Annotated in this window: 53 protein-coding genes and 1 pseudogene (2 of these 54 only partly in view); 17 read left to right on the top strand and 37 right to left on the bottom strand. The window is 58.3% G+C overall.

Annotated features, from left to right (window positions below; translation table 11 throughout):
* The 7 genes from CTT34_RS10755 to CTT34_RS10785 form a co-directional block, all read right to left on the bottom strand.
* Nucleotides 1-172, bottom strand: partial view of a hypothetical protein gene (locus tag CTT34_RS10755; RefSeq protein ID WP_159342437.1) — the 5' end (the start) only. 218 nt of this gene lie to the left of the window's left edge; only the first 172 of its 390 coding nucleotides appear in the window; the start codon lies at nucleotides 170-172; its stop codon lies off the left edge, out of view.
* Between the two features lie 126 nt (nucleotides 173-298).
* Nucleotides 299-538 carry a hypothetical protein gene (locus tag CTT34_RS10760; protein WP_159342438.1) on the bottom strand — a complete coding sequence of 80 codons (240 nt, stop codon included), beginning with the start codon at nucleotides 536-538 and terminating at the stop codon, nucleotides 299-301.
* A gap of 64 nt (nucleotides 539-602) precedes the next feature.
* On the bottom strand, nucleotides 603-1,910 hold the full coding sequence (locus CTT34_RS10765; RefSeq protein WP_254436367.1) for a S8 family serine peptidase: 1,308 nt from the start codon (nucleotides 1,908-1,910) through the stop codon (nucleotides 603-605).
* A gap of 108 nt (nucleotides 1,911-2,018) precedes the next feature.
* Nucleotides 2,019-2,807 carry a type I methionyl aminopeptidase gene (map, locus tag CTT34_RS10770; RefSeq protein WP_159342439.1) on the bottom strand — a complete coding sequence of 263 codons (789 nt, stop codon included), beginning with the start codon at nucleotides 2,805-2,807 and terminating at the stop codon, nucleotides 2,019-2,021.
* Nucleotides 2,800-3,006 carry a ParD-like family protein gene (locus tag CTT34_RS10775; protein ID WP_159342440.1) on the bottom strand — a complete coding sequence of 69 codons (207 nt, stop codon included), beginning with the start codon at nucleotides 3,004-3,006 and terminating at the stop codon, nucleotides 2,800-2,802. The genes map and CTT34_RS10775 overlap by 8 nt, the downstream gene beginning before the upstream one ends.
* An 87-nt stretch (nucleotides 3,007-3,093) precedes the next feature.
* Nucleotides 3,094-4,458: a CHAD domain-containing protein gene (locus CTT34_RS10780; RefSeq protein ID WP_159342441.1), complete on the bottom strand. Its 1,365-nt coding sequence runs from the start codon at nucleotides 4,456-4,458 to the stop codon at nucleotides 3,094-3,096.
* A 78-nt stretch (nucleotides 4,459-4,536) separates the two neighbouring features.
* On the bottom strand, nucleotides 4,537-5,334 hold the full coding sequence (locus CTT34_RS10785; protein ID WP_159342442.1) for a M48 family metallopeptidase: 798 nt from the start codon (nucleotides 5,332-5,334) through the stop codon (nucleotides 4,537-4,539).
* Nucleotides 5,335-5,503: 169 nt separating this feature from the next.
* On the opposite strand from CTT34_RS10785, the gene CTT34_RS10790 reads away from it, so the two are divergent.
* The gene (locus CTT34_RS10790) at nucleotides 5,504-6,031 is read left to right on the top strand and encodes an invasion associated locus B family protein (protein WP_159342443.1); all 528 of its coding nucleotides are present in this window, start codon (nucleotides 5,504-5,506) and stop codon (nucleotides 6,029-6,031) included.
* A gap of 124 nt (nucleotides 6,032-6,155) precedes the next feature.
* Here the strand turns inward: CTT34_RS10790 and CTT34_RS10795 are convergent, their stop codons facing one another.
* Entirely contained in the window at nucleotides 6,156-6,947 is a 792-nt protein-coding gene (locus CTT34_RS10795; RefSeq protein WP_159342444.1) for a 2OG-Fe dioxygenase family protein, read from the bottom strand.
* Nucleotides 6,948-7,292: 345 nt separating this feature from the next.
* Here CTT34_RS10795 and CTT34_RS10800 point away from each other — a divergent pair, with 345 nt between their 5' ends.
* Nucleotides 7,293-9,083 carry a putative bifunctional diguanylate cyclase/phosphodiesterase gene (locus CTT34_RS10800; protein WP_302476116.1) on the top strand — a complete coding sequence of 597 codons (1,791 nt, stop codon included), beginning with the start codon at nucleotides 7,293-7,295 and terminating at the stop codon, nucleotides 9,081-9,083.
* 237 nt (nucleotides 9,084-9,320) lie between these two features.
* On the opposite strand, the gene CTT34_RS10805 is transcribed toward CTT34_RS10800, so the two are convergent.
* The 4 genes from CTT34_RS10805 to CTT34_RS10820 form a co-directional block, all read right to left on the bottom strand.
* A complete protein-coding gene (locus CTT34_RS10805; protein ID WP_159342446.1) occupies nucleotides 9,321-10,214 on the bottom strand; it encodes a DUF2971 domain-containing protein in 894 nt (297 codons plus the stop codon).
* Nucleotides 10,215-10,563: 349 nt separating this feature from the next.
* Nucleotides 10,564-10,779 (bottom strand): hypothetical protein, encoded by a 216-nt coding sequence (locus tag CTT34_RS18340; protein ID WP_217352958.1) that lies wholly within the window; start codon nucleotides 10,777-10,779, stop codon nucleotides 10,564-10,566.
* A gap of 116 nt (nucleotides 10,780-10,895) precedes the next feature.
* Nucleotides 10,896-11,408: a hypothetical protein gene (locus tag CTT34_RS10815; RefSeq protein WP_159342447.1), complete on the bottom strand. Its 513-nt coding sequence runs from the start codon at nucleotides 11,406-11,408 to the stop codon at nucleotides 10,896-10,898.
* A 78-nt stretch (nucleotides 11,409-11,486) separates the two neighbouring features.
* Nucleotides 11,487-12,200, bottom strand: coding sequence for an HNH endonuclease (locus tag CTT34_RS10820; RefSeq protein WP_159342448.1), 714 nt, complete (start codon nucleotides 12,198-12,200; stop codon nucleotides 11,487-11,489).
* A gap of 265 nt (nucleotides 12,201-12,465) precedes the next feature.
* On the opposite strand from CTT34_RS10820, the gene CTT34_RS10825 reads away from it, so the two are divergent.
* On the top strand, nucleotides 12,466-13,086 hold the full coding sequence (locus CTT34_RS10825) for a tyrosine-type recombinase/integrase (protein ID WP_159342449.1): 621 nt from the start codon (nucleotides 12,466-12,468) through the stop codon (nucleotides 13,084-13,086).
* Between the two features lie 537 nt (nucleotides 13,087-13,623).
* Here the strand turns inward: CTT34_RS10825 and CTT34_RS10830 are convergent.
* Nucleotides 13,624-13,992 carry a GFA family protein gene (locus CTT34_RS10830; RefSeq protein WP_159342450.1) on the bottom strand — a complete coding sequence of 123 codons (369 nt, stop codon included), beginning with the start codon at nucleotides 13,990-13,992 and terminating at the stop codon, nucleotides 13,624-13,626.
* 409 nt (nucleotides 13,993-14,401) lie between these two features.
* Here CTT34_RS10830 and CTT34_RS10835 point away from each other — a divergent pair, with 409 nt between their 5' ends.
* The gene (locus CTT34_RS10835; protein WP_159342451.1) at nucleotides 14,402-15,322 is read left to right on the top strand and encodes a ketopantoate reductase family protein; all 921 of its coding nucleotides are present in this window, start codon (nucleotides 14,402-14,404) and stop codon (nucleotides 15,320-15,322) included.
* A gap of 122 nt (nucleotides 15,323-15,444) precedes the next feature.
* Here the strand turns inward: CTT34_RS10835 and CTT34_RS10840 are convergent, their stop codons facing one another.
* From CTT34_RS10840 to CTT34_RS10880, 9 genes are all read right to left on the bottom strand, one after another.
* Nucleotides 15,445-16,071 (bottom strand): glutathione S-transferase family protein, encoded by a 627-nt coding sequence (locus CTT34_RS10840; protein WP_159342452.1) that lies wholly within the window; start codon nucleotides 16,069-16,071, stop codon nucleotides 15,445-15,447.
* A 147-nt stretch (nucleotides 16,072-16,218) separates the two neighbouring features.
* A complete protein-coding gene (gene mmsB / locus CTT34_RS10845) occupies nucleotides 16,219-17,115 on the bottom strand; it encodes a 3-hydroxyisobutyrate dehydrogenase (RefSeq protein ID WP_159342453.1) in 897 nt (298 codons plus the stop codon).
* A 35-nt stretch (nucleotides 17,116-17,150) separates the two neighbouring features.
* On the bottom strand, nucleotides 17,151-18,266 hold the full coding sequence (locus CTT34_RS10850) for an enoyl-CoA hydratase/isomerase family protein (RefSeq protein WP_159342454.1): 1,116 nt from the start codon (nucleotides 18,264-18,266) through the stop codon (nucleotides 17,151-17,153).
* Between the two features lie 55 nt (nucleotides 18,267-18,321).
* Nucleotides 18,322-19,476: an acyl-CoA dehydrogenase family protein gene (locus CTT34_RS10855; RefSeq protein WP_159342455.1), complete on the bottom strand. Its 1,155-nt coding sequence runs from the start codon at nucleotides 19,474-19,476 to the stop codon at nucleotides 18,322-18,324.
* Nucleotides 19,477-19,719: 243 nt separating this feature from the next.
* On the bottom strand, nucleotides 19,720-20,721 hold the full coding sequence (locus CTT34_RS10860; protein WP_159342456.1) for a branched-chain amino acid ABC transporter permease: 1,002 nt from the start codon (nucleotides 20,719-20,721) through the stop codon (nucleotides 19,720-19,722).
* 2 nt (nucleotides 20,722-20,723) lie between these two features.
* Nucleotides 20,724-21,611 (bottom strand): branched-chain amino acid ABC transporter permease, encoded by an 888-nt coding sequence (locus CTT34_RS10865; RefSeq protein WP_159342457.1) that lies wholly within the window; start codon nucleotides 21,609-21,611, stop codon nucleotides 20,724-20,726.
* A 146-nt stretch (nucleotides 21,612-21,757) separates the two neighbouring features.
* On the bottom strand, nucleotides 21,758-22,981 hold the full coding sequence (locus CTT34_RS10870; RefSeq protein WP_159342458.1) for an ABC transporter substrate-binding protein: 1,224 nt from the start codon (nucleotides 22,979-22,981) through the stop codon (nucleotides 21,758-21,760).
* A gap of 157 nt (nucleotides 22,982-23,138) precedes the next feature.
* Entirely contained in the window at nucleotides 23,139-23,888 is a 750-nt protein-coding gene (locus CTT34_RS10875) for an ABC transporter ATP-binding protein (protein ID WP_159342459.1), read from the bottom strand.
* On the bottom strand, nucleotides 23,885-24,670 hold the full coding sequence (locus CTT34_RS10880; RefSeq protein ID WP_159342460.1) for an ABC transporter ATP-binding protein: 786 nt from the start codon (nucleotides 24,668-24,670) through the stop codon (nucleotides 23,885-23,887). The genes CTT34_RS10875 and CTT34_RS10880 overlap by 4 nt, the downstream gene beginning before the upstream one ends.
* Nucleotides 24,671-24,981: 311 nt before the next feature.
* On the opposite strand from CTT34_RS10880, the gene CTT34_RS10885 reads away from it, so the two are divergent.
* From CTT34_RS10885 to CTT34_RS10925, 9 genes are all read left to right on the top strand, one after another.
* A complete protein-coding gene (locus tag CTT34_RS10885) occupies nucleotides 24,982-25,386 on the top strand; it encodes a MerR family transcriptional regulator (protein ID WP_139527310.1) in 405 nt (134 codons plus the stop codon).
* A gap of 56 nt (nucleotides 25,387-25,442) precedes the next feature.
* On the top strand, nucleotides 25,443-26,612 hold the full coding sequence (locus tag CTT34_RS10890) for an isovaleryl-CoA dehydrogenase (protein ID WP_159342461.1): 1,170 nt from the start codon (nucleotides 25,443-25,445) through the stop codon (nucleotides 26,610-26,612).
* A gap of 22 nt (nucleotides 26,613-26,634) precedes the next feature.
* Nucleotides 26,635-28,242 carry a carboxyl transferase domain-containing protein gene (locus CTT34_RS10895; protein WP_159342462.1) on the top strand — a complete coding sequence of 536 codons (1,608 nt, stop codon included), beginning with the start codon at nucleotides 26,635-26,637 and terminating at the stop codon, nucleotides 28,240-28,242.
* Between the two features lie 12 nt (nucleotides 28,243-28,254).
* Nucleotides 28,255-29,079: an enoyl-CoA hydratase/isomerase family protein gene (locus tag CTT34_RS10900; protein WP_159342463.1), complete on the top strand. Its 825-nt coding sequence runs from the start codon at nucleotides 28,255-28,257 to the stop codon at nucleotides 29,077-29,079.
* Complete coding sequence (locus tag CTT34_RS10905; RefSeq protein WP_159342464.1) at nucleotides 29,076-31,115, top strand: acetyl/propionyl/methylcrotonyl-CoA carboxylase subunit alpha; 2,040 nt, start codon at nucleotides 29,076-29,078, stop codon at nucleotides 31,113-31,115. Before CTT34_RS10900 ends, CTT34_RS10905 begins: the two co-directional genes overlap by 4 nt.
* A gap of 9 nt (nucleotides 31,116-31,124) precedes the next feature.
* Entirely contained in the window at nucleotides 31,125-32,042 is a 918-nt protein-coding gene (locus tag CTT34_RS10910) for a hydroxymethylglutaryl-CoA lyase (protein ID WP_159342465.1), read from the top strand.
* A 75-nt stretch (nucleotides 32,043-32,117) separates the two neighbouring features.
* Nucleotides 32,118-33,818 carry an AMP-binding protein gene (locus CTT34_RS10915; protein WP_159342466.1) on the top strand — a complete coding sequence of 567 codons (1,701 nt, stop codon included), beginning with the start codon at nucleotides 32,118-32,120 and terminating at the stop codon, nucleotides 33,816-33,818.
* Nucleotides 33,819-33,928: 110 nt separating this feature from the next.
* Nucleotides 33,929-34,759, top strand: coding sequence for a class I SAM-dependent methyltransferase (locus tag CTT34_RS10920; protein WP_159342467.1), 831 nt, complete (start codon nucleotides 33,929-33,931; stop codon nucleotides 34,757-34,759).
* 44 nt (nucleotides 34,760-34,803) lie between these two features.
* Nucleotides 34,804-35,373 carry a hypothetical protein gene (locus tag CTT34_RS10925; RefSeq protein WP_159342468.1) on the top strand — a complete coding sequence of 190 codons (570 nt, stop codon included), beginning with the start codon at nucleotides 34,804-34,806 and terminating at the stop codon, nucleotides 35,371-35,373.
* A gap of 1 nt (nucleotide 35,374) precedes the next feature.
* Here the strand turns inward: CTT34_RS10925 and CTT34_RS10930 are convergent, their stop codons facing one another.
* Nucleotides 35,375-37,303: a monovalent cation:proton antiporter-2 (CPA2) family protein gene (locus CTT34_RS10930; RefSeq protein WP_159342469.1), complete on the bottom strand. Its 1,929-nt coding sequence runs from the start codon at nucleotides 37,301-37,303 to the stop codon at nucleotides 35,375-35,377.
* Nucleotides 37,304-37,372: 69 nt separating this feature from the next.
* On the opposite strand from CTT34_RS10930, the gene CTT34_RS10935 reads away from it, so the two are divergent.
* Genes CTT34_RS10935 through CTT34_RS10945 form a run of 3 tightly spaced genes read left to right on the top strand, consistent with a single transcriptional unit; the run spans nucleotide 37,373 to nucleotide 39,752 of the window.
* Nucleotides 37,373-37,663: a Trp family transcriptional regulator gene (locus tag CTT34_RS10935; protein ID WP_390620231.1), complete on the top strand. Its 291-nt coding sequence runs from the start codon at nucleotides 37,373-37,375 to the stop codon at nucleotides 37,661-37,663.
* Nucleotides 37,660-39,081 (top strand): anthranilate synthase component I family protein, encoded by a 1,422-nt coding sequence (locus tag CTT34_RS10940; protein ID WP_159342470.1) that lies wholly within the window; start codon nucleotides 37,660-37,662, stop codon nucleotides 39,079-39,081. Before CTT34_RS10935 ends, CTT34_RS10940 begins: the two co-directional genes overlap by 4 nt.
* Nucleotides 39,078-39,752: an anthranilate synthase component II gene (locus tag CTT34_RS10945; RefSeq protein ID WP_159342471.1), complete on the top strand. Its 675-nt coding sequence runs from the start codon at nucleotides 39,078-39,080 to the stop codon at nucleotides 39,750-39,752. The genes CTT34_RS10940 and CTT34_RS10945 overlap by 4 nt, the downstream gene beginning before the upstream one ends.
* On the opposite strand, the gene CTT34_RS10950 is transcribed toward CTT34_RS10945, so the two are convergent.
* The 8 genes and pseudogenes from CTT34_RS10950 to cysM all read right to left on the bottom strand — a co-directional run bounded on the left by CTT34_RS10950 (nucleotide 39,736) and on the right by cysM (nucleotide 49,958).
* Nucleotides 39,736-40,032 carry a DUF1294 domain-containing protein gene (locus CTT34_RS10950; RefSeq protein ID WP_167520879.1) on the bottom strand — a complete coding sequence of 99 codons (297 nt, stop codon included), beginning with the start codon at nucleotides 40,030-40,032 and terminating at the stop codon, nucleotides 39,736-39,738. The genes CTT34_RS10945 and CTT34_RS10950 overlap by 17 nt on opposite strands.
* 6 nt (nucleotides 40,033-40,038) lie before the next feature.
* Nucleotides 40,039-41,115, bottom strand: a complete 1,077-nt coding sequence (rluF, locus tag CTT34_RS10955) for a 23S rRNA pseudouridine(2604) synthase RluF (RefSeq protein ID WP_159342472.1) — start codon at nucleotides 41,113-41,115, stop codon at nucleotides 40,039-40,041.
* 26 nt (nucleotides 41,116-41,141) lie between these two features.
* Nucleotides 41,142-41,687 carry a DUF924 family protein gene (locus CTT34_RS10960; protein WP_159342473.1) on the bottom strand — a complete coding sequence of 182 codons (546 nt, stop codon included), beginning with the start codon at nucleotides 41,685-41,687 and terminating at the stop codon, nucleotides 41,142-41,144.
* A gap of 74 nt (nucleotides 41,688-41,761) precedes the next feature.
* Nucleotides 41,762-44,410 carry a phosphoenolpyruvate carboxylase gene (ppc, locus tag CTT34_RS10965; RefSeq protein WP_159342474.1) on the bottom strand — a complete coding sequence of 883 codons (2,649 nt, stop codon included), beginning with the start codon at nucleotides 44,408-44,410 and terminating at the stop codon, nucleotides 41,762-41,764.
* A 41-nt stretch (nucleotides 44,411-44,451) separates the two neighbouring features.
* Nucleotides 44,452-45,279 carry a nucleoside triphosphate pyrophosphohydrolase gene (gene mazG, locus CTT34_RS10970; protein ID WP_159342475.1) on the bottom strand — a complete coding sequence of 276 codons (828 nt, stop codon included), beginning with the start codon at nucleotides 45,277-45,279 and terminating at the stop codon, nucleotides 44,452-44,454.
* Complete coding sequence (relA, locus tag CTT34_RS10975; protein WP_159342476.1) at nucleotides 45,279-47,555, bottom strand: GTP diphosphokinase; 2,277 nt, start codon at nucleotides 47,553-47,555, stop codon at nucleotides 45,279-45,281. The genes mazG and relA overlap by 1 nt, the downstream gene beginning before the upstream one ends.
* A 70-nt stretch (nucleotides 47,556-47,625) precedes the next feature.
* Nucleotides 47,626-49,061: pseudogene (rlmD, locus tag CTT34_RS10980) on the bottom strand (23S rRNA (uracil(1939)-C(5))-methyltransferase RlmD).
* Nucleotides 49,062-49,958: a cysteine synthase CysM gene (gene cysM, locus CTT34_RS10985; RefSeq protein WP_159342477.1), complete on the bottom strand. Its 897-nt coding sequence runs from the start codon at nucleotides 49,956-49,958 to the stop codon at nucleotides 49,062-49,064.
* 91 nt (nucleotides 49,959-50,049) lie between these two features.
* On the opposite strand from cysM, the gene CTT34_RS10990 reads away from it, so the two are divergent.
* Entirely contained in the window at nucleotides 50,050-52,755 is a 2,706-nt protein-coding gene (locus tag CTT34_RS10990; RefSeq protein WP_159342478.1) for an ATP-binding protein, read from the top strand.
* 7 nt (nucleotides 52,756-52,762) lie between these two features.
* On the opposite strand, the gene acpS is transcribed toward CTT34_RS10990, so the two are convergent.
* The 6 genes from acpS to lepB all read right to left on the bottom strand — a co-directional run.
* The gene (acpS, locus tag CTT34_RS10995; protein WP_159343764.1) at nucleotides 52,763-53,140 is read right to left on the bottom strand and encodes a holo-ACP synthase; all 378 of its coding nucleotides are present in this window, start codon (nucleotides 53,138-53,140) and stop codon (nucleotides 52,763-52,765) included.
* Between the two features lies 1 nt (nucleotide 53,141).
* Nucleotides 53,142-53,963 (bottom strand): pyridoxine 5'-phosphate synthase, encoded by an 822-nt coding sequence (gene pdxJ, locus CTT34_RS11000; RefSeq protein WP_159342479.1) that lies wholly within the window; start codon nucleotides 53,961-53,963, stop codon nucleotides 53,142-53,144.
* A gap of 59 nt (nucleotides 53,964-54,022) precedes the next feature.
* Nucleotides 54,023-54,718: a DNA repair protein RecO gene (gene recO, locus CTT34_RS11005; RefSeq protein WP_159342480.1), complete on the bottom strand. Its 696-nt coding sequence runs from the start codon at nucleotides 54,716-54,718 to the stop codon at nucleotides 54,023-54,025.
* 8 nt (nucleotides 54,719-54,726) lie between these two features.
* Nucleotides 54,727-55,626, bottom strand: coding sequence for a GTPase Era (gene era / locus CTT34_RS11010; protein WP_159342481.1), 900 nt, complete (start codon nucleotides 55,624-55,626; stop codon nucleotides 54,727-54,729).
* Nucleotides 55,623-56,315, bottom strand: a complete 693-nt coding sequence (rnc, locus tag CTT34_RS11015; RefSeq protein ID WP_044628375.1) for a ribonuclease III — start codon at nucleotides 56,313-56,315, stop codon at nucleotides 55,623-55,625. Before rnc ends, era begins: the two co-directional genes overlap by 4 nt.
* 64 nt (nucleotides 56,316-56,379) lie before the next feature.
* Nucleotides 56,380-56,999, bottom strand: partial view of a signal peptidase I gene (gene lepB, locus CTT34_RS11020; protein WP_159342482.1) — the 3' portion only. 184 nt of this gene lie beyond the right edge of the window; only the last 620 of its 804 coding nucleotides appear in the window; the start codon falls outside the window, past its right edge; its stop codon occupies nucleotides 56,380-56,382.

Consider the following 56,999-nt stretch of genomic DNA (forward strand, 5'->3'; position numbering starts at 1 on the left):
ACGCCAGCTCTATTGCCTGCACACGGCATTGATCTAACAGTGAATAATGCGCCGTCAGGAGCCCAATAGTAAACGCGGCACAGACGCCCATCATCGCAAATCGAATAGCACCTAAGTGTCGGAGCTGATTCATTAGCTCAGCGTATTGCAAATCGATCGAAAGGGGAGGCATGGCTTAGCCCTTCTGTACTTGGCGAGATGGACGCTGTCCCTATACTGACCTCGCCTCAGTACACAAGCCGCTTTGGTGCATGACCATAGGAAGTTCGGTTGTTTGCTGTAATGATAATGCTACTCCTCACCACGTCTCACTCGCCCCTGGCGGGCCGATATCCATTGGCATATCCGGTGAAATATCTAACACGCCTTGAATCTGTTTTAGACGCTCCGCCGTGGCTTCGTCGGCGGCACCGGTAATGCAGCCGATTTCCTCTAGCACTTCTCGAACCGTCAGGCCTTCCGCGCTGAGGCGGGTGGCGATGTCATGGATGGGCTGATCGCTGGAAATCGTGATCAACCATAGCGTGACCGTTGCCATGGTACGTCTCTCCACAGATCGTGCGTTGGGCGTTTGGAAAGAACCGCCCAGCGCGGCGTGATGGTTAAGGGGCCTGCACCAGACCTATGCCCACTTGCGTGTCAGGTAGGGGCAAAGGTTTGGCCGACGCTACTAACTGCTCCCAAAGCTTTCGCCCACGTAGGGAGGCATCCGACTGCGCCCAGAGGGCGGCACAACCCGCCACGTGCGGAGCGGCCATGCTGGTGCCGCTGATCGATTTATGCCGCGTGGGCCGGGGCCACGACGAAAAAACATCTCGGCCAGGGGCGGCAATGTCGATTTTGCCATGATTGGAAAAGTTGGAAGGCGATAAGTTGGGATCTAAGGAAGCCACCGACATCACCGTAGGCGAGTTGGCGGGCGCGCCCGTTTGCATGGCGGCATTCCCCGCTGCGGCAATCACCAGGCAGCCGTTACGCAACGCCGCTGCCCCGGCATGGGTGTAGGCGGCTTGCACCGGGCTTTGGCTCCCTAACGACATCGAAATTACTTCACAGCGGTTGGTAATCGCCCAGTTCAGACCCGCCAGCACTCCGGCTCCGGTACTGCTGCCTGAGTTGGTGAGCACCTTACCCACCAGAATTTGCGCTTCATAAGCAATGCCGTAACGCGGCGTGGTATCACCTGGGCTTTGGGGGCCACAGGCTGTGCCAATACAGTGGGTGCCGTGCCCGTTCATATCCTGCACGGCCTCTCCTACAAACGAGCGGGTCACGAATTCTCTGCCGGCGAAATCCGTGTGCCCCAGATCCATACCGGTATCCAACACGGCGACTTTAATGCCCGACCCGCTCCAGCGGCTTTGCGGCACTTTACAACGGCTCAATCCCCACGTGAGCCGAAGCGCCGCTTCAAGCTCTGAAGCCCCCTCTTGGGCATCCAGTTCAACGCCTAAATCCCGTGCAATAGTCGTGGCAGCGCGTAAAAAGCCGCGCAAGTACTCGGAATTCTCTGAAAACGCAAAGTACTCCGGTTCGATGATGTCGACGGGGCTATCCGCCGCAAGCGTATCCAACACGCTCATCCCGTGCTGCTCTATGGCATCACCGCCAATCAGCGCCACGCCAATTTCGGGAAACACCATGGCTTCTGCGTCGCCGGCGTCTTCCAGGCTCACCGCTTGGTCGGTAAAGTCGCGGGCATCCGCCACGCGGAAATGCTGGGCTTTGAGTGCCTGGATGCCCGCTTCCACATGGCCATCGCGGTAGCTAATCAAAAAGCGCCCGGTCTCTAGACAGCTTCCCCCACGTTCCAAGGCATCCAGCAGTAGCTTTTCGGTGCCACACGAGACCGTGGCACGTGGCGGCGTTGTGGGCGTCGTGCCGCTACCTATCGGTTTTTTCGCCATCATCGACATCCTTTTCTTTGCGCATCAACAAAAAACGGCGGGCTACGAATCAGTGTCCGCCGTTTCAGCTTAACGCACCTGAGGCGCTTCGCCAGGAAGCGAGGCGTTGGCTCAGTCGTCGAAGGCAGGCATGCGCTCATCATCGCGCAGCGTGAGCACCTCTACGCCGCTTGCCGTGACAGCCACGGTATGCTCCCACTGCGCCGAGAGCTTCTCATCGCTGGTCACCACGGTCCAGCCGTCGCGTTTGGTTTTGATCTTGGCGTTGCCCATGTTCACCATCGGCTCGATGGTGAACACCATACCCTCTTTCAACGTGAGGCCTTTGCCTGGCTTACCGTAGTGCAGCACCTGAGGCGCTTCATGCATGTCGCGCCCGATGCCGTGGCCGCAGTATTCGCGGACGATGGCGTAACCGTGGCGCTCGGCATGGCGTTGAATGGCATGCCCCACGTCTCCCAGCGTGGCACCGGGTTTGACGGCATGAATGCCTCGCCACATGGCTTCGTAGGTCGTATCGACCAGCCGTTGGGCATTGGGAGTGACCGTGCCCACCAAATAGGTTTTGCTGGCATCGGCGATAAAGCCGTTTTTCTCAAGCGTGATGTCGACGTTGACGATATCGCCTGAGGCCAACCGCTGGGTTTCAGAAGGAATGCCGTGGCACACCACATGGTTCACCGAGGCATTGAGCACGTAGGGGTAACCGTACTGGCCTTTACTTGCCGGGCGCGCCTTCACTACATCGACGATGTAGCGTTCGGCCCAGCGGTTGATATCCATCGTGGAAATACCCGGCTCAATGCGTGCGTCTAAATAGCCAAACACCTGCGCCAGCAGCCGACCCGCTTCACGCAGTAACTGAAGCTCTTCGGGTGTTTTCAGCGTCACCCTACTCACCCATCACCATCCTGATATCCACGTCGGCTTGCTTCATTTGCTCCCGCATGATGTCAGAAAAGGTCAGGCCGGGGTTCGCCTCCGCCAGCATGCCGATTTTGATCCAGTACTCCGCCTGGGCATTGATGGAGCGCACCATCACACCGCTCGCTTTACGCAGCTCTTCATGCAGCTGGTCGTTGATTTTGACGATCCCCATGGCAACCTCGATATATGTTTCGAATACGAAATGTATACGAATCATATATACCCTTGGCACAAGCGGCAAGCCGCCGCGAAGCAGGGGCTAATGGCGCGGGAGCGGTGCCCACGCCAGCACTTTTTGGCGCAGCATCTGCTTTTGGGATGCCAGTGCGGCTTGCCACTCGGCGCACTCCTGGCGCTCTGGTCCGTTGGTTTCGGTGCGTGCACTAAACGCTTCCAGCCAAGCTTGGCGTACGCAAAGATCCTGATAGCGACCCAATACTCGCTGACGGCGTTTCAACTCCTTCAAGAACGATGTAGAAGTCATCGGGTGCAGGTCGGCCAAATAACGAAGACGCTTCACGTCCTTGCGTAGGTCATGAAACGATGCGTCAGGGTCGTCGATCGAGAGCGCCGCCAGCGCCTTTTGATGCTGCTTCACCCGCTCATCGAGCACTGCTTGAATGCGTTTGGGAGACAGCTTGGCCAGCGCCTGCCTACACGCCTTTGACGCTAGCCAGCGCTGCCACTCCTCAAGGGCCTCGGGGTAGCCCGGCGCATTCAACTGCTGGCACAGCGCCACGTGCTCCCTCCGTTGGCAGCTCTGTAACCACTGGCGCAGGTGCTGCTGGGTCGAGGTCGAGAGGGGGACCTCGATGTCATCGAGATCAGCCAGCACCACATCGAGATCGCGCAGGTCGCTGGTGGCGCGGGCGTGCCGCTTGAGCTGCGTTAGCCACGGCTTCCACCCAGACACCTTAGTGATGGCGCGAATCGATTCCAGCATCGCCCGGCTGCGGCGCAGGCTCACCCGGTATTGATGAAGAAACTCAGGGTCGACACCCGCCATCACGCCGGGTTTCAGCGCCTTCACCCGCTGGTGTTGATACACCAACGCCTCATGCAAGCGGTTTGCAACATCGCCATTGGCTTGGGGCGGCTCGTCGGCACGACGCTGGAACAGCGCGTAGCTGGCGGTATCAGGCGTTAAGCCACCGGTGAGCGTGGCACTGCCCGGCTCTAGCGCGTTCCAGGGGGCATCAGGCAAGGTGAAATGCAGCACGCTGCCAGTGGGTAGCGAGGGAGGCGCGTCGTCGTCGAGCCACTGCGCCAGCTCGACCAAGGCGGGATTATGGCCAATCACCAATACCCGCTCGGTGTCATTGGGCAAGGCTTTGAGCCACGCGAGCAGCGCATCGCCGTCGAAGGTGTAAAGCGCGTCATCCAGCAGCACATGGCGATCTAATTGACGCTGAAGATGCAGCGATTCGATGACATCGAAGGTTTGTCGGGTACGTAACGCCGTGCTCACACAAACCTTACCCGTCAACGACTGCCAGCGCTGTAGTACATACGCCATGGCGTGTGCTTGGCGCACGCCACGCTTGCTCAACGGGCGTTGATGGTCGGTCATCTCGCCGCTGGGCTGTTGGGCTTTGGCGTGCCGCATTAACGTGAGGTGCCGCATGGGAGGCCTCCCAAGCTAAAGGTCATGAGCCAAGTTTAGACCAGCCATCGCTTTGCAGGGCAACGGCGCGTTGCTCGCTCAGCACTGCGCCGGCGCCACGCTGCGAAAAGTCTCCGTGGCCTCTTCCAGCGCCCCTTGCAGCGACCGAATGCGCGATTCGTGTGCCGGGTGTGTCGATAAAAACTCCGGAGGCTGGCCATCACTAGCCGTCGCCATGTTCTGCCACAGCGCCACGCTCTGCTGGGGGTCGAAGCCCGCGCGGGCCATGATCTCCAGGCCCATCAAGTCGGCTTCTTCTTCGTGGGTACGGCTGAACGGCAGGCTGATGCCCAACTGGGCCCCTACGCCCAGCGCCTGCATCAACTGCTGGCTGCCAAACTCGCCCTCCCCCAGAAACCCCACCACCAGTAGCACGGCTTTAATGCCGAGCTGCTGGGTCAAGCGCTCGTTGCCGTGGTCGGCCAACACGTGGGCGACTTCATGCCCCATCACTGCGGCAAGCTGGGCCGGGGTTTCCGCCACCCGTAGCAGGCCGCTATGCACCCCAATGCGGCCACCCGGCAGCGCGAAGGCGTTGGGAGATGGATCCTCGAACACCACCACCTCCCAACGCTCGGGGAAATCGAGCCCTGGGTAGCTCGCTTGCGCACCCGCCACTACTTTTTGCGCCACGCACTGCACTAGTTGGTTTGCTTGCGCATCGCGGCTGATGGGCTGAGTGTTGCGTAGCTGATTGAAGGTATCTGCGCCCATGTCTGCCATCAGCGGGCCGGGGACCAGGGCCAGTTGGGAGCGCCCGGTGGGCGTTTCATCACAGCCCGCCAGTAACGCCAGCAGCGCGAGCCAGAAAAGGGGTCGTACATATCGCTTTTGCATAAACAAGGGTCGCCTACATCAAGAAACGTACGCCAGAGTATACGGCGCTTTGCAGGCCTGTCGCGCGTCGCGCTGTGTTTACATTCCGCCTCTATGCTGGATATCAAGCGCACAAGCAGGCATGGTGGTGGTATTGCTTACCATTAACGAACCAACAGGAGATGACGCAATGCCACACCGCTTTACTCAAACCCTGCGCATGATTGGCCTGCTATCGATCTTGGCGTTTTCAACCAGCGCCTTCGGCCAACAGCCGGGCGCCGCGTCCGGCGAGAATGTCACCACCGAGTCGTTTCAAGACTGGGAAGTGCGCTGCCAGGAGGGCCAGGGCCCAACACGCTGTGCGATGGTACAAATGGTTACCCAACCCGGCAACGATCAGCCCTTGATGCAGGTAGTTCTCGATTACCCGCCGCAAATCGACGGCCCGGTGATGAGCTTCTTCGTCCCGCTGGGCGTACGCCTAGCCGCTGGCTTGCAACTGGTGGTGGATGACGGCGAGCCCATCCAGTTCCCCTATCAGGTTTGCCAACAGCAAGGCTGCCGTGCCGACGCCCCCATCGAGCCGTCGATGTTGCAGCAGCTGCGCAGTGGCAATACGGCCACCCTCAGTATGATTGGCCCACGCGGTGATCGCATGGACCTGGACATTTCGCTGATCGGCTTCACCGACGCCAGCACGCGCATTGCGCCCTAAGGCAACGTCCGAGCAGCTCGGCGCGCAAGGGTATTAAGCAGCGCAAGCGCGAGGCACAACCAAGACGCCCCCGGGATTCCGGGGGCGTTTGTGTTACTAAAGGCTGGATGTAGTGAGGGGTTTATTAACTCTCGTTGAGGACCGCTTCCGGGAAGTAGCGACGCAGCATCCGGTTCTGAAAATCATCCACGAAACGGCTGTTGATGATGATAATGAACCGCTCGAAAGGTGCCTCGCTGTCGAGCTGCGCGATTCCGTCCACGCTGTGAAAGAGCCGATCATCGCGCAGATGAAGGATATCACCGGGATTGAGCGTGATATCCACCAGGGGCTGCGTGCCAGCCTTGTCTGCGTAAAGATGGTTTTCGGCCCCCGCCACGTTTTCCCGATTGAGGACCAGAATGCTGAGGGCCTTGCAGCCATCGGCATGAATGCCCTGCCCCTGAAGGGGGTCGACGCGGCCTTCTCCGCGAACGCCGGTGATCTGCATCAACATGGGTTCGTGGGCGCCAATATTCCAAAGTTTTGCCCAGGCGCGAACGAAGTCGTTCACATCGGGGCGTGCCAAGAACTCCTCAGTCAGCGGATCGTAATACCGCAGGCGGTCCGCCATGCTCTCCGCATCGTTAAAAGCACCGCCCTGTGCCATGGGGCACTGCCCCATCTCCTCCACGTCTCCCTGATCATTCAAAGCCAGCCACGACATCCGCTTCCAGCGAAGGTTGACGTAGGGGTCGCGCGGCAGGTCCGCCACGAACCCCTGCCAAGCAGCCAGATCGATGCGATCCCGAATATCGGTTGTCGCCCAATCGTGATGTTGCAGCGCTTCGGTCACGTCCGGCTTCCAATAATCGGCGAGTGAATCCGCAGGCATGGCGGTGATATCGACACCGTGATTGAGAGTATCGAGTTTCATGTAAGTATTCTCCTGTTAACTGGGCGACATTGCCCGGCGTGGCAGGTGTAAACACCAAAGCCAACAGGATGAAAATGAAAAGAACGGCAGGAATATGTCAAAGAAATGTAGTTAAAGAGAGTGATTTCGTTGAAAAAAGAATCAGGCCAAGGATACCGTTTTATGTGTAGGTTATCCCCTACGAATGGGTGTAGGATGCTTCATATAAAGTGCCTACTGTTGCCATCACGATGGCGCTTAAACGTATTACCTCTCTAAGTGAATACCATGACGGCCAGCGACTCTCGACAACATAGAGATTCGAAGCACCTGAAGAAACATCGCAGGGCGTTGTCTAGTGCGCTGGTGTCAGAGGCAACAAAGCCCTCTTCAACGGTTGGCAGCGCTCCGCAAGAAGCCGACCAAGACGCCGTCGCGTTAGTACGCCGCCAATACCTGGAAAGCGAGCAGCGATTTCGCTCCCTGCTAGAGAGCCTGCCGAAGGTGGCGGTTCAGGGATATGATCGTGATCGCCGAGTGATTTACTGGAATGAAGGAAGCACTCGCCTCTACGGCTACACCGCCGAAGAAGCCCAAGGGCAGTTACTGGAAGACCTGATCATCCCTGCCTTCATGCGTGACGGCGTGATCCAAGCGCATCGTGCCTGGATTGAAAAAGGCGTCGCCATCTCCGCCGGTGAGCTCGAACTCAAGCACAAAACCGGTGAGCCGGTATCGGTCTATTCCCAGCACCTGATGCTCAATGAGCACACCGATTCCCCCTTGCTGTTTTGCGTGGATGTCGACCTTTCCGGCCAAAAGCGTGCCCATCGTGAACTAGAATTCGCCACCCGGTTTGACAGGCTCACCCATCTTCCCAACCGCCAGACTTTCGAGGTCGATCTAGACGGTTTATTGGATTCCTGTCGGCGCTTGGGCCATGGCCTAGTCACTATCTACGTGGACATCGATCACTTCGTCGAGATCAATGATGCCCTGGGTTACGATCAGGGTGATCGCCTGCTCGTTGAGTTGACCCGGCGGCTACGGGAGTGCCAACGCGCCACGGACCTCGTGTCCCGCGTCTCTAGCGATGAATTCGTGCTGGCCTTTCCCTGCGCCCAGCTAGCCACCGATGTGAGGCGAGTCGTTCGTCGTGTCCAGAATGTGTTCCGGCAACCTTTCGTTCTAGATGGTCGAGAGCGTCAGGTCACGGCCTGCCTGGGCGTGGCGCTCTTTCCCGAAAATGGCGACTCGTCTCGCGAATTGATCCGTAATGCCGATGTGGCCAAGAACCGCGCAAAACTGGCGGGCCGGGGGACGCTGCGCTTCTTTCAGCAGAAGCTTCATGATGAGCTGGTGCGTCAGCACCACCTCTCGGCGCGACTCGAAGAAGCCTTGGATAACGGCGAATTTTCCCTCCACTACCAGCCACAGGTCTCGGCGGCCAGTGGACGAATAGAGAACCTCGAAGCCTTGATCCGCTGGGAGACGAGCGAAGGCCCGGCGATCTCCCCTGCCGAGTTTATTCCACTGGCCGAGCGTTCTGGCTTGATTCATCGCCTGGGCGACTGGGTCATCGAAGAGGCGTGCCGCCAGCAAGCGGAATGGCGCGCCAAGGGGTTTCTTCACCACCGCATCGACATCAATATCTCGGGCCGCCAATTGGTGCGCCTCGATGCACTCAAGCGCTTCGAAGATTCACTGCAGCGCCACGGCTTGGGGCCGCGAGATATCGGCATCGAACTGACCGAGAATATCCTGATCGAGGCCGACGAGACCGTCCTGGAGGACCTGCGACGTCTCTATCATCGCGGTATTCGCATTGCCCTCGATGACTTCGGGACCGGCTACTCTTCTCTGAGCTACCTCAAGCACTTTCCCGTCACCGCCTTGAAGATCGACCGCTCCTTCATCCACGACGCGCCCATGCAGCCGAAGGACAGGGCCATCATGGAGGGTGCTATCCTCATCGGCCACCGGCTGGGATTAGAGGTAGTGGCCGAGGGCGTCGAGAACGCCGAACAGTTATCCCTGCTGCGCGATATGCACTGCGACCTCGTCCAGGGATTCTTTTTCTTCCGCCCGATGCCTGCCCAGGAAATCGAACGGCTGTTGAGTGGGTTTGTGGGTGGTCATGGAGGGTTGTCGGGCTGAGGGGTGTTGTGGTTTGGCGTGCATCTCTATTAGTTGCCGTATTTTGGGAAGCTTGTGGGCGACCTCTATTGATTGGTGGGGTTGAACCTGGGGCCGTGGCTGGAGGGCTGTTGTCGGCCAGAAGCGGACTTTTAGAGGTCACTAACGTTATGCTTTAACGCTGGGCGTGAGCGGAGGCGTCCCCAGAGTTGCCGCGAAGCGCCGCCATGCATCTCCGCCGCCCGCTCAACGCCGTTGTTAGACTTCTTCGAATGCAATATCGAACGAAGCGTCACTTCTTTTGGCTTGGAAAGCTTGTGCATGCGGTATGTGTTTCTCGACGGCCTCCAGAATGCGACCTCTGTCCTCGTCGGTCATGCGGCAACCGAGGTACACCGCCCCAAATACGCTGGGGTGCTCGTTAATGAGAGTGTAGCCATCGCCCGGTGGCTCGTTCAGTAGCGGCATATGAACACGCCACTCTTTTTCATATGCCCAGTCCGAGTGTTTGGTAAAGGCCATATCCCAGGTCAGAGCAGCCAGATTCAGCGGCTTCTCTCCAGTCAGGTGGCGGACATACTGCCCAAGGGAGGGAAACTTTGGGAATTGCCTTGAGTAGTCTACTCGCCGAGCTGCCAAAAGTGTGTTGTCCAATTTATCAATGCAGCGCAGCTTGAGGACAACGCCTCGGTGCTCCTCGGCATAGTGCGACCACATCACGACGTTGTCGTTTCTCTCGCTGATGCAGAGGACGCGGGAGTGTGTGAGTTGCTCTTGGATCTCATCGTGGAGCCTTGCAACGTGATACGGGAAGTTGTCCGCGATTTCCTGCGCCGCTTCCGCGAAATCCTCCATAATCGCGTCTTTCGGGAGTCTGTCTGCGATGCCCTGGAGGCGGAGGGCGACTTCCGTAAATAACGAAGGTTCTTGGAACTCGCTTTTTCCGCCGAAGACTATTCGCTCCATCTCATGGTACACAGCCTGTCCGATTTCCTGTCCACCGAACTCGAAAGTGAAGCCGATCTGGTGGTCGAAGGGGTCATTGAACTTGAGAGGACTACTCCACCGCAGGGATTGGTTTGCTATCACCTTCAAGGCTGTCTCGACTGACATGTACTTGTAGAAGTGATGTTTGTCATGAGTCTGAGACACACTCTTTCCTCTATCTATCGCCTGCAGCAAGCGCGGCTTTGAAATGAAGGCGCAGCCGCAATGGGAAAGCCCTCGCCGTGTCTGCACTGGTTATGTTTTGAGTCAATTTTCAAGATTCAGCTTCATTTCTAGCTGAGAACCTCGAAAGCCAAACTTCTCATACGCTCGAACTGCGAAGTTATTCTCCGTATACACGTCTAGATAGAACTCCGTCACTACTCGTCGTTGGCCCCAACTCACCAGATCCTGCATTTAAACCGAGCCCTCTGTACTCCTCTTCCACATACATAGAGCCCAAGTATCCATGATTATCATGAACCAAGGCAGGTTTCGAGTCGCGAACCTGAACCTAACCTGTAGCGATAATGGCGCCAGAAACCTCTCCAACGACCAACCTACTGTCGTGATCCGAAATCAGCTTTTCAATGTCATAGTAATAAGCACCTTCTTTCTTCAGCGATGCGTTATATGAGCGCTCAGCGTCGATCACTTTCTGTTCCAGCGCAACGAGAGAACTATAGTAACTATCCCTTGCTTCCCGAATAATCAATCCTTCTAAACTCATCAATACTCCAATTTTGGTATCTCGTCGCAAACATAACGCCATGTCTTTGCGGCGCACCGAAGCGCAGAGTAGGTGCGTCCGACAACAGCCACTTGTTAGGCATATTTGCAACAAACCTAAAATGTATTGCGTAAAACTATACCAATTTTCGCCATACTCTCGTCGAACGCATAAGACAGAGTTTCAAGTGCGCCTTCACTTTCTGCTGGATTCTTTGCAACTAACACGGCGGTCATCTTGGCCCGCAAAAGCTTGATGTTCTCACGCAATAAATCATCAGCAATTCGCTCAGATAGAACTGAAAGTTCCTTGTTCGACAAGCGTATTTCATTGTCGAGATCCCCACTAAGCATTGCTGGGTCAGACTCGGATTGCCGATTGCTGTAATGCTGCATGTCCTCCAAGTGAGCTTTGGCTACCAGTCGCATCGTGCTGGATAGAACATCTTGAACTTTTAGGAGATTTTCACACTGAAACTCTCGCGCCCGTTCTTCGCGGGCATAGGTAGCTTCATCCCTTCTAATGCTTCGACGGTTCCTCTCAGCTATCACGGTAGTCAGGATGCTTGCTGAAGCACCAGCAACCGTACCGACGATCGTCCCGATGAAGCCCCATGTTACCGGTTCCAAATAGAATCTCCTTTGGGGATACCTAACGCCTAGCTCTGGGGCGTGGTACAGTTGGCACCTGTACCACGCCCGTAGCAGCTATTTGTTAGCCCTTCTTAGGGTCTCGATTCGTTTGTAAGTGTCCCTATGAAAGTCTAAAGCGGACTCACTTACCTCATGTTCCTTTTTACTAGGGAAACGTACCTTCAAATTATTATACTTTTTATAATAAGAGCCTTTTAAAGTTGAAGATAATAATAATCTACCTTTAGCGCTAACTGTTATGAGATAACTGTCGAAAAGTCCGTGAAGATCAGAACGTAACAACAGCCCATTAGAAGGATGATTTGTAGCTTCTCCTATATATGAATATATATGGCAAGCTTGAAGTGCTTGAGGTATATCACAACCAGTAACCACACATTTACCGCCAAAAGCATTCAAGACATCGCTTCGGAATGCCTTTTGGCCTTTCCTTACATGTGCTAGCTTTAATTTATTTTCCCGATCGTCAACAACTGAATCAATATCAAATTCTGATTGAGGCTTAACTGGATCTGACATTGTTTCAACATTTGGATCATAGGCAGACAAATATATTAAACCTTCCTTTAACGCAATATTCTGGGCAAATTCCTCAGCCTTATTTCTCTCCCAAAAATGCTTCCTGACCTTCCCATCAACAAATTTCCCAACCAAACCACCTCGTGGTCCGAATGGGTTAGGGCCGCTAACTACATCATAATGAACATACTTCCCGCTTCCTCCGCGAAAAGACCCTCGCGTGTATGAATGCACAACTACTTTGTCCATTTGTCTCCTCTTAGGCTAACAGCGTATTAGACGACGCGCTCTATGATTGAATGAACGTGCTGGTACTTTTTTCTTGCAACTGCAGCCTGCCAGATTCTCCCATGTCTATGATTCTTTTAATTAGGCTATGTATCCAAAACTCGCGCGCCTGCTGCATTTCCCAGAATGACCGCTTTGAGTCGAGCCATGACTATAAATTAACCTTAGCACATGAGGGGCATGAATTGAGACATTCTTTGACCTCCACCTGATGGAGGAACATGCCATGAACGTTTCGACTGAAATGTCCTATACACCTTGGAATAAAGGTAAGTTGGTTGGGCAGAAGACACCTCTACGCCTTAGAGATATCTGGGCAATCCGTGTTCGGCTACAACTTGCGAAAAAGACGAGAGACCTTGCCCTCTTCAATTTAGCCATCGATAGCAAATTACGGGGCTGCGACCTTGTCAATTTACGAGTACGGGATATAGCCCATGGTGCGTGCATATCCCCACGAGCCATTGTGATGCAGCAAAAGACACATCGGCCTGTCCAGTTCGAAATTACCGAGCAAACTCGCATCGCTATTATCGACTGGATACAGCTTGCTCAGCTCCGAAGCGAAGACTTCCTGTTTCCCAGCCGAATCAATAGCGCAAACCATCTTTCAACGCGCCAATATGCCCGTATTGTGAAAGCCTGGGTTACCGAAATAGGTCTAGATGCGTCAATGTATGGCACGCACACGATGCGTCGTACAAAAGCTTCGCTGATATACCGCCGCACGAAAAACTTGAGGGCAGTGCAACTGCTCTTGGGTCACACGAAGCTGGAAAGCACCGTCAGGTATCTAGGGATAGAGGTAGATGACGCGTTGGAAATGGCAGAACAGACAGAAGTTTGATGCGGATAAACGACGGTCTACTTCTGGCCGTCGTAGTCCGGCCAGGAGCGGACTTTGAGGTAGTGCTGATATAACGCCCGCAACAAGCGCGGCTTTATAATGGAGGCACAGCCGCAATGAAAAGCCGTCGCTGTGCCTGCGATTGTTATGCATTGCTAGATCACCCACGAGAGGCACCAGCCCAGAATCAGAGCCAACGGCGGCAACCCAGTGGCGAGCTGCGCCTTTGTTGTTCGAAACACTCTCCCAGCAAGCGACAGAATAATCGTGGCCAACCATACAAACGCGAAGCTATAGAACGCAATGCCGGCGAAAGTATTAAAGCGACCCCAAGCTTCTAAGTCCCCGATACCGGATTTGTCTATTACTTGATCCGCTTGCCATGCAAGCCCCAGAAACCCCACGACCAAAAGCAGCTGAACCAACAATGAGATACTCAAAGCTCTGCTCATGCACGACCTGCATAACACCCCAAGTAGGGGCAAATTTCGCGTTTTGAGCGCAGCGAAACAAAATTTGTCCCGCTGCCTTGGTTTGTTAACTGATTTCTAGCCAGCAGGCTCTGGACTCTTGGTGAGCTTGCTGGATATTTTTAGGGAAAAACGAAGTATCAAGTGTTGCGACTGCAATAGATACCCAGTCTGGAAATTTTTCACTACCGCTCCATTCTATGCTGGAACCACACACACTACAAAACTTGCGGACAATGTTTCCGGATGAGTTGTATGAGGAAAGATGCTCTTCACCCGAAACATATCTTAAATCTGCTTTAGGTAGACTTGCATAAGTTGCAAAAGCAGCACCATTTTGCTTCTGGCACATTTTGCAATGACAGTGAGTTGTAGCTTTTAGCTCCGATAGAAGCTCAAAAACCACTGCTCCACATAAACAGCTACCTTTGTGCATAATCTTTCCTGAAACAGTTAACAGCGTATTAGACGGCGCGTTCTATGATTGAATTAACGTGCTGGCACTTTCTTCCGGCAAATGCAGCCTGCTATACTACCCTAATCCTATGATTATTATGAATATTAATTCCCATCAGGCTGTATAATCAAAATTCGCGCGCCTGCTTCATTTTCCGGAATGTCCGCTAAGGGTCGAAAGCTGACACTCCATCAATTCCTGCTTGGTGTAACCATCGCAGCCTTCCACCTACTATCACTAATAAAACCAGCTTAGCTTCAAACCTACCAAACTATCCTTACTCCCGTCACTAGAAAATAGTCCCACACCGCCCCTTTTCACTCCTTAGCCTCTCCACACCGAACGCGGTAAGCTTGGCGGCACTCACGCTGCTGAAGACGTTTTACCCATGACCACCCACTGGATTCTTGGCCCTGGGGCCATTGGCCGTTTGTTGGCGCACTCGCTAACCCCGTTCGTTGACGTAGCCGTGATTGGCCGCCGGTCATTGCCTGCGCGGCAGGTGCTGACCACCCCGGAAGGCGACGTGCGTGCGCAGCACTTAACCTCGCTTACCGCTGAGCAGTTGGTGGCGGATGCAACTGAGCCGCCTGCGTTTGTGCATATCACTACGAAAGCCATGGCTGCCGAGGCGGCGCTTGCGAGTATTGCGAGCGTGCTGCCCCCTTCTACCCCACTGGTGCTGTGGCAGAACGGTTTTTATGCGCAGCCGCGTATTACCGACACGTGGCCCGGGCCTGTGCTGTGCGCCACCACGACTCAGGGGGCGTACTTAACCGGGGATGATGGCGTGGTGCACGCCGGGCGCGGGCCAACGTTTGTGGGAGACTTGGATAACCAGCACGCCGGGTTAGCGGCATCCTTAGCGGTGCTGCTGAGTGAGGCTGGGCTTACTGCTTCGGCGGTAAACGATATTCGCAGCCGTCTGTGGCAGAAGTTAGCGGTAAATGCGGCAATCAACCCACTGGTGGCGCTGCATGGCGTGCGTAACGGAGAGCTTCGTGGAGATGCCTATTCAGGCCGCGTAGTGGCCGTGGTGAAGGAAGTGACGGCGATTTTAGCGAAGGAAGGCGTTGTACCACCAAACGGTGGTGAGGGTGAAGCCGCCTGGCTGGCACTGGTATGGCAAGTGGTGGAGAACACCGCGAATAACAAAGCCTCGATGTTGCAGGATGTGGAGGCCAAGCAGCTGACCGAGCGCGGGGCGATTTTGGGGCCGTTGATTGAGCGCGCTGAGCGGCATGGGTTGGAGTGTGAGGTGTTGAAGGGGTTGGATAGGAAGTTGGCGCAGGTGGAAGCCGGGGTTTAAGACAACAGTCCAGGGGCAGCGCTGCCGCCCGTCGCGGGTGCCTCGCGTGGCTCGTTACGCCGCGCTACGGGGTGATTTCCCCTCTTCAGCGGCGAAAATACACGATGAGCTCAACATGGGTTTTAGGTAACGGGAATCATCACCGCCTTGCGGTAAGCGGGGCGTTCGGCGAGCTGTTCAGTCCAGCGCGTTAGGTGCGGGTGGGGTTGCCAGGTGAGGCCGCTGTTGAGCAGGTTGTAGGCGAACGGGGCGATGGCGATGTCGGCAAGGCCGAATTCATCGCCAGAGAACCATTGCTGCTGGTTTAACGCGGCGTCTAGCTGGGCGAAGAGCTTTTCACAGGTGGCGATGGCGGGGTCTAACAATGCGCTATCGCGCTGCTCTGGCGGGGTGCGTACATAGCCCATCAAAATGGTGCGATGGGCGGGGGTTAGCAGGCTGGTGGACCAGTCCATCCACTTTTCCATCTGCGCGCGCTTGGCGGGTGCTTCGATCCATAAATGGTTAGGGGCATATTGCGCCGCCAAATAGCGGAGGATGGTGTTGGACTCCCACAGCACGCTTTGCGTCGCGTCGTCTTTGAGTAGCGGCACTAGGCCATTGGGGTTCATGGCAAGGTATTCCGGCGTGTCATTAACGCCGTGCTGCAAACCCGCCATGACCATCTCGAACGGCAGTTGCAGCTCTTCCAGTGCCCAGAGCACTTTCTTGACGTTGGTGGAGTTGTTGCGGCCCCAAAGCGTAATCATGGCAGTCCTTGTTGTTGGTTAGTTTTGTGGCGCGACCAGGGCGGCGTTGCCGCCCTTCGCGGGTGCCTCGCGCTGCTCGTTACCACGCGCTACTCCATCCCCTCACGATTTACCACTTACTACTCACTACTCACTACTCACTACTCACTACTCACTCTTATCCTGATACAGCTTGAGCAGGCTGGAGAAGTCGAGTTTGCCATTGCCGCCTGCTTTGTGAAGGGTGAACAGCGAACGGGCGGCGGAGCCCATGGGCACGGGGGATGCGCTTTGCTGGCTGACATCCATGGCAAGACCGAGGTCTTTGATCATCAAATCCACCTGGAAGCCGCCTTGGTAGCCTTTCGAGGCGGGAGCATTTTCCATCACCCCCGGGTAGGGGTTGTAAACGTTCAGCGCCCAGTTGCCGCCAGAGCTTTGCTTCATGATTTCTGACAGCACGGCGGGGTCGAGGCCGTTTTTGACGCCCATGTTGATCGCTTCGCAGGTGCCCGCCATCAGAATCGAGAGCAGCATGTTGTTGCACACCTTGGCGATCTGCCCCGCGCCGTGGTCGCCAGCGTGGAAGATGTTTTTCCCCATGGCTTGCAGCACCGGCTGCACCTGGGCGAACTGTGCCTCCGAGCCGCCCACGATGAACGTCAGCGTACCTGCCTGAGCGCCACCTACCCCACCGGAGACCGGCGCATCCACGAAGCCGATGCCCTTTTCAGCGCCAGCCGCGGCCACGTGGCGGGCGGTGTCGGCATCGATGGTCGAGCAGTCAATCACCAGCGCGCTGGGTTTGATCACCTCGAACAGCGGCGCGTCGCCATCCACGTACAGCCCGCGCACGTGCTTGCCTGCAGGCAGCATGGAAATGATGAAGTCGGCGTCGGTGGCGGCCTCCGTGGCAGTAGCCGCCACGTCGCAGCCTTGGGACTTGGCGATGTCCAGCGCTTGGGCGGAAAGGTCGAAAGCGCGCACGGTAAAACCTGCTTTCGCCAGATTGGCGGCCATGGGGCCGCCCATATTGCCTAAACCAATGAACGCAACAGTCGTCATCTTTTTGTCCTTATTAGCGTGTGGTAGAGAGTGCGTTATGTGAGGTCTGCCAGCGGGTTGGTATCCCAAGGAGAAGCCAGCAGCTCGTCTATGAAAGAGGGGTCGACCGAGGCCACGTCCGGGTAGGTCCAGCTTGGCTGGCCATCTTTATCCACCAGCAGCGCGCGCACCCCTTCGGGGAACTCCCGGTGGCGACAGCACTGCACCGAGAGCGCTAGCTCGAAGCGAAACACGTCCGCTAACGACATATGCTTGGCCCGGGCGAGCTGCTCGTGAATCAGCTTGACCGAGACAGGGCTACCGTGGGCCAGGGTTTTTTGGGCTTTGCTGAACCATTGGTCGTCGGTCTTCACCGCCAGTACGGCCTCGACCATCTGTTCGACGGTATCGTGATCCATCAGCTCACGAATCAAGGAAGACGACTTGTAAACCGGCGCTTCCATCTCTGCAAAGACGTTTTGGGAGGCTTGCTCCAGCTCGCGCAACACCCGGTTCACCACGCCGTGGGCGTCCGTATCTTCGCCTTCGCCCCAGCGGGCCGCCAGCAGCTTTTCAGCCAGTTCATTACGGTAGTGGCTGGCAATGGCGCGGTCGGCGAGGCCCAGGTGAACCGCATCCGGCGCGTTGATTTGCCCGCCGGTCATGGCCAAAAACCGCCCCGTGCCGCCGGGCAAACGATTCAGGAACCAGCTCGCGCCCACGTCGGGGTACAGCCCAATGGTCACTTCTGGCATGGCCAACCGGGAGGTTTCCGTGACGATGCGGTGGCTGCTACCGCTCAACAGGCCCATGCCGCCGCCCATGACGATACCGTTGCCCCAGCAGATCACCGGTTTGGGATAGGTGTGTAGCTGATAATCCAGGCGGTATTCGTTCTCGAAGAAGCGTTCGGGAAAATCGGCGACGCCTTCGCCTTGAATGGCTTTATAGAGATTGACCACATCGCCGCCGGCACAGAAGGCTTTTTCGCCGGCGCTGTCCAGCAGCACGGCCACGACCCGCTCGTCGCTTTGCCACTGGTTCAGGCGCGGCAGGATCTCTTCGATCATCTCCAGGGTGAGCGCGTTGAGCGAGCGCTCGGCGTTCAGGGTGATCTCGCCAATCACATGGCCATCTTGGGTGGTGTGCTCTTCAAACAGTACGCAACTCATTACCTTATCCTTGTATGCTCAGTGCTCGTGTTCAGGCTCAGGGGCACTCGGGCGACTACAGCTCGGCGGCACCGTCGGCCAGTACGCGGCGTGAAATAATCAGCCGCATGATCTCGTTGGTGCCTTCCAGAATACGGTGTACGCGCGTATCGCGCACGTAGCGCTCCATCGGGTACTCCTTGATATAGCCGTTGCCGCCGTAGAGCTGCAGCGCTTCATCGCATACTTTGAAGCCCACATCGGTGGCGAACCGTTTGGCCATCGCACAGTAGGTGGTGGCATCCGGGTGGCCCGCATCCAGCTTGGTGGCGGCCATGCGCACCAGTTGGCGGGCGGCCACCAGCTCGGTCACCATATCGGCCAGGCGGAACTGCAGCGCTTGGAACTCGGCGAGGCGCTTGCCGAACTGCTTGCGCTCTAGCATGTACTCGCGGGCTTTATTGAGCGCCTGCTGGGCCGTGCCGATCGAACACGTGGCAATGTTGATGCGCCCGCCGTCCAGCCCCTTCATGGCGATTTTAAAGCCGTCGCCTTCGTTACCGAGTAGGTGGTTAGCAGGTACGCGCACGTTTTCAAAGGTGATCATGCGGGTGGGCTGGCTGTTCCAGCCCATCTTGTCCTCTTTACGGCCGTAGCTGATGCCCTCGCTCTTGGCATCCACCGCAAAGGCGGAAACGCCGCTGGGGCCTTCACCGCCGGTGCGCGCCATCACCACCAGGAAATCGGTGCTACCCGCGCCGGAAATAAACATCTTGCTGCCGTTGAGCACGTAGTGTTCGCCATCACGCTTGGCGGTGGTTTTCAACGAGGCGGCATCGGAGCCTGAGTTAGGTTCGGTCAAGCAGTAAGAACCCAACAGCTCGCCCGTCGCCAGTTTTTCGCCCCACTGCGCCACGGCATCCGGCGTGCCGAAATCCGCCAGCATCCAGGTCACCATGTTGTGGATGGTGAGGTACGCGGTAGTGGAAGTGCAGCCCATCGACAGCTGCTCGAAAATGATGCTGGCATCCAACCGGGAAAGCCCTAAACCACCGACGCTTTCCGGCGCGTAGAGCGAGCAAAAGCCCAACTCCCCTGCTTTACGTATCACATCGACGGGGAAAAAAGACTCCGCGTCCCACTCGGCGGCGTGGGGTTCTAGCTCGTTCTGGGCGAACGCCCGGGCCATATCGGAAAAAGCGACCTGGTCTTCACTTAGCTCGAAATTCATGGCGTATCTCCACAGCGCGTGGGTGGCCCGCGCCCGCTGCCGAGGGCAGGCAAGTCACACACGGTTGTTGTCATTATTGGCAATGTTGACGTTTACGTTAACTTATATTTTTCGCCTATCGTGCGCAACCCAATCCTCCACGACCTTTGGCGTAGAAACGGCCTTACGGCCTTATTTCACAAGCAGAAAAAAGGGTGCCCAAAGGCACCCAATCCACGGACAGACGCGGTTAACGGGAGTCGATCATTTGAAGTTCTTGCGATACATCTTGGACAGCTCGCCAATGATGCCGCTGCGGAAGCTCAGTACGCACACCACGAAGATGATACCCAGAATCACGCTTACCCAGTTGCCCAACGGCGACTGCGCCAGCAGGTGTTGAAGGCTGACCACTAGCCCTGCCCCCATCAGCGGGCCAAGCAGCGTGCCGACGCCGCCCAGCAGCGTCATCAAAATCACCTCACCCGACATATGCCAGTGGGCATCGGTGAGCGAGGCCAATTGAAACACCACGGTCTTGGTGGAACCCGCCAAGCCCGCGAGTGCTGCCGAAAGCACGAACGCCAACAGCTTGTAGGCATCCACGTTGTAGCCCAGCGACACGGCGCGCGGTTCGTTTTCGCGAATGGCCTTCAGCACTTGCCCAAAGGGAGAGTGGACGGCGCGCTGAATCACTGCAAAGCCAAACACGAACACGGCGAAGACGAAGTAGTACATGGCGAGGTTACTGCTCAGATCGATCATTCCGAACAGGTGCCCTCTCGGCACACCGTGCAGGCCATCCTCCCCACCGGTGAACGACGACTGCACGAACACGAAGAACATGAGCTGCGCCAGCGCCAGCGTCACCATGGCGAAGTAGATACCCTGGCGGCGAATGGAGAGCACGCCAAACAGCGCCCCCAGCAGCGTGGCCATGAACGTACCGGCGAGAATACCCAGCTCGGGCGTCAAGCCTGGGTAGCTGGCCAGCAGGTACCCGGTGACATAACCGCCGGTAGCGAGAAACGCCGCGTGGCCGAATGAGAGCAGACCGGCGTACCCCAGCAGCAGGTTGAATGCGCAGGCAAACAGCGCAAAACAGAGAATCTTCATCAAAAAGACCGGGTACGCCACGAAGGGCGCGACCAATCCCACGGCCAACAGCGCGAGATAGAACATATTACGCCGCAGCTTGGCGCGCCGCTGGCGCTCTTGCACCGCTGAAGGGAGCGGCGCGGCCGATGTTGTAGGCGTGGTTGTCATGGTTATGCCTCCTTACCGAACAGCCCAGCGGGGCGTAACATGAGTACCAAAATCATGACCAGAAAGATCACGGTGTTAGAGGCTTCCGGGTAGTACACCTTGGTCAACCCCTCGATGATGCCCATTCCCAAGCCCGTGACGATCGCGCCGAGAATCGAGCCCATACCGCCAATCACCACGACCGCAAAGACCACGATCAGCAGGCTGGAGCCCATGGTGGGCGATACCGGGTACAGCGGTGCCGCCAGCACGCCCGCAAAGGCGGCAAGCCCGACCCCGAACCCGTAGGTGAGCGTAATCAGCAGCGGTACGTTCACGCCGAATGCCTGCATCAACTGAGAGTTTTCCGTACCGGCGCGCAGGTAAGCGCCCAACCGTGTGCGCTCGATCATGAACCAGGTGAACAGACACATGGCGAGCGCCGCCACCAGCACCCAAGCACGGTAGGTAGGCAGGAACATGAAGCCCAGGTTCAGGCCGCCCTGTAGAATCTCAGGCGTGGCATAGCGAGCCCCGGAAACGCCGAAGAAGTTGATCAGCGTGCCTTCGAAAATCAGCGCTAACCCGAAGGTCAGCAGCAGTCCGTAGAGGTGGTCCAGATGGGCAATGCGACGCAGCAGAAAGCGCTCCATCAGCATGCCAAAACCGCCCACCACCAGCGGAACCAAAATCAGTGCTAGCCAATAGTTGATGCCCAGGTAGCGAAAGCCCAGCAGCGCGGCGAAGGCTCCCAGCATGTACTGCGCCCCGTGGGCAAAGTTGACGATCTTCAGTAGGCCGAAGATGACCGCCAGGCCCAAACTAAGCAGTGCGTAAAAGGCACCGTTCACGAGCCCAAGCGTTAGCTGGCCCATGAACACGGCCATTGGCACGCCGAATATCATCGTCATGGTATGACTCTCCTCGCCGCTAAGCGGGCAGCCCAGCGGGCTGCCCCAGCGCGTTTATAGTGAATAACGCCTTTTCATCACGCCGTTACGGCTTGCTTGGCGGCGAGCCAAGGCGGCCAACGCCCTGGCTCGCGGCGTTTGACCGCTCAGTTCTGAACCAGCGAGCACTGGCTTTCAGAGAGCGGACGATAGGCTTCTGCGGCGGGAATGGTGCTGAGGATCTCGTAGAGGTCCCACTCACCGGTAGACTCTTCCGGGGTTTTTACCTGGGCTAGGTACATGTCGTGAATCATGCGGCCATCTTCACGAATGCTGCCGTTACGAGCAAAGAAATCATTGATCGGCTCTTCGGCCATTTTGGCGCGCACGGTTTCGGGGTCATCGGTGCCTGCGGCTTCCACGGCTTTCAGGTAGTGCATGGTGCTGGAGTAGATACCGGCTTGCACCATGGTGGGCATACGGCCGGTCTGTTCGAAGTAACGCTCGGACCACGCGCGCGACTCTTCGTCCATATCCCAGTACCAGCCGGTCGTCAGCAGCAGCCCTTGGGTGGCTTCCAGGCCCAGCGCGTGTACGTCGTTGAGGAAGATCAGCAGGCCTGCTAATTGCTGGCCGCTTTGGGTCAGACCAAACTGGCTGGCGGTGGTAATCGCGTTGACCGTGTCGGCACCGGCGTTGGCAAGGCCCACAATTTTCGCGCCGGACCCTTGCGCCTGCAGGATATAGGAGGAGAAGTCGCTGGTGGGAAACGGATGACGCACGCCACCGACGATTTCACCGCCGTTGGCCTCGACCACGCTGGTCACGTCCGCTTCCAGCGCATGGCCGAAGGCGTAATCGGCAGTGAGTAAGAACCAGCTATCGCCGCCCTGCTCAACGACGGCCTTCGCGGTGCCGTTGGCTAGCGGATAGGTGTCGTACACCCAGTGAATGTGGTTCGGGGTGCAGTGCTCGTTGGTGATGCTGGACGCTGCGGAGCCGGAGACGATGCCCAGGCCGTCGTTTTCTTGCAGCACTTTGGTCACGGCGATAGAGACGGACGATGCTACCAAGCCGCCGACCATATCGACGTTGCGCTGGTCGATCCACTCGCGCACGGTGTTGGCGCCTACGTCAGCGCTATTGCGGTCATCGGCGCTGAACACCACGATGGGTGAGCCGTTGACGCTACCACCAAAATCGGCCACCGCCATCTCCATGGCGGTTTGACCGCCGGGACCAGCCAGGTCGCGGTAGGTACCGGACATATCGGCCAAATAGCCAATACGCACTTCGCCATCGCTGATCTCGGCGTGGGCGGTCGAGATCGCCATGCTAGAGGCAGCGGCAACGGCGATGCTGGCAGCCAGCGTTTTTTTCATGAAAGTCATGTTCGTCTCCTGGCCCTGGGGGCCTTTGTTCTTATGATTCAGACAGTGATGATCCGAGCGGTGTCGGGTCGGACGTTCGGTTAGTGCGTTTGCGAGTGGTGCAAGGCAGTGCGTTTGTTATTGTTCGAGACTTGCAGTTGATGTGGTTGTGCGTGATTTATACCCCCAGCATGCTGTTCAAGTGTTCACGCCGCGAGGGAAGCTGCGCGGCAGTGATCTCTTCGACGATTTGGCCGTGGTCCATCACGAAATGGCGGTCGGCCAGCGGCGCGGCAAAGCGGAAGTTCTGCTCTACCAGCACGATGGTCATGCCCCGCTCTTTGAGCTGGACCAGTACCTCGCCCAGTTTCTGCACGATGACCGGCGCCAGCCCTTCGGTAATCTCATCCAGCAGCAGCAAGCGCGCGCCGGTGCGCAAAATGCGCGCCATGGCCAGCATCTGCTGCTCGCCACCGGAAAGTCGCGTCCCCTGGCTTCGGCGACGCTCGTAGAGGTTCGGGAACATGGCGTAGATTTCGTCCAGACTCATACCGCCGGAGCGTACGGTAGGCGGCAGCAGCAGGTTTTCGTGGACATCCAGGCTTGCAAAAATGCCGCGCTCCTCCGGGCAGTAGCCAATGCCCAACCGGGGAATATGGTGCGGCTTCATGCGCAGCGTTTCATTGCCATTGATGACGATCGACCCCGTACGCCGCCCCACCATGTTCATGATGGCTTTAAGCGTGGTGCTGCGACCTGCGCCGTTGCGGCCCAGCAAAGTAACCAGCTCACCTCGCTTCACGTCGAAATTCACGCCGTGGAGAATGTGCGACTCGCCGTAGAAGGCGTGCAAATCCTGCACGCGCAGCATCTCTAAGCTTTGGTTTTCCGGGGCTTCTTGTGGGTCGAAGGCTTCAGCGGTGTTCATGCAGTGACCTCCTCGGCGGCTTCACTACCCATATAAGCTTCACGTACTAGGGGGTTGCGGGAAACCGTATCGTAATCCCCCTCTGCCAGCACCGCGCCCCGCGCCAATACGGTAATGCGATCACATAGGCGGCTCACAACGCTCAAGTTGTGCTCGACCATCAACACCGTGCGGCCTTGAGAAACCCGCTTGATCAGCGCCACGATGCGGTCCACGTCTTCCGCGCCCATGCCTTGGGTGGGTTCGTCCAACAGCATCATGCTGGGGTCTAGCGCTAGCGTGGTGGCGACTTCCAACGCGCGCTTGCGGCCATAGGGCATTTCTACGGTGAGCGTATCGGCGTATTCGCGCAGGCCCACTTCATCGAGCAGCGCCAGTGCGCGGTCGTTGAGGTGATCCAGCGACTTTTCCGATTTCCAGAAATGGAACGACGTGCCCAGCTGTCGCTGAAGGGCCACGCGCACGTTTTCCAACGCGGTCATATGGGCAAACACCGCTGAAATCTGAAACGAGCGCACCAACCCCAGCCGGGCAATCTCGTTGGATTTTCTGCTGGTGATGGATTGGCCGCGATACAGAATGTCGCCCCGAGTAGGGGGCAAAAATTTGGTCAACAGATTGAAAACGGTGGTTTTGCCCGCGCCGTTCGGGCCAATCAGCGCATGGATGTGCCCTTCCTGCACTTGGAGGTTTACGTTGTCTACGGCGGTGAAGCCGCGAAACTCTTTGGTCAGCCCTCGGGTTTCGAGCACTGGCCCTTTAGTCACTTCGTCTGCACGCATGAGGTAGGACGCCTCTTGTTGTTCTTGTACGGTGGGAAGCGAAACTCGTTAGCCAGCAACGCATCCTTACCTGAACGTAAGGTGTAGGTGCAAACTAGCAACCTCCCAGTGGGTATTACAATTACAACTTTGGTCTACGCACCATGCTGGCGCATCAAAAAGCACACCAAAATTCATTATTTTTCAATACGTTAACCACATTCAACGCTGACTACTCCTTTGCAATCGCTGCTTTACGTTAACGTAAACTTGTTTTAGCCTCATGGTCAGTGTTCCATAGGGACATTCCCCTATCGACGAGAATAACGAACATGAGCAAAACCTACTCGATCAGTGAGCTGGCCAGTGAGTTCGATGTCACCACGCGTAGCATCCGTTTTTACGAAGACCAAGAGCTCCTACACCCTACCCGGCGGGGTCAGACACGCATCTACAGCAGTAAAGATCGCGTACGGCTGAAGCTAACGCTCCGCGGTAAACGCCTGGGGTTTTCGCTGGCAGAAATTCGCGAGCTGTTCGAACTGTGGGACGAAACCCGCAGCGGCAGTGAAAAGCAGCTTCATCTCATGTTGAGCAAGATCAGCGAGCGTAAAGCGGCGTTAGAGCAGCAGATGAAAGACATCACGATGGTGCAACTAGAGCTTGAAAGCGCAGAGATTCGCTGCCGCCAAGCGCTAGAAGAGTTGAACGAGAAGCACCCGGCCACCTCGAAATAGCCGCTTTCGCCACTTTTCTAAACCACAGACCATGAATAACGACAAGGTGAGTGACCATGTTTTCCCACTATTCAGAACTCAATTTCGGCCTCGACGATGAGCTCAACATGCTGCGCGAGCAGGTCAACGCTTTTGCCGCCAGTGAAATCGCCCCCCGCGCCGCCGAGATCGACCATAACAATGAATTCCCCAGCGATCTGTGGAAGAAATTTGGTAACATGGGTCTGCTAGGCATCACTGTGCCTGACGAAGATGGCGGTAGCGGCATGGGTTACCTGGCTCACTGCATCGCCATGGAAGAGATCTCCCGTGCCAGCGCATCGGTGGGCCTCTCTTACGGCGCGCACTCGAACCTATGCGTCAACCAGCTCAAGATCAACGCCTCCGCCGAGCAAAAGGCCAAGTACTTGCCCAAGCTGATCAGCGGTGACCACGTGGGCGCGCTGGCGATGTCAGAGCCAGGTGCCGGTTCCGACGTGGTCTCCATGCAGTTGCGCGCGAAAGAGGATGGCGACCACTACGTGCTCAACGGCAATAAGATGTGGATCACCAACGGTCCGGATGCCGATGTGCTGGTGGTGTACGCCAAAACCGACCCGGATGCCGGCTCCAAAGGCATCACCGCCTTCATCATCGAAAGAGGCATGCCCGGCTTCTCTACCGCCCAGAAGCTCGACAAACTGGGCATGCGGGGCTCCAACACCTGCGAGCTGGTTTTTCAGGATTGCCGCGTGCCCGCCGAGAACGTGCTGGGCGAAGTAGGCAAAGGCGTTCGCGTCTTGATGAGCGGCTTGGATTACGAGCGCGCCGTCCTGGCCGCAGGCCCTATCGGCATCATGCAAGCCGCCATGGACATCGTCATTCCTTACATCCATGAGCGTAAGCAGTTCAATCAATCCATCGGTGAGTTCCAGCTGGTGCAGGGCAAAGTGGCGGATATGTACACCACCCTGAATGCCTGCCGCGCCTACCTCTACGCGGTGGCCGGCGCCTGCGACCGGGGCCAAACCTCCCGGAAGGATGCCGCTGGCGTCATTCTTTATTGCGCTGAAAAAGCCACCCAAGTCGCTCTGGATGCGATTCAGCTATTGGGCGGTAACGGGTATATCAACGAGTACCCCACCGGCCGCCTGCTGCGCGACGCAAAACTGTATGAGATTGGTGCCGGCACGAGCGAAATTCGTCGGATGCTGATTGGCCGCGAACTGTTTACCGAAAGTCTTTAACAATAATGACCGGGGCCGGGCTATGAGCACACTCTCGACACAGATCAACCCGCGCAGCGATGCGTTTCAAGCCAACGACGCCGCCATGCGCGGCGAAGTCCGACAACTGCGTGAGCTGACCGCCGCCATCGCTCAGGGAGGCGGCGAGAAAGCCCGCGCTCGCCATGAAAGCCGTGGCAAGCTGTTCGTGCGTGACCGAATCGACCACCTGATCGACGAAGGCTCGCCGTTTTTGGAATTTTCTGCGCTGGCCGCTCACCACGTTTACGACAGCGACGTACCCGCCGCTGGCGTGGTGACCGGCATTGGCCGCGTCTCGGGCGTCGAGTGCGTCATCGTGGCCAACGACGCCACCGTCAAAGGCGGCACCTACTTTCCCCTGACGGTCAAAAAACACCTGCGCGCGCAAGAGATCGCCCGCAAGCACCGCTTGCCGTGTATCTATCTGGTCGATTCTGGCGGTGCCTTTCTGCCCCGCCAGGACGAAGTCTTCCCCGACCGCGACCACTTCGGGCGTATTTTCTACAACCAGGCCACGATGTCCGCTGAAGGCATCCCGCAAATCGCCGTGGTGATGGGCTCCTGTACCGCAGGCGGTGCGTACGTGCCTGCCATGGCGGACGAGTCGATCATCGTCAAAGAACAAGGCACGATTTTCCTGGGCGGGCCGCCGCTGGTGAAAGCCGCCACGGGGGAGAGCATCAGCGCGGAAGACCTGGGCGGTGCGGACGTTCACGCCAAAAAGAGCGGCGTGGCCGACCACTACGCCGAAAACGACGCTCATGCGCTGCAGCTTGCCCGCGCCTGCGTGTCGCGGCTGAACTGGCAAAAGCGTGGCCAGCTGGCCATGCAGCCGCCAAGGCCCCCCAAACTCGACCCATCTGAGCTTTACGGCATCGTCGGCACCGACCTGAAAAAGCCCTACGATGTGCGCGAAGTGATTGGCCGCATCGTCGATGGCTCCGACTTTGACGAGTTCAAACGCTACTACGGCGACACGCTGGTGACCGGCTTTGCTCACATCCACGGCTACCCGGTGGGGATCGTGGCCAACAACGGCGTACTGTTTTCGGAGAGCGCGGTAAAAGGTGCGCACTTTATCGAGCTGTGCGCCCAGCGCAAAATCCCGCTGGTGTTCCTGCAGAACATCACCGGCTTCATGGTCGGCTCTAAGTACGAGCATGAAGGCATCGCCAAGCACGGTGCCAAGCTCGTCACCGCCGTGGCCTGCGCCAACGTGCCGAAATACACCGTGCTGATTGGCGGCAGCTTCGGCGCGGGTAACTACGGCATGTGTGGCCGCGCTTACGACCCCAACCTGCTGTTCATGTGGCCCAACGCGCGTATTTCGGTGATGGGCGGCGAACAGGCAGCGGGCGTCCTTTCCCAAGTAAAACGCGAGCAGTACGAGCGCGAAGGCCGAGAATGGAGCAAAGAGGACGAAGAAGCCTTCAAAAAGCCCACCCGCGACCAGTACGAGCATCAGGGCCACCCCTACTACGCCAGCGCCCGCCTGTGGGACGACGGCGTGATCGACCCGCTACAAACTCGCGACGTGCTGGGGCTTTCACTGGCCGCTGCGATGAATGCAGAAGTCAAAGAGACACGCTTCGGCGTGTTCCGGATGTAAGGGGCGAACCTCATGGCTTACTCAACACTGGTGATCGAAGCAGGCGTGGCGCGGCTCACCTTGAACCGCCCAGAGGTGCATAACGCCTTTGACGACAGCCTGATTGCCGAACTCAACGCGCACCTGGAAAAGCTGCACGACTTGGCAAGTGCAGGCGACGTTCGGGTGGTGGTGCTCGGCTCCGAAGGCAAAAGCTTCTCCGCAGGTGCTGACTTGAACTGGATGAAGCGCATGGTCGAATACGACCTGGAAGACAACCTCGCCGATTCCCGCAAGCTGTCCGCTCTCATGCACGGCCTGGACACGCTGCCCTGCCCGACCATCTGCCGCGTACAGGGGGCGGCGTTCGGCGGCGCGGTGGGCTTGGCCGCCTGCTGCGATATCGTCATCGCCTCCGAAAAGGCCAAGTTTTGCCTGTCGGAAGTCAATATTGGCCTGTCGCCTGCGGTGATCAGCCCCTACGTTCAGCGCGCCCTTGGCCAGCGTCAGATGCGCCGATACGCGCTGAGTGCCGAGGTCATGGACGCGCCTACCGCACTCGTCCTGGGGTTGGCCCACCACGTGGTGGAACCCGAAGCCCTGGATAGCGCAGTGGATACGATGATCGACACACTGATGAAAGGCTCCCCCCAAGCACAGCGAGCAACGAAAGCCTTGCTTGCCGACGTGGCCCAAGCCCCGGATAGCGACGCCACCCGCGAGCACACCTGCCAGGTAATTGCCAAGCTGCGGGTAAGCGAAGAGGGCCAAGAGGGTTTAGCCAGCTTTTTTGACAAGCGTCGCCCCGCCTGGACCTCTCCTGAAGAACACAATAACGCTGCGGAGCCACGCTCATGACGTTTACCCCGACCAAATTCGATACGCTCCTGGTGGCCAACCGCGGTGAAATCGCCTGCCGCGTGATGCGCACCGCCCGCCGCATGGGCTTAAAAACCGTGGCGGTTTACTCCGACGCCGACGCTACTGCCCGCCACGTGCGTGACGCCGACGAGGCCGTGCGCCTCGGCCCCGCCGCCGCTCGGGAAAGCTACTTGAACATTGACGCGGTGATTGAGGCCGCCCAACGCACCGGCACCGGCGCGATTCACCCCGGCTACGGCTTCTTGTCCGAGAACGGCACCTTCGTTAAAGCGCTAGAGCAAGCGGGCATTACCTTTGTTGGCCCACCCGCCTCTGCCATTGCCGCCATGGGCGACAAATCCGCCGCCAAAGCGCGCATGGCGAATGCGGGTGTGCCACTGGTGCCCGGCTACCACGGCGACGACCAAGACGATGCCCTGTTGCGTTCCGAAGCCGATAAGATCGGCTACCCCGTCATGCTGAAAGCCAGCGCCGGTGGCGGTGGTAAAGGCATGCGCGTCGTCGAGAACGGCGACGGTTTCAAAGCCGCGCTGGACGGCTGCCGCCGGGAGTCTAAAGCCGCGTTTGGCGATGACCGCATGCTGATCGAGAAGTATCTGGTACAGCCCCGCCATGTGGAAGTACAGGTGTTCTGCGACCGCTACGGCAACGGCGTGTACCTGTTCGAGCGGGACTGCAGCGTGCAGCGCCGCCATCAGAAAGTCATCGAAGAAGCCCCTGCCCCCGGCATGACGTCTGAACTGCGCGCCGCCATGGGTGATGCCGCCGTTCGCGCCGCCAAAGAGATCGGCTACGTGGGCGCGGGCACGGTGGAATTTTTGCTAGATGCCGACGGCTCGTTCTACTTCATGGAGATGAACACCCGCCTGCAGGTGGAGCATCCCGTGACCGAGATGATTACCGGCCAAGATCTGGTGGAATGGCAGCTAAGAGTCGCCATGGGCGAACCGCTGCCCTGCCGCCAGGACGAGCTGACCATTACCGGCCACAGTTTCGAAGCGCGCATTTACGCCGAAGACCCGGAGCAGGACTTCCTTCCCGCCACCGGCTTACTCACCCGCTTTGCGCTGGACTTGGAAGGCGCAGGGCTGGGCGCGAACCAAGTACGATTGGATAGCGGCGTAGAGAGCGGCGATACGGTGTCGATGCACTACGACCCGATGCTTGCCAAGCTGATTGTGCATGGCGTTGACCGCGACGCGGCGCTAGCTACCCTCAACCGGGCGCTGGCGGCGCTGGATGTGCAGGGCGTAGTCACCAACCGCGCCTTCTTGCAGCGCTTAGCCAATCACCCAGGCTTTAAGAACGTCGAGCTGGATACTCGCTTTATCGAGCGCAACGAAGCCACCCTGTTTGCTCCGCGTCAGTTTTCTATAGAAGACTATGCCAGCGCCGCGCTAATTGGTTTGCATCAATTAGCCCAGGAGTGCGAAAGCGACTCCCCCTGGGACCGCCACGACGGTTTCCGGCTCAACGCCCCGCACACCATCCGCATTGCGCTGTGCGACCCGGCAAGCGCCCAAGCCCCGGATAGCGACCGCGCGGTCGTGGTGGTCGAAGGCAAACGCGAGCCCCTGGATGCTCAGTGGCAACTCACCATCGACGGCAGCACGCTGAGCGCCAGCCTACAGCCGCTGGAAGGCGACGCCGTTGCCGTCACGCTGAATGGCCACCGCCGCCGCCTACAGGCGTATAGAGATGGTCATGTAGTGGTGATGGCCGAACCCAGCGGTGAAACCCGCCTGTTCTGGCGGCGCATCGATGCTATCGACCACGGCCACCACGAAGCGGAATCTACTCTCACCGCGCCCATGAACGGCACGGTAGTAGCGCTGTTAGTGGAACCGGGTGCTCAGGTTGAAAAAGGCATGCCGCTGATGGTGATGGAAGCCATGAAGATGGAGCACACCATGACCGCCCCCGCCGATGGCAGCGTAGAGACCTTCCACTTCCAGGCAGGCGATACGGTAAGCCAGGGCGCTGTGCTGCTCGACTTTGCCCCCAGCGAATAGGAGCCACACATGGCACTGCCTACGTCTATCAAGCTATTTGAAATGGCCCCCCGCGACGGGCTGCAAAACGAGCCGGGCACTCTGGTGCCCACAGCCACCAAAATTGAGCTGATCGAGCGGCTGGCGAATGCGGGCATTCGCCATATCGAATCGGCCAGCTTTGTCTCGCCCAAGTGGGTGCCGCAAATGGGCGACGCCGCCGAGGTGATGCGCGGCATTCAGCGCCAGCACGGCGTGGTGTATTCCGCGCTGACACCTAATCTCAAAGGTTTAGAGGGCGCTCTGGAGGCAGGCGTTGAGGAAGTCGCGGTATTCGGTGCGGCATCGGAGGCGTTCTCGCAAAAGAACATCAACTGCTCGATTGCCGAGTCGTTAGCGCGCTTTGAGCCGGTGCTTGCCCGCGCCAAGGAGGCAGGCGTGCGGGTGCGGGGCTACGTCTCCTGCGTGCTGGGCTGCCCTTATGAGGGGGATATCGCTCCCCATAAAGTAGCGGATGTCGCCAAGGCGCTGTATGAGATGGGCTGCTATGAAGTCTCCTTGGGCGACACCATTGGCGTGGGTACGCCGCTGGCCGCTAAGCGAATGATTGAAGCCACTCGCCAGCAGGTGCAGATTGAGAAACTCGCCGCTCACTTCCACGACACGTACGGCATGGCGATTGCCAACCTGTACGCCGTGCTGGAAGAAGGCGTGAGCGTGATCGATGCCGCCACGGCAGGCCTGGGTGGCTGCCCCTATGCCAAGGGCGCATCGGGCAATGTGGCTACCGAAGACGTGCTCTATTTACTGGAAGGGCTGGGCATTGATACCGGCATCGACCTGCAGGCAGTGATCGATACCGGCGACTGGATCACTAAACAGCTTGGCCGCAAACCCAGTGCCAAGGTGGCCCTCGCCAAAGGGTGTGCCAAAAGCAGCACAGCGTAACGCCACCCGAACATCCTAATAATTAAAAATGCGTCACTTCCCGTTCAGATAAAAAAAAGACATCGGAGACTCACCATGGCATCACCTGCAACCTTGCCCAGCTACACCAGCAGCACCGCCGAGAAGCCGCTGCTGGGCATGACCATTGGCGATAAATTCGACCAAATTGCCGCTCAGTACCCGGATAACGACGCGCTGATAGCGCTTCACCAGAATATTCACTGGAGCTACCGCGAGCTTCATCAGGAAGTGAACCGCTGCGCCCGCGCCCTGCTCGCCATTGGTGTACGAAAAGGCGACCGCGTGGGTATTTGGGCTCCCAACTGCAGCGAATGGACGTTGACCCAGTTTGCCACCGCCAAAATTGGCGCGATCCTGGTGAACATCAATCCGTCTTACCGAACCCATGAGCTGGAGTACGCGCTGAACCAGTCCGGCGCGCGCTTTTTAGTCACTGCCAACCAATTCAAAAGCTCCGACTACACGGCGATGCTGTTCGAGCTGGCGCCAGAGCTCAACAGCTGTGCGGAAGGCCAACTACAATCACAGAAACTGCCGAACCTTGAGTGCATCATTAACCTAAGCGCCGACAAGCACAGCGGCATGTGGCGCTGGGCAGACTTCATCGCCGAAGCCGACAAGGTTAGCCAAACCGACGTGGACGACCTACAGGCCACGCTGCAGTTCGACGACCCGATCAATATCCAGTACACCTCTGGCACCACCGGCTTTCCCAAGGGGGCCACGCTCTCTCACCACAACATTCTCAATAACGGCTTTTTTGTGGCCGAAAGCATGGGCTTTACCAGCGAAGACCGCTTGGTGATTCCCGTACCGCTCTACCACTGCTTTGGCATGGTGATGGGTAACCTGGGCTGCGTGACCCACGGCGCGGCGATGATCTACCCCGATGAAGGCTTCGACCCCGGCAAAGTGCTGAAAGCCGTTCATGAGCAGAAAGCCACTGCGTTGTATGGTGTGCCTACCATGTTCATCGCCGAGCTTGAGCACCCTGACTTCGCCAGCACCGACTTTTCGTCGCTGCGCACCGGCATTATGGCGGGTTCCATTTGCCCTGCTGAAATCATGAAGCAGGTCATCAACAAGATGAACATGAAGGGCGTGCAAATCGCCTACGGCATGACCGAAACCAGCCCGGTGTCCACGCAAACCGGCGCGAACGACACCATTGAAAAGCGCGTTTCCACCGTGGGCCGCACCCAGCCCCACCTGGAGAGCAAGATCGTCGACCCTGGCAACGGCGGCATTCTACCCCGTGGCGAAATCGGCGAGCTGTGTACCCGTGGCTACAGCGTGATGCTGAAGTATTGGAACAACGACAAAGCCACTGCCGAGGCCATCGACGAAGCGGGCTGGATGCACACCGGCGACTTGGCCACCATGGATGACGAGGGCTACATCCAGATCGTCGGTCGCATCAAAGACATGGTGATTCGCGGCGGCGAGAACGTCTACCCGAAAGAGATCGAAGAGTTCTTGTACGCTCACCCAGCGATCTCCGAAGTACAGGTCACCGGCGTGCCGGACAAAAAGTACGGCGAAGAGCTGATCGCCTGGGTGAAGCTCAACAGCACGGCGGGCGAGATTACCGGGGAAGACCTGCGCGAATACTGCAAAGGCAAAATCACCCACTTCAAGATCCCGCGCTACTTCAAGTTCGTGGATGAGTTCCCAATGACGGTGACCGGCAAAATCCAGAAATTCAAAATGCGCGAAATCTCGATTAAAGAGCTGGGGCTGGAAGACCAAACGTAAAAGGGATCGAAGCTGTTACAACGGTCAACTGTCGCTCAGAACAACCCGTAGCGGAGGCTTTCGCCAGGGTTGTTCTGATCCTGAGACGTTAGCCCCAACCGAGGCTCCCCATGCCCACTTCCCTCGCCCACCACTACCATCAAGCGCTGCGCGACCAGGATATTCTCCACCAACTGCGCACCCACTACCCCGATGGCCCCACGCTGCATCAATTAGCACCGCTCGACCAGCTGCATATCGGTGGCTTTGCCACATCCGCAAGGCTGTTGGGCTTGCTCGACCCCAAATCCCAGCACGCGCTGGATATAGGCGCAGGGCTGGGCGGGCTGATGCGCCAAGGTGCCGCGCAAGGTTTTCATATAACCGGGCTGGATATTACCCACCGCTTTAGCGCGCTTAATCAAGCCATTAGCCGATTGGCGCTAAGCCATCACACTGCTAAAGCCCACCATGGCAAGCTGCGCTGGGTCACGGGCGACGCCTGCGCGCTACCGTTTGCACAGACAAGCTTTGACGCGGTGCTGTTCCAACACAGCCTGATGAATATGCCCGACCCTGCACGCGTACTGGCCGAGTGCCGCCGCGTGCTGCGACCTGGCGGCCAGTTGGTGATGCATGAAGTCGTTGGCGGGCTACACAGCGAGGCGCTGCGATTCCCGGTGCCCTGGGCCGAAGGGCCAACGCACTCGCATTTGCTCTCGTTAACCGGGCTGGCCCACCAACTTGAAGCGAGCGGTTTTAATATTCAGCACAGCGAAGACTGGAGCCACACCGCGATTGAATGGCGCACGCGCCAGCGGCAAAAAGAGCAGGCACCGCGTACCGCCGTCCTCTCACCTCAGTGGGTATTCGGTGAGCGTTTTATGCAGATGGGAAAAAATTTGCTGGAAAATTTGGCGAATGGCGCAATTCACGTGGTGGAAATCAGCGCTCGTTGCTAGGCTGATAAAGATAACGTCAACGAGAAAGGACAAGAGGAACGCCAATGAACCGCTTGGCAAGCACCCTGCTGTTGAGCCTGTTCGGCACTGCCCTTCCTTTGAGTGCATCCTTTGCCGATGACGGCGCTCCCGTTCTCTCCTATGCCGCTCCCGACAGCGAATGGATGCGCCTTGATAACGGCGTGGTGCTGGAAGGCAGCGACCTCAGCAGCCTAGATAGCTACACCTCCGGCTTTCGTCTCACCGCTGGCTTCAGCCCTTGGCAGCTCCCGCAGTTGGATATTGGCGCTGAAATTGCCTACCGCGAAAGCGAAGAAGTGCCCATCGCTTCCAGCGTCAACCCGATGATTATGGACACCTTGAGCCTTGGCGGTGCTATTGTGGCGGGTATTCGCATGGGCGCGTTTAGCATCTACGCCAAATCAGGCCTGACCGAATGGCGAGGTGACACCGACCAGCCGATTGCCGAGGATAGCGGCACCGCCCTTCTGCAAGGGTTTGGTGCCACCATGACCGTCAATCGATTGATCAGCCGATTAGAGTACGAACGTATTGATGCGCCGTCGCTCAGCCACCTCAATATGCTCAGCGCCTCGCTACATTTGCCGTTTTAAGCTACGAACGCTGCTCTGCGGGGCCTCTGCTCAATGTCTGCGGATCGCTCTCTGGAGCGGGAGCCGTCCATACCGGCACTTCCTCTTGTTGCGGTGCCTGCCAGTCTTGATGCATCGCGGTATTCAGCGCCTCTTCCAACTTCATAAATAGCTCGCCATAGCGCGGGCTAAAGCTTATGCCTTCGTCGATCTCTTTCCAGGCCTCGAACAACTCGTCGGCGTGAGCGTCTTCATTCTGTACAAAGGCCCAGGTCATCTGTTTAGCGCGCATCGGATGAACGCCCATGGCGGTGAGCGCATGGCCGCCTAGCTCCAGCGCCGAATGGTAGGTTTCGCTGATCACGTCGTCGGCTCCGGCCTCGCGCAGCTGGTAGCCGTGGCCCCGGTCAAAGGCGCGGGCCAGCACCCACACATTGGGGTAGAACTGTTTAACGTGCTTAACGATACCCACCGCACGCTCGCGGTCGTCGATGGCGACCACCAGCAGACGAGCGTGCTCGATACCGGCGGTTTCCAGCAAATCGGAGCGGCTAGCGTCGCCAAAGTAGCTTTTAATGCGAATGTTACGCAGGTTTTCGATCTGCTCGATCTCGTGATCCAGCGCCACGATGGGAATGTTATTGGCCCGCAGCAGGCGGCAAATAATCTGCCCAAAACGGCCGACCCCCGCCACGATGACCGGCGCCTGCTCTTCGATGGTATCGGCTTCACGGTCGTCATTCTTGGCAGTTTGGTAGCGCGGCAGCACCAGCTTGTCGTAAGCAATGAACAGCAGCGGTGTAAGGAACATCGACAGCGCCACCACCAGCGAGAGCACCTGGGAGAGTTCCACCGGAATCACGCTGTTCTGCACGCTATAGGTCAGCAGGACGAAGCCAAACTCACCCGCTTGGGCAAGACTTAGGGTGAACAGCCAGCCATTGCTGCCGTGTACCTTGAACAGCAGCGCCAGCACCAGCAAAATGGCCGCTTTCACAACGATGACGGCCAAGCCCAGGCCTAGCACCGTGGCCCACTCCGCCGCTAGCACGTCAAAGTTGATGCCTGCGCCCACGGTGATGAAGAACAGTCCCAGCAGTAGCCCCTTGAATGGCTCGATATTGGCCTCGATCTCGTGCTTGAACTCGCTGTTGGCCAGTACAATACCGGCCAGGAAGGCCCCCAAGGCGGGCGATAGGTTCACCAAGCTCATCAAGGCGGCAATGCCGATCACCAGCATCAGCGCAGAGGCGGTAAACACTTCCCGTAGGCCGGAGCCAATCACGTAGCGGAACAGCAGCGGCCCTAAATAGTAGCCGCCCACAATTACGCTGCCGATGGCGGCCACCACTACCAGCGCATGTGCCCAGGCAGGCAGATGCGCCACTAGGCTTAGCCCCGCGTGGCCATGGTCGTCACTGGCAGCGCCCATTAATTCCGGCAGTGCCAGTAGCGGGATGAGCGCCAGCATAGGAATGACGGCGATATCTTGAAACAGCAGCACCGAAAAGGCGCTGCGCCCGCCTTCGGTTTTGGAAAGCCCCTTCTCACTCAGGGTTTGCAGCACGATGGCAGTGGATGAGAGCGCAAAAATCAGCCCCACCGCCAGGGCGGTTTGCCAAACGAGCCCTAGCCACCAGGCAATGGCAGCGCCTGCCGCTGCGGTCAGCACCACTTGCAAACCGCCCAGGCCCAGCAGCCGCACCCGCATGGCCCATAAGCCTTTGGGGTCTAGCTCCATGCCCACCAAAAACAGCATCATTACCACACCAAATTCAGCAAAGTGCTGGATGGTGGTGGTCTCCTGGCCGACCAGCCCCAGCACGGGGCCAATCACCACACCGGCGACCAAATAACCCAACACCGACCCCAGCCCGAAGCGCTTGGCCAGCGGCACGGCTATCACCGCCGCCACTAAATAGATGAATGCTTGAATAAAATAGCCGGTCATGGCGACTCCTTAACCTCACTGCGACTTGACTTCCCTGAGCAATCCGTTAACGTACTAGTACGCTAGTACATGACCAAATCACTCGGTGGCACGATGTCCTTACACGATACGTTTCAAGCTGACCTGGTGCGCCACCTGCTTGCGATCGACACGCCCGATGCAATGGACGAAGCACTGGCCAGCCTGCTTACGCCAGCAGAGTATCAAGAAATCAGCAAACGCCTACAGATTTTTAAGCTGCTGCGCGAGGGCGTCCCCCACCGCAAAATTGCCGAAACCCTAGGCGTGGGTATTGCGACCGTGTCACGCGGATCACGCGCGCTGACGATGTTAGCCTCTTCACGGAATGAGCACTTATGAGCACCACCGATACGGCCGCTGCGGCAGGCCCCCAGCCGTTCACCCTGCCCCGCAAGCCCCATTACGTTACCCTGGCGGCAGACTGCGACTTCTTTGCCCTGTTTCAAAAAATCGAGCGGCGCTTCGATACCTGCTACATGCTGGAGTCGCTGGGCGAAGATAGCCACATGGCGCGCCATTCGATCATTGGTTTCGACCCCGAGTACACGCTCTATGCCAATGGCAACACGCTAACCATCGAAAGCCGCGACGGCGAGGCCAACCACTATTCCAGCGACAACCCCTACGAGCTGCTGCGCAGCCTGATTCCGCAGAACATTATTTCGCGTAAGTACGCGGGCGGGTTAAGCGGTTACCTGGGCTACGACGCCATGCAGTACTTCGAGCCGTCGCTGACGCTGAAAGCCAGCGACGACTTCGATACGTTCCGCTTTGGGCTGTACAAAGATGGCCTGATCCTCGACAAGATGACCGGGGAAGTCACCTACTTCTACTACGACAATAGCCGTTACGCGTTTCTACAGACGCTGATCGACGCCGACGACGAGCCCGCAGGCGCGCTGCACATTACTGCGCTGGGCGACACCATGAGCAAAGCCGAGCACGCCGAAGCGGTCGCCAAGGTGAAGCAGGACATCATCGACGGCAAAGTTTTTCAGTGCGAAGTGGGCTTTAAAAAGCGCTTTCGCATTCAGGGCGACACGCTGGCGCTTTACGACCAGCTGCGTACCATCAACCCCTCGCCGCAGATGTACTACGTGAAGTTTGGCGAACAGAAGCTGATTGGTGCCAGCCCCGAGCTGCTGTTCCGCCTGCGCCAGGGCGAGATGGAGACGTTCCCGCTGGCGGGCACCACCCTGCGCGGCCAAACGCCCCAGGAGGATACCCAGCTTGCCCGCGCGCTGCTCAACGACCCCAAAGAGATCGCCGAGCACAACATGATCGTGGACCTGCACCGCAATGACATTGGTCGAGTGGCGCAGTTTGGTACGGTCAAAGTACGCAGCCTGATGGATATCAAGCGCTTCAGTCACGTTCAGCATATCTCTAGTGAGATCGTCGGCATCATTGCCGAAGGCGAAGACATGTTCACCGCGCTGGCCAGCAACTTCCCAGCGGGCACGCTAACCGGCGCACCTAAAATCGAAGCGATGAAAATCATCGATGACTTGGAAACCGACGGGCGCGGCCCCTACGGCGGCGCGGTGGGCCAGTTCTCCTTCAACGGCGACTGCACCTTTGCGATCCCCATCCGTACGGTGTTTGTTAACGGCGAGCGCGCCTACGTACAAACCTGTGGCGGCAACGTTTACGACAGCAACGCCGAAGATGAGTACGAAGAGATTCGCCGCAAGTTTGCCGGCACCCGCAAGGCCTTGGCCCCCTTTATGGATACGGAAACGGAGAGCCCCGCATGAAGGTGCTGATCATCGATAACTACGACTCCTTCACCTATAACCTCTACCAGTTTATTGGTGAGATTCTGACCACGGAGAAGAATCGCGGCGAGCTGCCCCATTTCGAAATTGTGGTGAAGCGCAACAATCAGATTGATTTTAAAGCGATTGAAGCCATGGCGCCGGATCGCATTATTATCTCGCCTGGCCCCGGCTCGCCGGATGACCCACGCTACTTTGGCGTATGCGCCGAAGTGATCGAGAAGCTGGGCAAAACCACGCCGCTGCTGGGCGTTTGCCTAGGTATGCAGGGCATCGTGCACGTGTTCGGCGGCAAGGTGGTCAAAGCGCCGCTGCCGATGCACGGCAAAATCAGCCCCATAAACCACGACAACCGCTCTGTGTTTAACGGCGTACCCGACCAGCTTGAGGTGATGCGCTACCACTCGCTAATTGCCGATGCGGCGACGCTGCCAGAGTGCCTGGAAGTGACCGCCACGGTAGGTGCACTCACCGCCGACAGCTTTGCTGAACGTGGCCGCTGGCAGGCAGCGGGTGAGTTTGAGCTGATGGGCGTGAAGCACCGTGACTACCCGATTCACGGCATTCAGTTTCACCCGGAGTCGTTTGCCACCGAGGGCGGCAAAGAGCTAATTGCCAACTTCCTATTTGCCCCTAACGCAGCGGCATAACCGCGACAAAGCCGCCTAGCGCCGCGATATTGAGGAGCACCGTGACCCAATAGACGCGCCGAAAGCTGGTTTTTTGGGTCTTGTGGCGCAGCTGCTGCTGCGCGCACCAAGCCCCCGGCCAACCGCCTACCAGCGCCAGCCAGTGCAGCGTTTTTTCGCTCACGCGCTGGCGCTTTTTGATCGCGGCCCTTTTATCCCACGCATACGTGGCGTAGGTAATCACGCTGACCGCCACATACCACGCCAGTAGGTAACTTATATAAGTAGGTATCTCTGTCATGGAGAACTACTTGCGCCGGGAAGACGGCTTACCGGAGGCGGCTTTCCCCCCGCTGGGGCGGCCGCCCTTTATCGCGCCCTTACTCGCGCCCGGTTTGCCGTTAGAGTGACTCCCGGGCCTCCCCTTTCCTTTAGTGGCCGGTCTTCCCGCTGACGCTGCTCCTTTGCCGCCTGGCTTACCAGCAGCGGCTCCTTTTGCCTTAGGATCCTTGCGGGCTTTGTTACCCGCACGGGCACCTGAAGAGGCCCTTTTTGCTGTCGGCTTTTTATCCTGCGCGCTACTTCTACCGCCGCTGTAGTTGGGTCGGGCGATGTTTTTCTTCTCAGATGCTTTCTTCTCAGATGCTTTCTTCTCTGGCGCTACATCTGAGGTTTCGGTGAGGGCAACAATAGTCTCGATCTCTTTGGGAGTCAGGTCACGCCAATCCCCCAGCGCCAGCCCTTTCAGCGACACGTTCATGATGCGCGTACGCACTAGCTGGGTGACTTCATAGCCAAAGTATTCGCACATACGGCGAATTTGACGGTTGAGCCCCTGCACCAGAGTAATGGTGAACACAAACGTGGACTCTTTAGCGACATGACACTTTTTGGTCATCTGGCCAAGGATTGGCACGCCACCCTGCATACCGGCAATAAACTCGTCGGTAATCGGTTTATCGACCGTCACCACGTACTCTTTTTCGTGGTTATTGTTGGCACGTAGGATCTTGTTGACCAGGTCGCCATTGTTGGTGAGAAAGATCAGCCCTTGGGAATCTTTATCTAGCCGCCCAATGGGGAAGATGCGCGTTCCGTGCTTCACAAACTCAACGATGTTGTCTTTTTCCGCCGACTCCGTGGTGCTCACAATGCCTACCGGCTTATTCAGCGCGATGAGAACAAGATCCTCCTCTTCCTGCGGCTCGATCTCCTGGCCGTTGACCTTTACTCGATCCCCCGCGACCACCTGATCGCCGGTGGTTGCCCGGCGGCCGTTGATCCACACATTGCCCTGCTCGACGAAGCGGTCCGCCTCCCGGCGGGAGCAGAGGCCGCTTTCGCTTATGTATTTATTGATACGGGTAGATTTTCGTAACGACATAAAACGCCATGTAGCCTAAATAAACGTTAAAAAGAGGAGCCGGGCTGCTTGAGGAATTCGACCTCTTCCGGAGTCGAGGGTCTTCCCAACACCGCATTGCGGTGCGGGTAGCGCCCGAAGCGGTCAATAATCGCCTTGTGGCGTTTCTCGAATTCAAGATTGCTCTCCAGACCCGGCTGATCGAAGAGCCGCATCGCAACGGTATGAATAGCCGCCGACTCGCTGTGCATATAGGGCATATAGAGAAAGCTGCGCTCCACCGCCGACAGCGACTGGTCGGCTCCGCTGGCCACCGCTTCCTGGGCCAGCGCTAACGCCAGCGTGTCGTTGGCAAACGCACGGGCATCGTCGCGGTAGATATTACGAGAGAACTGATCCAGCACGATCACTTCCGCCAGCCGCCCGCGAGCCGAACGACGCCACTCGAAACACTCGCACGCTGCGGCACTCATCAGCACATCACTGAATCGCTCGGCAATCTGCCGATCCATCTCAGCGTCTTTTTTGAACCACTGTGCGGGCGTCAGCTCCTGAAACCAGAAGGCCAACACGGCCTGGGCATCTGTCGTCATGTTCCTGCCTCCCACGCCACATAAAGAAAAGCGCCGCCACCCATCGGTAGCGGCGCAGATAGGCAACTACTAGCTTAGCCCGTGTTACGCAGGCCAGCCGCAATCCCTGCCATGGTGACCATTAATGCGCGGGAGAGATCTGGGCTAATCGCCCCATCAGCATCCCGATTACGCTGCAAAAGCTCGGCTTGCAGACCGTGCAGCGGGTCGATGTAGGGGTTGCGCACGTCAATCGCCTGACGAATCAATGGCGTGTTCTCCAGCAGTTTCTCCTGCTGAAGAATATCTAACACCACGTCTTCCAGCCGCTCGAAGCGTTCACGGAGCTTCTTACCCAGCGCTTTCAGCGACGGCTCGTCCACCAAGCGATGCTCGTAGTAGGCGGCAATCGCCACGTCTGCTTTGGCCAGCAGCATCTCTAACATATCCAGGTAGGTGCCAAAGAACGGCCACTGGGTGCGCATTTCTTGAAGCACTTCACGACCGCCGGACTGCTCCAGGCGGCGGGAGAAGGCTTCGCCACTGCCAAGCCAAGCGGGCAGCATCAGGCGGATCTGTGTCCAGGCAAAAATCCAGGGGATCGCCCGCAGGGTTTCCACGCCACCATCCTGACGGCGCTTGGTGGGCCGCGAGCCTAGCGGCAATCGACCCAGCGCCCCTTCCGGCGTCACAGCACGGAAGTAAGGCACGAAGTCAGGGTCTTCCCGCACCACGCCCACATAAGCGCAGTGGGCCACCTTAGCCAACTGGTCCATCTCCTCACGCCAGTGGGGTTCCGGCGCGGGCGGTGGCAGCAGCGTGGCCTCCAACACCGCACAGGCGTAGATCTCCATGGAGCGCAGCGCGATATCCGGCTGGCCGAACTTGAAGCGGATCATCTCGCCTTGTTCAGTCACTCGCAGGCTGCCGTTCACGGAGCCCGGCGGCTGAGAAAGAATCGCCGCGTGGGCCGGGCCGCCCCCACGGCCCACGGTGCCGCCGCGGCCGTGGAACAGCGTTAGGTCAACGCCGTGCTTTTCGCACACGTTCACCAGCGCCTCCTGGGCGCGGTACTGAGCCCAAGCAGCGGCGAGCTGACCGGCATCTTTGGCGGAGTCGGAGTAGCCGATCATCACCTCTTGGCGGTCTTTCGCCAGGGCGCGGTAGCCCGGCAGCGCCAGCAGCTGATCGATCACATCCCCCGCGTGATCCAGGTCGTTGAGGGTTTCGAACAGCGGCGCGATGGGTAACGTTACCTGCCCACCCACTTCTTTCATCAGCAGCGCCACGGTGAGCACATCAGAAGGCTCGGCGGCCATGGAGATAATGTAAGTACCCAGCGCTTCGGCATGCTCCTGGGCGATCACCTTGAAGGTGTCGATGACTTCCCTGGACTCCGCCGAACACTCCCAGCGGCGGGGAATCAGCGGGCGACGGGACTCAAGCTCCGCGAGCAAAAATTCCTGACGCTGGGTTTCGCTCCACTCCTGGTAATGGCCAAGCCCCAGCGAGCTAGTGAGCTCTTCCATTACTTGGGCGTGGCGGCTGGCTTCCTGGCGAAGGTCGAGTTTGGTCAGCGTGACGCCGAACACGGCCACGCGGCGCAGGGTATCCAGCAGCGCACCGTTGGCAATGGTATCCAGCCCCACGTCGCACAGCGATCGGTAGCAGGCCAGCAGCGGCGCGTAGATTTGGTCGCGGGTTTCAATAATCGGCCCGCCGTCGTAGTTGCGGCCATCCAACTGCGCTTTCGCCCAGTCCCGGGTGGCTTCCATTTTGGTCAGCAGCCGCTTAAGCAGCTCCCGGTAGGGTTCCGCCACATCGCCCACTTCGGCTTTTAAGGCGCTGTTGGCTTTCCACATGGAGAGCTCGGTTTTGAGCTGTTCTAAATCGCGCAGATAGAGATCCGCTGCCATCCAGCGGCCTAGCAGCAGCACTTCCTGGGTCACTTTGGCGGTGACATTCGGGTTGCCGTCGCGGTCGCCACCCATCCAGGAGGCGTAACGAATCGGTGCGGCGTCCAGCGGCAGTCGCTCGCCTGCGGTGTCCAGCAGCAGGTTATCCAAGTCGCGGTGGAAATCCGGCACCGCCTGCCACAGCGAATTCTCGATCACCGCAAAGCCCCACTTGGCTTCGTCTACTGGCGTGGGGCGTTCGTGGCGAATTTCATCGGTGTGCCACGCTTGGCTGATCAACTCTTCCAAGCGGCCTTGGGCACGTGCACCGCGCTCGGGGTAATCTTCCGAGCTCTCAATCGCGGTTAAGCACTCATCAATGGCGTCGTATTTCTGGATCAGCGTGCGGCGAATAACTTCGGTGGGATGCGCGGTCAGCACCAGCTCCACGCGCATATTGGCAAGGGTTTCCACCAGTTTGCGCGGTGAATTACCCGCCTGCTGGGCACGTCCTAGTAGCTCTCCAAGTGCAGGCTGGGAGCCAGGCTTGTAGTCCTCTACCCGACGAAACCGCGCCCGGTAGTGCTGCTCGGCGATGTTGGCCAAGTTTAAGAACTGGTTAAAAGCTCGGGTAACGGGCAACAGATCGCGTTCCGGCAGCTGACGCAGGTACTCGATGAGCTGGCGCTGCTGAAGGGTATCCCCCTGACGACCGCGCTTGGCGTGGGCACGAATGGTTTCAATCTTATCGACAAACGACTGGCCTAAATCATCGGCGATGGTTCGCCCTAGACTGTCGCCCAGAATACGCACGTTATCGCGCAGTGATTCGTGTAGATCATGACTCATTGGCGTGGCCTCCTTGCGGGGTCGCGTTGATGGTTTTGAAATTAGCGTTGTTCTTGGGCTTTCGCGTCTTGCCAGTGGCTTTCCATCTCATCCAGCGAGGCCTCGTTTAAGGGGCGCTCGGCATCGGCAAGCGCGCATTCAACATAGCGAAAGCGGCGCTCGAATTTTGCATTGGTGCTACGCAGGCACTGTTCGGGGTCGGCGCCTAGCGTGCGGGCTAAATTGGTGACAGCAAACAGCAGGTCGCCTACCTCTTCCTGGGCGTGCTGACGATCCCCCGCTGCCAGCGCCTCTTCGACCTCCTCCAGCTCCTCGCGAATTTTGGCCAATACGCCTTCGGCATCAGGCCAATCAAAGCCAACCCGGGCGGCGCGTTTGGAGAGCTTGGCGGCGCGGCTAAGGGCGGGCAGCGTGCGGGGCACATCGTCCAACACCGACGGGGCTTGGGTGGCTCGTTCGGCGCGCTCGTCGGCTTTAAGGGCTTCCCAGCGGCTGTTCACCTGCTGGGTTTTGACCTCGTCGGCACTCACGCCGGGCGGGCGGCGGGAAGCCAGCGTGCCGTCTGGGAACACATGGGGATGACGGCGCAGCATTTTGGCGGTCAGCGTATCGACGATATCGTGAAAGTCGAAGCGCTGCTCTTCTGCGCCAAACTGGGCGTAATACACCACTTGAAACAACAGGTCGCCCAGCTCGCCGGGCAGCTCATCAAAAGCGCGACGCTCGATAGCGTCAGCCACTTCATACACCTCTTCCAGGGTATGGGGCACGATGCTGTCCCAATCCTGTTTAATATCCCACGGGCAGCCCTGCTCCCGGTCGCGCAATACGGTCATCAGAGTGAGCAAATCGTCCAGGGTATGGCGCATCAGGCCCCTCCTTTACGGGCACTTTTTTCAGGGTCGGCATTACGCAGGCGGCGCACTTCGGTCACGTTAGGCAGCTGCTGGATACGCGAGAACAGCCTGCCGAGGGACTCCAGGCCGTCGACTTCCAGCGTAATCCGCAGCCGGGCAATGCCTTCATCGGTATCGGTGAGGGTGTTGACCGCCAATACATTGACCTTCTCGTTGCCTAGTAGGCCCGTCACATCACGAAGTAGCCCAGAGCGGTCCCAGGCTTGAATCTCGATGGTCACCGGGTAGCGGGTGTGTGCCCGCTCGCCCCACTCGACTTCGATAATGCGCTGGGGCTCTTCCATGCGCAATTGGAGAATATTGGTGCAATCCTGGCGATGCACGGTCACACCGCGACCCTGGGTAATAAAGCCCACAATCGGCTCACCGGGCACCGGGCGGCAGCAGTTCGCCATGCTGGTTTTCAGGTTGCCCACCCCAAGCACAGTAATGTCGCTTTGGGTGGCCTTACTGGGCTGGCGGCGGGGCTTGGCCAGCAGGCGGTCCAGCTGCTCTTGGTCGTCGGTTTCACCAAACAGCTGCTGGGCCTGGTGCAGCACTTGGCCGATGCGCAGGTCGCCCGCCCCCAGCGCCGCGTACATATCGTCGGCGTTTTGGTAGTTGACGGCTTTGGCGAGCTTGGGCAGGTCCAGCCCTTCTACGTCCAAGCGGCGCATTTCGCGCTCGAACAGCGCGCGCCCTTCGTCCAGGTTCTGGTCGCGGGCCTGGTGCTTAAACCACGCTTGAATTTTGGCCCGCGCCCGGGAGGTGCGCACGTAGCCCAAACTGGGGTTGAGCCAGTCGCGACTGGGGCCGCCTTTGGTGGCGGTGAGAATCTCGATTTGCTGGCCGGTTTTTAGCTTGTAGGTCAGTGGAACAATGCGCCCATTAATCTTGGCCCCTCGGCAAAGATGACCTATTTCGGTATGCACGCGGTAGGCAAAATCGATAGGCGTGGCGATGCGTGGCAGGTCAATCACGTGACCATCGGGCGTGAAGACATAGATGCGATCGGGGGCAACATCGCTGGAGAGGCCTTCGCGTAGATCGCCAAAGCCGCCCACTTCGTCCTGCCACTCCAACACTTGGCGCAGCCAGGCGATTTTCTCTTCGTAGCTGCGGCTTTTGGCGTTGGTATCGTGGCCTTTGTAGCGCCAGTGGGCGCAGACGCCCAGCTCCGCTTCATCGTGCATGCCAAAGGTGCGAATCTGAATTTCCAGCACCTTGTTTTCAGGCCCCATGACGGCAGTATGCAGCGACTGATAGCCGTTTTTCTTAGGGTTGGCGATGTAGTCGTCAAACTCGTTGGGCACATGGTGCCAACGGGAGTGAACGATGCCTAACACGGTGTAGCAGTCGGTGACTTCCGGCACCAGAATGCGCACGGCGCGCACGTCGTGCACCTGGGAAAAATCAATCCGCTTGCGCTTCATTTTGCGCCAGATGGAGTAAATGTGCTTAGCCCGACCACTCACGTCATAGCGGTGAATATGCTGAGCTTCCATCAAGCCTTTAAGGGTTTCCACCACGTCGTGGATATAGCGGTCGCGATCAAGGCGCTTTTCCGCTAACAGCTTGGCGATGGCTTTGTAATCTTCTTCATGCAGGTAACGGAAAGAGAGGTCTTCCAGCTCCCATTTGATCTGGCCAATGCCGAGGCGGTGCGCCAGCGGCGCGTAGATATCGGCCACTTCTCGCGCAACCTGTAGGCATTTCTCACGGGGGGCGTCTTTGACTTGGCGCAGTGCACAGGTGCGCTCGGCAATTTTGATCAGAGCGACGCGCACGTCGCCGACCATATTCACCAGCATTTTGCGCAGGTTCTCCTGCTGGTTGTGCTGGCTCATGCCATGGTTAGGTGCCAATGGGTAGCTGATGGCGGCCATTTGCAGCACGCCGTCGATAAGCTTAGCGACTTCATCACCAAAGCGTTTGCCCACGGCCTCCAGGCTTAGCAGCCCTTCGCGCACAGCGCGGTAGAGCACGGCGGCTTCCAGCGTTGCCTGGTCGAGCTTGAGGTCGGCGAGAATATCCGCCATCTCAAGACCCATGCGGAAGCTAGAACCCGGCGACAGCCACACGCGATGGGTACGAGGGGCTTCTCGCTCTAGCTGCTCGGCAAGCTCGCAGGCTTGCATCAAGCGCTCGGGTTCACGTAGGCGCACATCGTCTTGAAGGCGCGTTAACCATTGTTGTATGTCCACCTTTCCGCTTTCTGTTAGCGGCTGGTCTTCACGCACTTTCACCATGACTATGACTCATCCTTTCAGGGTGGCAGCCTCCACACCGCTGCCACCAAAGCTTGCTGCAAAGGGCAAACTAGCCCGCGTATTCAAACAGCATCAGCGTTTCCATGTGGGCAGTGTGCAGAAACATGTCCGCCACTGCGACGTGCTTGATGCGATATCCCGCATGCACAAGGTGTGCCGCATCACGCGCAAGCGTGGCCGGGTCACAAGAAATATAAGCAACCTTGGCCACTTTATGGCGACCCACTGCTTGGCATATGGCTTCTGCACCGTTGCGCGGAGGGTCTAACACCAAGGCATCCACCGGATGCTCGCGTAGCAGTGCTTTCACCGCCGCCACATCGTTAAGATCCGCCTGCTGGGCGCTCACGTTAAGCTGGTTGAGCGTTGCGTTAGCGCCTAAGCGCTGCACCATTGCGGCGTTCCCCTCTACCGCGTGCACGCTCGCACCCGCTGCGGCCAGAGGCAGACTGAAGTTCCCCATCCCCGCAAACAGATCTAGCAACGCCATCCCAGGCGCTGGCTTTAGCCATGCTACCACTTGGGAGACCATCTTTTGATTGACCTCGGCATTTACCTGTAAAAAATCACCGGGGGCAAACTGCAATACCAGTTCTTCTGCAGTGGTGCCAGGCGCGGGCACAATGCCTAGCGCACTCATAGCAAAGCGCTCTTCCAGTGCTGGCTCTGCACCATGCCAGTGCAGCGCGGGGGACTCTCGCCCTAACCACATGCCTAAATTGACCTGCTGCTCGGCAGCAAACGTTTGCCAACGCTGCCAATCCTGGGGCTGCTGCTTTAGCTGCCTAATAAGTACTACCGTGGTTTGCGGCGTAGACAGCAGCTCAATATGGCCCACCGCACGGGGAGCCTCTAACTGAGTGAGCAGCTGCTTTAGCGGCGTTATCAGCGTTTGTAGCGCAGGCACCAGCACATGGCAGTGATCAATATCTACCAGTCGGTGGCTATTGGCTGCGCGAAAACCAAGCCGCACGTTGTTCTGGCTATCGACCTTGACGCCTAGCCGCGCCCGGCGCCGATAGTGCTCTTGATGACCATTGATCGCTGAGATATCGCTGAGCTTTATGCCCTGGCGCGCCATTAACTCTGTCACCACCTCACGCTTGTGAGCACGCTGCGCGTCTACCGCCAAGTGCTGTAAATCACATCCGCCACAGTGGCCAAAATGCCCGCAGGGGGCGTTACTCGCTGCGACGAGGAGGTCATCATCGTTTTGATATGAGCTTCATCAAAGCGCTTGCGAGTGACGTGCACCGCCACTTCCACCTGTTCGCCAGGCAGCGCTTGATCCACAAACACGGTTTTACCCGCAGGGTTGTGGCTAACGCCTCGCCCATCGTGGGCCAGCCGCTCAATGACCAGCGGCGCTGAAGCATCCTGCGGGGCTGCCTGCTTAGCGGGCGCAGGTTGGCTGCTTGGCGTTCGCGCCAGCCCAGAGTGGCCGGAGGCGGGCCTAGGCGGCCGCCGCTTACCCAACATAGCCATCTATACCTCCGGAGCGAATAAGCCCGTAGAGAGATAGCGATCCCCACGGTCACAGACAATAAACACGATGACCGCATTCTCGGTTTGTTCAGCAATACGCAGCGCGCCTGCCAGGCTGCCGCCCGAGGAGACACCCGCAAAAATGCCCTCTTCACGCGCTAGGCGACGCATATGCTCTTCCGCTTCCTGCTGACGAATATCAAGCGTCGTATCCACACGCGGTGCTTCAAAAATGGCCGGCAAATACTCCTGCGGCCAGCGGCGAATACCGGGGATGCTAGCGCCATCAGCAGGCTGTAAGCCGACGATTTGAATCGCGCTATTTTGCTCTTTCAGGTAGCGCGATACGCCCATGATGGTGCCCGTGGTGCCCATGGAGCTGACAAAGTGGGTCACTTCACCGCCGGTTTGCCGCCATACTTCCGGCCCGGTGGTGCGGTAGTGGGCCAGCGGGTTATCCGGGTTGGCAAACTGGTTTAGCGGTTTGCCTTCACCCCGTGCAATCATGGCATCTGCGATGTCACGGGCCTCTTCCATGCCGCCTTCTTTACTGGCACTGATCAGCGTTGCGCCGTAGGCGGCCATCGCCTGCTTACGTTCAGTGGAAGCGTTTTCCGGCATGATCAGGGTCATTTTGTACCCTTTGATCGCCGCCGCCATGGCAAGCGCAATACCCGTGTTACCCGAGGTGGCCTCAATCAGCGTATCCCCTGGGGTAATCTCTCCCCGGGCTTCTGCTTCCCTCAGCATCGAGAGCGCCGGACGGTCTTTGACCGACCCCGCCGGATTATTGCCCTCTAATTTGGCAAGCAGGGTATTGTTCTTACCAGCGCTAATTCGCTTCAAGCGAACCAACGGCGTATTGCCGACCACATCTTCAAGCGTGGGATAATTCATCGAACATTCCTTATCGTAACCGTTATGCTGCATTATATCGGTGCTGCCTGTGAGTGGACAGGCAACCTTCCAGATTCGACGAGCTTCTTTCATGTCATTAAACACGCGCCTGCTGTTCGCTCTGCTTGGTTTTCCCTTACTCGTGTATGCCGTCATGGCGGTGCTGTTGGTGCTTCAGAGTGAGCACACTGGCCGCAACGTGCTCGAAGACCGACTGACCAGCGCTGGCGAACTGCTGGCCCCCAGTCTGGGGAGCGCCATGACCGATGGCGACTTGCCGCGTTTGGAGACACTGGCCCGCCAGCTTTTGGAACATCGTGGCCTGCGGGCGGTGACGCTGTTCGACGAACAGGGCAACCGGCTGCTGGTACTGGGCCGTTCGATGCCGCCTCCGCCGCGCCTGCACGCCCCCGAGGCGACCACTCTCGCCAAAGAGGAGGATGTCTGGCGTCTTCAGGTGCCGCTCACCAGTGAAACAGTGGGCGGCACTAGCCGCGTCACCAACGGCTGGCTGGAAGCAGAGATGGACATCCGCGCGCTGACCCTGGAGCGCTACCGATTGATCGCCAGCTTGAGCCTCGGTGGCATGCTTCTCGGGTTGGTGCTGTTCCTGGTGGCCTTTGCGATCAGCCGCTACGCCAGCCGCCCTATCGAAGAGGCCAATCAGGCCCTCTACCGCTTGTCTCGGGGCGATTACAGCTTGGTCATGTCCAACGCCAAGCCTACCGAGTTCAAGCAGTTAGCCAATCATATCAACCGGCTGGCCGAGCATTTCCAGCAAGCCCAGCGGGATATGCAGAGCCAAATCGAGCAGGCCACCAGCGAGCTGCAGGAGTCGATGGAGACCATCGAAGAGCAAAACATCAAGCTGGATCTGGCCCACCGCAGCGCGCTTCGCGCCAACGCCGTCAAATCCGAGTTCTTGGCCAACATGAGCCATGAAATACGCACGCCGCTCAATGGCATCGTCGGCTTTTGCCGCCTGTTAGGGCGCTCCTCGCTGGATAGCCGCCAAAAAGAGTGGTTAGAGCACGTGCGGCGCGCCTGCGACAACCTGCTGATGCTGGTCAACGATGTCTTGGATTTCTCCAAGCTGGAAGCCGACCGGCTTACGCTGGAAGAAGTGGACGTCGATATCGTCGCCTTGGTGGATGAGATCATTGGCTTACATGCCCCCGAAGCGCAGCGCAAGCAGCTCCATTTGGTGGCCATGGTATACGACGACGTGCCCACGCCGTTATGTGGCGATCCGCTGCGCATTCATCAGGTGCTGAACAATTTGTTGGGCAATGCGATCAAGTTCACCACCGAAGGTGACGTGATCGTGCGTGTTATGCTGGAAAACCAGGAGGGGCAGCACGTCGTCCTGCACATCAGCGTCAGCGATACGGGCATCGGGCTAAGCGAAGAGCATCAGCAACAGCTCTTTAGCGCTTTTTCCCAGGCAGAGCCCAGCCATTCGCGGCAGTTTGGTGGCAGTGGCCTGGGACTCACCATTTGTCGTCAGCTCATTCAACGTATGGGTGGCGAGATCACCGTCGACAGCGAACTCGGCAAAGGCTCGACGTTCTCCTTCACTCTGCCGCTGTTAGCTCACCTTGCCGATGAACGCCCCCCCGAGCTGACGCTCGACGGTCCGATCATCCGTCTTCACGAACCGCACCTGCCTACCCGCAACGTGCTCGAACACCTGCTGGAGCGCTGGGGGGCGCGGCCGGTCTCGTTCATCGACGCGGGCAATGAATCACTGCTGATTTTATGCCTGGCAACAGAGGACTTTAGCGAAGAGCGACGAGGATATTGGCAGTCGGTCATCGAACAGACGCCCTGCCCGGTGCTGGTTCTGGCCAATACCACCAGTTTCGATCTGCCCAGCTGGCCACTGCCTCACGGCGGCGAAATGCTGTGCAAGCCGTTTACCCGAGCACAGCTTGCCACGACCCTGCGACACCTGCTGCAGCCCCAGACGCTCAGCGCTCCTACCCATAGCTCCGTGGCGAAAGCGTTGCCTGCGCCGCGCTTGACGATTCTGATCGTCGACGACAACGCGCCCAACCGCGAACTGCTCAAAGCCATGTTAGAGAGCGAAACGATACGTATCGTGCTGGCCGATAGCGGCCATGAAGCGCTGGAGTTCGCCAAGCGCGCCACCGCTGACATGGTGCTCATGGATATTCGTATGCCCGGTATGGATGGCATTCAAACGACTCAGGCACTGCGGCGTATCGACAATAGCTGGGCACGCTGTCCCATCATTGCCGTCACGGCTCACGTCTTGAGCAACGAACGCCAGCAGTGGTTGTCCGAGGGACTGGACGACGTCATGGTCAAACCCATCGACGATGTCCAGCTTCAGCAGTTACTCCACCGCTTTTTAGGGGTGGTGCCTCCATCCTCTTCCAAAGAGGAAACGGCCTCCGCTCGCCCCATGCACGCCCCTAGCGAGCCTCCCAGCTCGCTACCTGCCGTCGATTTGACGTTGGGGGCTCGCCTGGCGGGTGGCAAAGAATCGCTGGCCAAACAGCAACTGGTGCGGCTTATCGACAGCCTACCCGAAAGCGAACAGCACATTCGCAGCGCTTTCGCAGAAGGCGACTTGACGACGTTACTGGATTGGGTGCACGGCTTGAACGGTGCCAGCCGCTACTGTGGCGCCCCCGAGCTTGCGCTGCTGGTGGAAACTTTGGAAACACGTCTGCGCACCAGTGGACTGCGTCATGTGGAGACACTGCTAGACGAGTTATATACCGCCATCGCGCGGCTCAGCGAGGAGCGCGCCACGTTGGTGGCAGAGTGATGCGACGCTAGCGCTCCAGCACTACGAAGGCGACGGCGTAATCGGCTTCGTCGCTGAGGGTAATATGAGCCGCCGTGGCACCGCTGGCGTCAAATAGACGCTGAGCTTCGCCACTGAGCTTGAGACTAGGCTTACCCAGCGCATCGTTGAGTACCTGTATCTCGCCCCACTGCATGCCCTGACGAAGCCCCAAACCTAACGCTTTCACGAAAGCCTCTTTGGCCGCAAAGCGTTTCGCCAGATAAGCCGTCGCCTGTCCTTTCGACTGCCAAGCACGCTGCTCGTCTGGCCCTAAGATACGCTGTGCAAAGCGGGGGCCGTGACGGGTCACGGCCTGACGAAAACGCTCGACCCGGGCGATGTCCGAGCCAATCCCGACGATCATGTTAGTGACCGCAGCAAGAGTGACCGTCACCGTGACCGTGGTCATGGTCGTGTTCGTGAGCATCCAGGGCGGCCATCAAACCCGCTTCCTGCCCCGCAATGATCAAACGCTTCATCTCCTGAACGGCGTCCTTCAATCCGACGAATAGCGCGCGAGCGATGATGGCGTGGCCAATGTTGAGCTCGTTGACGCCGGGTAGCGCGGCAATGGCTTCCACGTTGTGATAATGCAGACCGTGTCCGGCATTGACCACCAGGCCTAACGACACAGCATGCACCGCCGCCGCACTCAGGCGGTCATACTCAGCGTTGGCCTCGGCGCTCCCAGGTTTTGCTTCGGCATAAGCCCCGGTATGCAACTCAATGGTGGGTGCTCCGGTACGTTTGGCGGCGTCGATTTGCGCCTCGTCCGGGTCGATGAACAGCGACACATCGCAGCCCGCAGCCGTAAGACGCTGGCAGGCACTGGCGATCTGTTCGAAGCCCCCGACCACATCCAACCCGCCTTCGGTGGTCAACTCTTCGCGCTTTTCGGGCACTAAACACACGTGCGCTGGGCGCACCTCTTCCGCCAGCGCCAGCATCTCCTCGGTAACGGCCATTTCCAGGTTCATGCGCGTGTTGAGCACTTCCGCCAGCAGTCGAACGTCGCGGGGCTGAATATGGCGACGGTCTTCGCGCAGATGGACGGTAATGCCATCAGCGCCCGCCTCTTCAGCCAGCAGGGCTGCCTGGACCGGGTCGGGGTAGCGCGTGCCGCGGGCTTGGCGCAGCGTGGCAATATGGTCGATGTTAACGCCGAGTAAAATCCGTGGGGGGTGCATGAAGAACTCCAATCTGTGAATGGCAGTAGATGACGATTGCGATCAGTGGTAACGGTAGCTTACGGGCGCTGGCGACGGCGGGCCAAATCCAGCATCAGTTCACGAGAACGTAGCGCGGTAGGCCCCAAATGAGGGGCCAATGCGGCCCGCATGACCGCCTTGAGCGCACTCGCCAAGCCTGTCGGCTGCCAATCACCCTGCTCGATGTAGCGTAAGGTGCGCCCTTCGATACCTTGCTCTGCGGCCATGAACGCGCGGCTATTCGCATCAAAACGGTAGCGCTGATGTGGGTCCAGCGCCCCGCCGTCGGGGGTGCAAAACCGAGGCGTAGCGTCGAGCACGTCCAAAAGCGCCCATTCGTAGCGCCTCAGCGCCAGCCCCCGCTCAGCAGGCACCGGTAGTGCGTCGAGCAGCGCGCTATAGAAGGCGAAGACATCGGTGGCGTTCAGTTCGAGGGGCAGTAAACGGGTAGCAATTTCGTTGGCATATAGGCCGCACAGAAGACCTTCGCCCGCCAGCAGCGCGGTGTGCCCACGGGACTCCATCAACGTGAGGCGCTTCAGTTCTCGATCTCCCCGCCAGGACACGAACAGCGGAGTAAACGGCTGCAGCCGCTGGCGAGATTTAGAGCCGGGGCGCTGGCCACCGTGGGCCACCGCCCGGATGCGGCCATGATTGAGCGTCAATAAATCGACCAGCGCGCTGGTTTCACGGTATGCCCGACGGTGCAGCAGAAACGCAGGCTCGGCGGTCATGGTCGCACTCAATCGAGATCGTAACCCAGGCTCTTCAGCGCTCGCTCGTCATCCGACCAGCCACGCTTCACCTTCACCCACAGGTTGAGCATGACTTTGGTGCCCAGCGCACGTTCCATATCTAGACGCGCTTCACGGCCAATGCTCTTGATCCGATCGCCGTTCTCACCGATCAGGATCACCTTCTGCCCCTGGCGCTCCACCAAAATCAGCGCGCTGATATGGGTGACGCGCTCGGTTTCGCGAAACTCTTCGATCTCTACCGTCATCTGATAAGGCAGCTCGTCGCCTAACTGGCGCATGACTTTTTCACGTACCAGCTCAGCCGCCATGAAGCGCAGGCTCTTATCGGTGATTTGGTCTTCCGGGAAGAAGTGAATGCTCTCCGGCAGGTGCTTGGCGACCTCTTCTTCCAGCGTCTCGACTTGGGTACCGTGCTTGGCGGAGATGGGCACCACGGCGGCAAATTCGCGGCGTGCCCCCACATCTGCAAGCCAGGGCAGCAGGTCGCCTTTATCCTGAAGGCGGTCGACCTTGTTAACGGCCAAGATGACCGGCGCCTTCACATGCTCCAAGCGTTTCAGGACGGCTTGATCTTCGTCCGTCCAGCGGGTGCGGTCGATGATGAACACGACGCAGTCGACATCGCGAAGCGCTTGCGTCGCCGCTTGGTTCATGAAGCGGTTGATGGCTTTGTTGCGATCCTTGGACATGATGTGCATGCCCGGCGTATCGACGTAGATGAACTGCGTTTCATCGACGGTTTTGATCCCCATCACCTGGTGGCGCGTGGTTTGCGGCCGCCGTGACGTGATCGAGATTTTCTGCCCCAGAATCCGGTTCATGAGGGTTGATTTGCCTACGTTGGGTCGGCCAACGATGGCCACGAATCCGCAGGTTTGGCTCATGATTTGTCTCCAGGGGGTTGTTCGAGGTAGGACAATGCTTCTTCCGCGGCCTGCTGTTCAGCGTGGCGGCGGCTGGGGCCTTTACCAGTGGTATGCTCGCTTAGCAGCTCGATGTAGCACTCCACGGTAAAGGTCTGGGCATGCGCCTCTCCCTTCACAGAGACCACTTCATAGCGCGGAAGCGCCGCTTGGCGCGACTGCAAAAATTCTTGTAAGCGGGTTTTGGGATCTTTCTGGGTATCTTGTAGCGAGATGTTTTCCAGACGCTCGGCGTACCACGCCAGCACACGCTCGCGGACGGCATCCATACCGGCATCCAGATAAATCGCGCCGATCACGGCTTCTACGGCGTCCGCCAGAATCGACTCCCGGCGGTGTCCGCCGCTTTTCATTTCCCCGGACCCAAGCCGTAGGCACTCGCCAAAGGCCATTTCGCGGGCCAGTTCGGCCAGGGTCTGGCCTTTGACCAACCGGGCGCGCAGGCGAGACAGCTGCCCTTCCCGCGCCTGGGGAAACCGCTGAAACAGCGCTTCGGCGATGACGAAATTGACGATGGAGTCACCTAGAAATTCCAGGCGCTCATTGTTGCGACCACCGTAGCTGCGATGGGTCATGGCCAGTTCCAAAAGCGTTGGGTCGCCAAAGGTATGGCCGATTCGTCGGCAAAAAGCGGTTAAGGAATTACTCACAGTGCTCCTACGTCATTGACGTTAACTAAGATAACCACACTAACGGTTTGTACATTATGCTGGTTCATTCGATACGCCGTACGCTGGTGAAACTGGGAAGACCACCGTCCCAGTGCATCCAGACCGCAAAGGCGCGCCCTACGATGTTCTCTTCGGGCACGAAGCCCCAGTAGCGACTGTCGTTGGAGTGGTCGCGGTTATCCCCCATCATGAAGTAATGGCCTTCGGGCACGACCACCTCGCGCATTTGCGGGCCTGGGTCACGGGGATTGTTGTAGATGAAATGGCTGACTTCCCCCAACTGCTCCTCAAGCAGCAGCTGCTGAGGCGACAGCGCGGGCCCTTCTTCGATCAGCGCTTTGGCAATGGGCTCACCATTGACGTAAAGCTGCTTGCCCTCGTAGCGAATGCGGTCGCCGGGCAGACCCACGACGCGTTTGATGAAATTCACCGATGGCTCTTCGGGAAAGCGGAACACCATGACATCGCCTCGCTCTGGATCGTCCACTTCCAAGAAGCGATGATGAACGACCGGCAGACGCAGTCCGTAAGCGAATTTATTCACGAGAATAAAATCGCCCACTTCTAACGTGGGCTTCATGGAGCCGGAAGGAATCTGAAACGGCTCGATGATGAAGCTGCGTACCACCAGCACGACCAGCAAGACAGGAAAGAACGAACGGG

Source organism: Halomonas meridiana (assembly GCF_009846525.1).
Lineage (GTDB): Bacteria > Pseudomonadota > Gammaproteobacteria > Pseudomonadales > Halomonadaceae > Vreelandella.

Bases quoted from the DNA above. Each gene is read 5' to 3' on its own strand.
- CTT34_RS10795 (WP_159342444.1), bottom strand. From the start codon at position 6,947: ATGAAACTCGATACTCTCAATCACGGTGTCGATATCACCGCCATGCCT.
- CTT34_RS10905 (WP_159342464.1), top strand. From the start codon at position 29,076: ATGACGTTTACCCCGACCAAATTCGATACGCTCCTGGTGGCCAACCGC.
- pdxJ (WP_159342479.1), bottom strand. From the start codon at position 53,963: ATGCACCCCCCACGGATTTTACTCGGCGTTAACATCGACCATATTGCC.
- CTT34_RS10925 (WP_159342468.1), top strand. From the start codon at position 34,804: ATGAACCGCTTGGCAAGCACCCTGCTGTTGAGCCTGTTCGGCACTGCC.
- CTT34_RS10760 (WP_159342438.1), bottom strand. From the start codon at position 538: ATGGCAACGGTCACGCTATGGTTGATCACGATTTCCAGCGATCAGCCC.
- rluF (WP_159342472.1), bottom strand. From the start codon at position 41,115: ATGTCGTTACGAAAATCTACCCGTATCAATAAATACATAAGCGAAAGC.
- mmsB (WP_159342453.1), bottom strand. From the start codon at position 17,115: ATGACGACTGTTGCGTTCATTGGTTTAGGCAATATGGGCGGCCCCATG.
- CTT34_RS10835 (WP_159342451.1), top strand. From the start codon at position 14,402: ATGACCACCCACTGGATTCTTGGCCCTGGGGCCATTGGCCGTTTGTTG.
- CTT34_RS10775 (WP_159342440.1), bottom strand. From the start codon at position 3,006: ATGGGGATCGTCAAAATCAACGACCAGCTGCATGAAGAGCTGCGTAAA.
- recO (WP_159342480.1), bottom strand. From the start codon at position 54,718: ATGACCGCCGAGCCTGCGTTTCTGCTGCACCGTCGGGCATACCGTGAA.
- CTT34_RS10880 (WP_159342460.1), bottom strand. From the start codon at position 24,670: ATGCGTGCAGACGAAGTGACTAAAGGGCCAGTGCTCGAAACCCGAGGG.
- CTT34_RS10885 (WP_139527310.1), top strand. From the start codon at position 24,982: ATGAGCAAAACCTACTCGATCAGTGAGCTGGCCAGTGAGTTCGATGTC.
- CTT34_RS10900 (WP_159342463.1), top strand. From the start codon at position 28,255: ATGGCTTACTCAACACTGGTGATCGAAGCAGGCGTGGCGCGGCTCACC.
- CTT34_RS18340 (WP_217352958.1), bottom strand. From the start codon at position 10,779: ATGAGTTTAGAAGGATTGATTATTCGGGAAGCAAGGGATAGTTACTAT.
- CTT34_RS10865 (WP_159342457.1), bottom strand. From the start codon at position 21,611: ATGACGATGATATTCGGCGTGCCAATGGCCGTGTTCATGGGCCAGCTA.
- CTT34_RS10890 (WP_159342461.1), top strand. From the start codon at position 25,443: ATGTTTTCCCACTATTCAGAACTCAATTTCGGCCTCGACGATGAGCTC.
- CTT34_RS10930 (WP_159342469.1), bottom strand. From the start codon at position 37,303: ATGACCGGCTATTTTATTCAAGCATTCATCTATTTAGTGGCGGCGGTG.
- CTT34_RS10990 (WP_159342478.1), top strand. From the start codon at position 50,050: ATGTCATTAAACACGCGCCTGCTGTTCGCTCTGCTTGGTTTTCCCTTA.
- CTT34_RS10830 (WP_159342450.1), bottom strand. From the start codon at position 13,992: ATGCACAAAGGTAGCTGTTTATGTGGAGCAGTGGTTTTTGAGCTTCTA.
- relA (WP_159342476.1), bottom strand. From the start codon at position 47,555: ATGGTGAAAGTGCGTGAAGACCAGCCGCTAACAGAAAGCGGAAAGGTG.
- CTT34_RS10860 (WP_159342456.1), bottom strand. From the start codon at position 20,721: ATGACAACCACGCCTACAACATCGGCCGCGCCGCTCCCTTCAGCGGTG.
- CTT34_RS10825 (WP_159342449.1), top strand. From the start codon at position 12,466: ATGAACGTTTCGACTGAAATGTCCTATACACCTTGGAATAAAGGTAAG.
- CTT34_RS10785 (WP_159342442.1), bottom strand. From the start codon at position 5,334: ATGCAAAAGCGATATGTACGACCCCTTTTCTGGCTCGCGCTGCTGGCG.
- mazG (WP_159342475.1), bottom strand. From the start codon at position 45,279: ATGCGCCATACCCTGGACGATTTGCTCACTCTGATGACCGTATTGCGC.
- CTT34_RS10895 (WP_159342462.1), top strand. From the start codon at position 26,635: ATGAGCACACTCTCGACACAGATCAACCCGCGCAGCGATGCGTTTCAA.
- CTT34_RS10915 (WP_159342466.1), top strand. From the start codon at position 32,118: ATGGCATCACCTGCAACCTTGCCCAGCTACACCAGCAGCACCGCCGAG.
- CTT34_RS10855 (WP_159342455.1), bottom strand. From the start codon at position 19,476: ATGAATTTCGAGCTAAGTGAAGACCAGGTCGCTTTTTCCGATATGGCC.
- CTT34_RS10765 (WP_254436367.1), bottom strand. From the start codon at position 1,910: ATGATGGCGAAAAAACCGATAGGTAGCGGCACGACGCCCACAACGCCG.
- CTT34_RS10850 (WP_159342454.1), bottom strand. From the start codon at position 18,266: ATGAGTTGCGTACTGTTTGAAGAGCACACCACCCAAGATGGCCATGTG.
- era (WP_159342481.1), bottom strand. From the start codon at position 55,626: ATGAGCCAAACCTGCGGATTCGTGGCCATCGTTGGCCGACCCAACGTA.
- CTT34_RS10920 (WP_159342467.1), top strand. From the start codon at position 33,929: ATGCCCACTTCCCTCGCCCACCACTACCATCAAGCGCTGCGCGACCAG.
- CTT34_RS10875 (WP_159342459.1), bottom strand. From the start codon at position 23,888: ATGAACACCGCTGAAGCCTTCGACCCACAAGAAGCCCCGGAAAACCAA.
- CTT34_RS10960 (WP_159342473.1), bottom strand. From the start codon at position 41,687: ATGACGACAGATGCCCAGGCCGTGTTGGCCTTCTGGTTTCAGGAGCTG.
- CTT34_RS10940 (WP_159342470.1), top strand. From the start codon at position 37,660: ATGAGCACCACCGATACGGCCGCTGCGGCAGGCCCCCAGCCGTTCACC.
- CTT34_RS10790 (WP_159342443.1), top strand. From the start codon at position 5,504: ATGCCACACCGCTTTACTCAAACCCTGCGCATGATTGGCCTGCTATCG.
- ppc (WP_159342474.1), bottom strand. From the start codon at position 44,410: ATGAGTCATGATCTACACGAATCACTGCGCGATAACGTGCGTATTCTG.
- acpS (WP_159343764.1), bottom strand. From the start codon at position 53,140: ATGATCGTCGGGATTGGCTCGGACATCGCCCGGGTCGAGCGTTTTCGT.
- CTT34_RS10950 (WP_167520879.1), bottom strand. From the start codon at position 40,032: ATGACAGAGATACCTACTTATATAAGTTACCTACTGGCGTGGTATGTG.
- CTT34_RS10935 (WP_390620231.1), top strand. From the start codon at position 37,373: ATGACCAAATCACTCGGTGGCACGATGTCCTTACACGATACGTTTCAA.
- CTT34_RS10910 (WP_159342465.1), top strand. From the start codon at position 31,125: ATGGCACTGCCTACGTCTATCAAGCTATTTGAAATGGCCCCCCGCGAC.
- CTT34_RS10870 (WP_159342458.1), bottom strand. From the start codon at position 22,981: ATGACTTTCATGAAAAAAACGCTGGCTGCCAGCATCGCCGTTGCCGCT.
- cysM (WP_159342477.1), bottom strand. From the start codon at position 49,958: ATGAATTATCCCACGCTTGAAGATGTGGTCGGCAATACGCCGTTGGTT.
- CTT34_RS10945 (WP_159342471.1), top strand. From the start codon at position 39,078: ATGAAGGTGCTGATCATCGATAACTACGACTCCTTCACCTATAACCTC.
- CTT34_RS10840 (WP_159342452.1), bottom strand. From the start codon at position 16,071: ATGATTACGCTTTGGGGCCGCAACAACTCCACCAACGTCAAGAAAGTG.
- CTT34_RS10820 (WP_159342448.1), bottom strand. From the start codon at position 12,200: ATGGACAAAGTAGTTGTGCATTCATACACGCGAGGGTCTTTTCGCGGA.
- CTT34_RS10780 (WP_159342441.1), bottom strand. From the start codon at position 4,458: ATGCGGCACCTCACGTTAATGCGGCACGCCAAAGCCCAACAGCCCAGC.